The organism is Peribacillus kribbensis DSM 17871 (assembly GCF_000430765.1).
GTDB classification, from domain to species: Bacteria; Bacillota; Bacilli; order Bacillales; family DSM-1321; genus Paraperibacillus; species Paraperibacillus kribbensis.
Window position 1 is genome coordinate 258,113 of sequence record NZ_KE387238.1, and the last position, 44,237, is coordinate 302,349.

The following is a 44,237-nucleotide window of genomic DNA, read 5'->3' on the forward strand; positions in this document are numbered from 1 at the left end:
GGATTTTTGCTCCGCCATTATTTTTCGCTCATTACTATGAATTTTCGATCATGCCTAAATCCCGAATTCACCAGCCAAAAAAGGGCCCGGAAAATATTTTTCCGGACCCAATTAGATGTACTTTTTAAAAGATTGGTTTACATGTCATTATTTACGCAAGCCATAGCCCCGCTCATATTGTTTGGGAGTAAGAGGCTCTCCTCCAAGCTGTATGGAGGCTTCGTTTGCCCAATATGGGCTTCGCAGCATGCCTCGTCCAATGGCTGCAAGGTCGGCCTTTCCATCTCTGATTGCTTGATCTGCCAGCTCTGGATCCTCCAGTCTTCCAACTGCAATCGTCGGAATTTGAACATCCCTGCGGATGGCATGGGCTAAGTCAAGCTGATAGCCCGGTCCTGCTGAAGCTGGTCCCGAAGTGCTTTCCCCCCCGGAGGAAACATGGATGATATCGACTCCCGCTTCTTTATATCTCTGAGCCAGCTTAACGGAATCTTCGATATTATATCCGCCTTCAGCATATTCCACTGCAGAGAGCCTGAGGATCAGCGGCATGGATTCAGGCATAACCCTTCGTGCAGCCTGGATGACTTCCACTCCGAAGAGGGCAAGATCCTCCCCGTATTGATCCGTACGCTTATTGGTTAATGGAGATTGAAACTGTTGGATTAAATATCCGTGCGCTCCATGAATTTCAATAGTATCGACCCCTGCTGCCACTGCTCTTGCGAAAGCCGATTCAAACTTCCCAACCATTTCTTTCACTTCTTCAGTAGTCAATTCCCGCGGCTGATTGTAGCGGTCTGAAAACTGAAGGGCTGATGAAGAAACAGGAACTTCAGCATCTTCTGCTTTCCTGCCGGCATGGGCGATCTGAATTCCTACTTTAGCTCCGTAGCTCTGGCATGATTCGATAATCCGCTTAAAGGCGGGGACATGCTCATCAGACCAGATTCCCAAATCATAGTCCGTGATTCTTCCATCTGGCTCTACATCGGTCATTTCTATAATGATCAGGCCCGTACCGCCGACTGCACGGCTGGTATAATGTGTATAATGCCAGTCATTGGGTATGCCATCCTTTGCTTCAACAGAGTATTGGCACATTGGCGGCATAACGATCCTGTTTTTTAGTTTAAGATCTTTTAATTCAAACGTATCCAGAAGATTTGGCATATCTCAAACTTCCTTTCCTTTTTGCATTTCTCTCTGATTCATTTATCTCGTTTCTGAGAGATATCCCTTATTTTCACATTCCCTTTAGTCTGTAGCAAATGATTCGACTTGATGATAAAGAATTACTGGCCCAATAATAAAAATCGAAGGAATATCAAAGATACTTTACCCAAAGTTCGAAGGGAAAATGCCGTTCGGCTTTTAGAGTCTGCTGACCATCATTCGCAATCCTCAATTATATGACAAGGCATCTGCAGCAAGGCTGCCAAACTCCCGGAGATAATACAGGTAATTCTCTCCGCCATAGTTATAGCGTTTATTAAACATTTTCACGATCACAGCATGATATCTAGGAATGATGAGGAGTGCCGGACCTGTTATGCCCAGGATTTGGTAGGATCCTTCAGGTACTCTCCCTCCAATTTCGCTTTTAGCCGCAGATATCTCATTTTGTACATACCAGAATAATCCGTTTTTAGGCAGCTCCTTGTTTTTGTACGAAGGACTTTGGATATTGACCGCGATGTCAATCACTCCAGATGGTACAATCTGTTTTCCGTCCAGAAATCCTCTATTTAAGTGAAGCTCTCCCCACCGGGCAAATTCCCGTGCAGAAACAAACAGATTCGACTCTGTTCCGTCCTGCGTCATTCCTATTTTGTCCATTCCCTGCTCTTCTGGATGAATGATCACTTTAACAAGCTGGGGTAAAGGTTCAGTAAACCAGCCTGTTTCTGAAAAGCCAAGCGGGGTAAAGACTCGGTCCTGCAGCAGCTTTGTAAAGGGAACTCCATACAGCTTTTTAATCAATTTTGTGACCATCAGAACATTGATCCCCCGGTACGCCCATCCCTCCCCTGGCTGAAATTCCCGGTAAACCGTCCCGTCCTCTTTCTCATTCAGGCCATGTGAATGTGTAACAAGATGGCGGATTGTAGTGCATCCCAGAACATTCTGGTCCATTTCTGGAAAATAGTCACCGGCGGGATCGTCTAGGCTTTTGATTTTTCCTTCAAATAATGCATAAGCAGCTGCAAGCCCCAAATAAGACTTTCTTGCTGATGCTACATTGAAAAGGGAGTGCGGATTGACCGGATTTGATTCCTTTGTATTAGAATGATTCCCGCTATAGTGCTCAAGCACCGTTTTCCCGTCTTTTATAATCAGCAGGGCAGCCGCTGAACTATGATTTTTTTCCTTTATCTCTTCCACCCATTGAACCAACTGTTCAAACAATTTCTTTCTCCACCTCTCATTAGGAATTCTGCATTTTCCGCCACTTTCCTTTTTTAGCTTGACTTGTTCCCATAGGTTTCACCTCCACTTTTGAAGTGCCCAAATGGAAATCTCCTGCCGAAGATATGCATCTTCCATTCCCCCAGTAACCGCCGGACCCACTCAGCCTCGCAGGTTTCTGCCATACCCACAGATCATTCATCTTTTGCCATATATAGGCCAGCTGAACTGTATTCCGCATATTGAAAACACTTATGGAAAAACTACAGATGGTGAGTTTTCACCAGTCTAACTTCGATGGGGGATATGGCTATGAATATTCGTGAAGGATTGATTCCTGCGGCACTTGGAACTGCAGTTACTGCGGCTGGATACACGATGAAACGAGTTCCAGGCTCCAATAAAATGATTGCCAACACGGTTTTCGGTTTCGGCTTAGCGCATATCGTCCTGGGTGTAATCGACCTTTTTGAACATCGAGGGCAGTAAAAAAAGAGGAGCTGCACTCAGCTCCTCTTTTTGCATTATGCGGAGAATGTCCTTTTTTTCATGAATCCTGAGAGGGCTCCGGCACCGATGCCCTGTATGATCGTTTTTACGATGATCTGGCCTAGAATGGCGGCAGGAACTGCTTCCCATGGTAGCATCCCGGCTCCAAGAGGGCTTAGCCCTATAATGACAAAGATGGCCGAGTCCAGAATTCCTCCAACCAGACCGCTGTAGAATACCCTCCAGCTCATTGGCAGATTCAATCTTGAATAGATTTCTGTATCTGTAGTCTCCGAAACGGCAAAGGAGATGGCAGATGCAAGAGTGATGAGCAATGTATCTCCAAGTGCCGCTGAAACAACGGCCGAAAGGATAAGAGCAGCTGCTATGGCAGCATAAGTCTTTTTGCGTCCGAATTTATTCTGCACAATATCCCTGAGGATAAAAGTTGCCCCGATCAACAGGGTACCCATTGGAACAATAAATACCCCAAAAGTGAGCGGTGCGACGGATGCGGTTATGACATTGGCGCATACGATGGCCACTAAGTATAATAAAATGCGTATCATGATTTCCTCCCGTTAAACTCCCCTTTTATTGCCCCATACTAATGCGTGGAGCTGAGGAAGGACTTTGACGTCTTTTAATTGTTCATCCTTTATCACAAGGTCGATTAATTCTTCGTATTTCAGAAGCAGGCGCGGAACCAGCCGGTCTCTGTCCTGGGTTGTTAGATCATCATTGCCGGTCTGCAGAAATAGCGGAACTGCAGGATATCTTTCATGAATCTGCTTGGCAAACAGATAATCCTCCGAATTGAAAATGACCACTTTCAGGCTTTTTTTTCCGAAAAACTCAGGGCCTTCAAGCTTATCCATAATCCTGTCCAGGACCGCAAAGTCTGTTGTCATATTCGAACTCGGAGGCTTTGGGGACACTGTGAGTTCATCAATATCCAGCATCCATTCCTGCCATCTGGAACCCTGTGTTTCCAGACAGGTTTTAATCTTTTTTTCTTTCAATAACGAAACGAGCCCTGATAGATTTTTAATAAGCGCAGGATTTCCGCCTGAAATCGTCACAAAGGAAAAACCGCTGCCTCCAAGCTCGGCAAGCCTCTCCCAAATGGCTTCAGGTTCCATCTGATGAATGAGATGCTTCCCGCTTCCATCCCAGGTAAAGGCCGAATCACACCAGGAGCATGAATAATCGCAGCCCGCCGTTCTGACAAACATAGTCTTCTGGCCCGCAGCCATGCCCTCTCCCTGAATGGTCGGCCCGAACACTTCCATCACTGGTATCTTACTCATGCTCCATCCACTCCCGCCTGGCTTCTGCATAACTTGTCGCTGTCTCGTAAAGGCGGACGAATTCCACTCTCGCCCCGAAGTACTGCTCTTTTCTTGCAAAAAGGGCTGCAGCCATCTGTTCATAGATCCAGACCACGATATTTTCGGCAGTCGTATTCATAGGAGGCAGGGTTTCATTCAAATATCTGTGATCCAGATGAACTTCTATCTCCTGCTTCCAGATGGTTTTGATATCGCCAAAGTCCATGAGTAATCCTCGTTCATCCAGAAAACCGCTGATTCCAAAGACCACTTTATAGGTATGCCCATGCAAATTCTTGCATTTCCCTTCATACTGATGCAAATGATGGGACGCATCAAAGGTAAACTCTTTAGACACAATGACTCTCTTGGTATGATATTTTAGCTCGCCGGCCGCGATATCCTCACCCATTTTTTGAAGCTTATCCACAATGCGGAATTCAGCCATATCAGGATTCTCCCTTCGTTTGAAGGTACTCTTCCAGGCCCTTTTTTCTAAGTATACAGGCAGGACATTCTCCGCACCCGTCTGAAACGACGCCATTGTAGCAGGTTAATGTCTTATTCCGGACAAAATCAAACGCTCCTAGATGGTCAGCCATCTCCCAGGTTTCTGCTTTATTCAGCCACATCAACGGTGTATGGATAACCAGATGTTCATTCATGGAAAGATTGAGTGTTACATTTAAGGACTTGATGAAAATGTCACGGCAGTCTGGATAACCGCTGAAATCTGTCTCACAGACACCTGTGACAATATGCTTCGCGCCTGTGACATTTGCAAGGATTCCCGCAAAAGACAGAAACAGAAGATTTCGTCCTGGAACGAAGGTATTTGGTAGCTCCCCTTCCTCTCCAGCTTTTACTTCCATCTCAGTCCTTGTTAATGCATTTGGGGCAAGCTGGTTCAAAAGCTCCATATCCAGGATATGATGCCTGACCCCCAGCTCCTCTGCAATTTGTGCGGCGCATTCGATTTCCTGTTTATGCCGCTGATTGTAGTTGAACGTAACCGCCTCGACCTCACTGAAATTCTTTAAGGCCCAGAACAAGCAGGTTGTACTGTCCTGGCCTCCGCTGAACACGACGATGGCTTTTTCCTTTTTCATAAAACTTCTCCTTTTACACGAAAAAACAGTGCGACTAAGAAAAGCGCACTGTTTTTCCTTAGTTTTTTATAGAGGGTAGCTAAGAACCTCTAACGTTTTTCAACGATTTTTATTCGATTAATAAATCAACTTTTTTATCTTAACATAAATTTTATAAAACGGAAGACTTTTTTAATGAAGCCGAAAAAAGATACAAAATCCAGCCCATTTGCATATTTTATATAAAGCCTGCCTTTTTCTGTGTGGCACCATTATTATAGATACTTGAAAAAACAGGTCATTATATTGACTTCTCCTGTGGAAGATTGGGCACACTTGGAAGAAGGAGTGAGCCCATGAAGAGAAAAATCATAATCGGAGCATCTGCTATTTTTATGGCCTTTATGGCTGGCCTCTTTATTTATTTTTTCATGAAGCATGATACATCCCGCTGGGAGGTAGCTTTAGGCGGAATTCTGGTCAGCGGATTTCCTTTACTTTTGCTTCTGTTAAAAAAGATTCCTTTTAGTACCTCAGTCATCATCGGCTATTATCTTTTTTTATTCTGCACTACTTTTTTAGGCTCGATCTGCAAGTTCTATGTTTCTATCCTCTGGTGGGACACGGCATTGCATTTATATAAGGGGCTTTTTATGGGAATCATTGCAATCACCTTATTTAAGATATTCGTCCCAAAGCACCTTCAGAACGAAGTTTCTAAATGGCTCTTATTCTTATTTGTCCTGTCCCTTTCCATAGTTGCCAGCGCCATCTGGGAAATATATGAGTTTTTCGGGGATGTCTTTTATACCGAAACCATGCAGCGCGGAGGCAATCAAGATACGATGTTCGATTTATCAGCAGGACTTCTTGGAGGCTTGATCATCGCTGTCTATTCGCTGCTGCGGCGGCAGAAGATTTAGCGGGCACATACAAAATTAGCAAAAACGGGTGATTTTATGAACAGAAAAATTGTAATGGCAGCAAGTTTAGTTTATGTCCTTTTTATGGCCTATAACTGTATCGATTATTATCAGGCTGGATACTCCTTTAAAGCCTCCGTGGCTTTTGCAGGAATCCTCTGCGGGCTTTTTCCACTGTTTCTTTCTTTTTTTGCAAGGCTGACGTTCAATCTGCCCCTTACCTTTTCTTATCTCATTTTCTTAGTTGCTTCCCAATATCTTGGTTCCATTAGAGGATGGTATGGGTTAGGCTGGTGGGATACATTTCTTCATGGCCTTAGCGGGATCATTTTAGGATTTACCGCTGTGGCTCTGTACGAACGGTTAACCCATAGAAGTGCTGGACCGGAAATTTCATCATGGTTTATATTTCTTTTCATCTTCTCTTTTGCTGCTTTATGCGGCGTCATATGGGAAATATATGAATTTTCTTCGGATCAGCTGTTCGGCACGACTCTTCAGGGCGGCGGGAATACAGATACGATGACCGACCTGATTGCTGACACCATTGGAGGTCTTTTGGTTGCCATTTGGTCCGGGATTAGGACACAAGTCAAACATCATGCATCCAAGTCTCCCACACAATAAGGAAAATAGACCGGATTATACCGGTCTATTTTTATGAAAACAGCACGATATATTAGAAAGGGCACCCGCTATTCATAAGCTTGGATGAAAACTAGTAGAAAGAATAAAATGATGGAATAACAGGGTAGGATGATACCTGAATTTTTATGTTCGTGTTTCTCAGGGATGGTGAGTAAGCAGGAAAATACAGCAAATACTAAAAGCAAAGCTTGATGCACTCAGTTTAAATGCCAAAAAAAATTAAATTAGAGGCCTTGGTTTTTACATAAAGGAAATGATTAAAAAAGATAAGCTGCCGAGGCAAAATACCTGGAGGATTATGGGATGGATCAGATTAATTGCGATTTCTCGCCGATGAAGGAAGAAATTATAAAAGGCATAGAGCATATCATGGCGGAGCTTCAGGGCAGTATTAAAATACTTGGGAATGAACATCAGTGTCTCCTTGGCAGACTGGAGCATATCCGCAAAGACTTTTTACAAATTGAATATTCAGCTGCAACCTTTTATTTAAACTGTTATTTATCTGCATTTACCGATAAATTTAAAGAGCTTTCTATTTCGCTTCAGTATCTTTCCAAGCATCGGTTCGGCGCTTTGATTGTTATTGAACGGAGCGATCCGCTAGAGGGGCTTATCCAAAAGGGTACTCCTGTTGGCGCTGAGCTGTCATCAGTCCTCATTGAAACGATTTTTTATCCTGGGAATCCCCTCCATGATGGAGCGGTTATTGTCCAGGGGAATCAGATTGTTTCAGCAGCAAATGTCCTTCCGCTTACCCAGCAGGCGGTAACAGAAAAAAAATTAGGCACCAGACACAGGGCTGCGCTTGGGGTTACCGAGATGTGTGATGCACTGGTGCTCATTGTATCTGAAGAAACAGGAAAGGTTTCCTTCGCATTGAATGGAAAATTATTTCCGATATCAGATGTGCAATCCCTCCTCCATGTAGAACGATGAGCATCCAGAGTTTTACTTTGACCGGCTTTCCCATAAAAATCCCTGCGATACAGGATTATTGTCCATTCCTTTTTACATATACACTCATACATTAATGTTAGGAAAAGTGAAAGGGGATATCCAATGGGGAAAAACGTCAAGAATAACTCAAATTCAAAATCCAAATCTAAATCCAACTCCAACGTGGATTTTAGCATTGATAACGATTTGAGAAACAAATCTCGTTCAAAATCAAACACTAATACGGATGTTCATAGCAAAAACATCTCCCGTAATCATAATGACAGTGATAATGAGTTGAAAAATCACAATCAAAGCCATTCACGGGCCGATTCTCGTATTGAAAACAGCGGTAATGCCAGAGTTGATTTCTGTATTGATATCTGCGTGGATTCCGAATCAAGATCCAGAGTGCGTTCACGGTCTGAGTCTGATGCTGAATCCGATCAAGACCAAACACAGAACCAGAATCAGGAACAGGATCCCGGTCGAGATAGGAATAGGGATAGGGACGAAGAAAGTAGTTGATTATTTAAGGCGATCCAGGTCGCCTTTTTATTTTTCGCAAAAAATATTTTCCTGTCTGCCACATTGATAAATAAGATGGGGTCTTCCAAACACAAACTCTTGTATTTCAAGGCGTAAACCAATTTTCTCGGCAGTCTTTTTGGACGCTTCATTTTCAGGGGCGATGATACTGATCAGCCTTTTTAATCCAAGCTTCCATGCGAAATCTTTTGAAGCCGACCCTGCCTCTGAGGCAAAGCCCTTCCTCCAATAGTTTTTATGGATATGAAAGCCTAATTCTACCTCTTCCCTGCCGGAGACCTCCTGTTTTACAAGGCCGCAGTCGCCTATCAGAGCATCGGAGGACTTCAGACAGACCGCCCACAGTCCATAACCGTCCCTTTTATACCGATTTTGGTTTCGAAGGATCCACTGAAGGGTATCATCTTTAGTAAATTGAGATGGATAATGCGACATGGTTTCCTTGTCTCCCAGAATTTCGTGCAGGTCTTCAACATCTCCCAGACCGAAGGATCTTAGATAGATTCTTTCTGCTTCAATAATTTTTTGCACAGCAAATATACCCCTTTTAAAGATTGTTCAGCTATGAATAACTTCCCTGAGCTCGAGATACCGCTCAAGCTTTCGTTTTACTCTTTGAAGGGCATTATCGATTGATTTCACATGAGTATTAAGTTCTATGGATATTTCCTGATACGATTGTCCTTCGATGTATAAAGCCAGGACTCTTCTTTCTAAATCGCTTAATAATGCAGCCATTTTATACTCGATGTCATCCGCATTTTCCTGATTGATAATCAGCGCCTCCGGGTTCATGATTTTAGCGGCAGGGATGACATCCATCAGAGTATGGTTCGATTCTTCATCGTAAATCGGCTTGTCCAGAGAAATATAAGAATTAAGCGGCAGATGCTTCTGCCTCGTCGCAGTCTTTATCGCTGTAATGATCTGCCTTGTTACACAAAGCTCTGCAAATGCTTTGAAGGACGTAAGCTTGTCCTCCTTATAATCGCGTATAGCTTTAAATAAGCCGATCATTCCTTCCTGAATAATATCTTCTTTGTCAGCACCAATCAAAAAGTAGGGGCCAGCCTTCGCACGGACAAAATTTCTGTATTTATTGATCAGGAATTCAGTGGACTCAGCATCGCCTCCATGGACAAGCCTTACCAGCATTTCATCTTCTAAATCCGCATAATTTTCTACCAGCTTTACTCCGAAGTCTACACTCACTTAAGGATCCCTCCATCATTCAGGATGAATTTTTTGATTTATGCACGCAGGTACTGACAAGTGAATATCAAAGGAAGCAATATTGAAAATTTTTAAATAATATATTATTCATATTAACTCAGACTTAGACTAATTGGTATCAGCAAATATCGACTATTCCTGACAAGCTTCTTTCCCCTTTTTCAGTCCAATTTTCTGTTGACATGAATTTCTAAACCCGTAAGGCGCGGAAAATCATGCAGCTTTACAAACAAAGTTCGGCATCAAGGGATGTTTTTGGAATATTTTAAGATATTTTTAGGCTGATTGTACTAACTTTTCAATCGGCCAAAAAACAAAGCGTACAGGCGCAAACCGCTTCTAAACTGAATAAAAATACATTATATCTATTCCTCAGCAGAAGCTGGAAAACAGCTAAATATAGAAATTGGAATAGATGAGTATTTTTAGGAGGTTATTCATATGCAGGAGCAAATTCCTTTTCAATATATCGATGATCAGATGGATCTACAGGAATATGATGACAGACAATACTGGCCTGGCTACGGCCATTATCCGCGGCCAAGACCGCGTCCTTACCCCTACTACCCATACTATCCTGGATACTATCATCCACATCCGCATCCATATCCATACCCTTACCCACATTATGGAGGAGGCTATGGCGGATATGGCGGTGGCTACGGCGGCGGATATGGCGGCGGCTACAGCCATTACTAAAAACAAAGAGGCTGACAATTGTCAGCCTCAGTTTTGTTATCTGGTTTTTTTTCGGACTGTGTGCCCTGGCACCGGTTTCGAGCATGATTCCCCCGCTTCCGAGCACGGACCCGGGTTTTTCGCGCATGGCTTACCGATTCCGAGCAATGACTCCTGCTTTTTCGATCACCACCACCGGATTTTCGAGCATACCCCGAAGACTCCTCCAGCCTGCTTGCCCTGGTGACAGCCTGACACCTGTTCGAGCATGATTCCCCCGCTTCCGAGCACGGACCCGGGTTTTTCGCGCATGACCATACCGATTCCGAGCATGACTCCTGCTTTTTCGATCACCACCACCGGATTTTCGAGCATACCCCGAAGACTCCTCCAGCCTGCTTGCCCAGTGACAGCCTGACACCGGTTTCGAGTGTGATCCCCCCGCTTTCGAGCACGGACCCGGGTTTTTCGCGCATGACCATACCGATTCCGAGGCTGCTGATTTAATCTGCAGTTTTATAGGTCATGCATGCTTTTCAAGAATTCCCTTGAGTTCCTCCCAGCTCGATATTCTTGGGATTGCAGATGTTTGATTATAGGACTGGTTCATCAAATATAATTGAATGCCTTCCTCCAGCAGGGTTTCAAGTATGGCCGGCTTATCATCAAAATAATAGTCTAAGTGGAGGTCCCTGATGACATGTACCTTTTCGTGATCTTTCATTCCGCAAAAGAACCGGTCCTCCTGGACAGGGAAGCCCTGCTGTTTCATCCATTCTTTTGTGCGTTCACCGTAAGCCTTTCCTCTTGCAGTGATATAAAAGATTTCATGACCCTCCTGTTCAAGGATTTGCAATACTTGGACGGCCTCAGGAAGAGGGGGGCATGCTGTAAAATAGATTTCCTCCAGTGTGCTTTCCCACATATGCTTTCCCTGTTCGGCGGATAACCCGAAGGCTTCATGTATTTCGACTGTTTCCAAGGATTTGAAAACCTCGATCGGGATATCTTTCTTCAATTTTTCCTTATAGATATGAAAGGCATGTTCCCTTAAGTTGATTAATGTATCATCTATATCGAATCCAAATTTCATGTTACTCTCCTATGTCTGGCTGCTTCCTTAAAAAGGGTTAGCTGCTTATGTTTGTTCTTTATTCACTTCCATGTCAAAATGACCGGAACGGCGGATTTTAGTCTGAAGATATTTTTCATTGAACTCTGAGATATCGCCCCATATCGGCGTCCTGCCTTCCACATGCATTCCTGATTCCTGTAGCGCACGCAGCTTTTTTGGGTTATTGGTAATAAGGATTACCGGTTTCGTCCGCAATGCTTTTAGTACCAGGATTGCATCTGTATAATTCCGGGAATCATCGACAAAGCCTAGACTGACATTGGCATCCACCGTATCATAGCCGTTTTCCTGCAAAACATATGCCATGGCCTTGCTGAAAAGTCCTATTCCCCGTCCTTCATGATTCGCAAGATAGAATAGTGCACCTGTCCCGTGTTCTGCGATCATCTTCATGGATTGCTTGAGCTGGTAGCCGCAGTCACAACGTTTACTTCCAAAAATATCACCGGTGTGGCAGATGGAATGCATTCTGATCAAAGCTTCATCTTCATCTTTGAAATCTCCGTAGACCAATACACTCGATTGCTGAAGCTCAGCTAAATTTTGTGAAGACAGCTTTTCAATGATCTTTTCATAATCATGAGTTACCTCATCACAGTTCAGCCAGCAGTACCATTGGAAGACTACGGTTTCCCCGAACAGGTTAACCGGCAGCCGGATCGGCCCTACTAGGTAAATAGCTCCTCTTTCAGTTTTAATTAGTTGAATTTTATCCCCGAGTAACGCCAACACTTTGGGATCGAGTTTTTGCAAAGTCATAATCTCCCACCTTTTTTCGACTGGATGCAAGATTGCCGGTGCATCCTTAAAATGTATGTTATCCATGCTTTCATTGCAAGAAAGATGTTCATTCCATTACTTATATTGCCATAATTCCTTTATATCAGTATTATTTTTTTATCATTGCTTTTCAAAATATCTAAAGCTATTATTTAGGACATATATGAATAAAAGGAATGTTCTTCATGAAACAGTTTGTAGTTATAGGCGGGGGCATATTGGGGGCCTCCACTGCGTATAGTCTGGCAAAGCGGGGAGCCAATGTCACGATCATTGACAGGAAAGATACAGGACAGGCGACCGATGCAGCCGCCGGCATTGTCTGTCCCTGGCTGTCGCAGAGAAGAAATAAAGCCTGGTATTTCCTTGCGCGAAATGGCGCACGTTATTATCCTGCATTAATCTCTGAGCTTGAGGATGAAGGAGAGACCCATACTGGATATAAAAAAGTCGGGTCCCTGAGTCTGCATACAGATCCCCAGAAGCTTGCCGCGATGCAGCAAAGAGCTCTCGATAGAAAAGAAGAGGCACCGGAAATGGGAGATATCAGAGTATTATCCTCTCAAGAGACAAAAGAACGGTTTCCCCTGTTAGAGGACAGTTATGGCTCCGTTTTCGTATCCGGGGCTGCCAGGGTGGATGGGCGATCGTTAAGGAATGCTCTCCTCCGGTCCGCCCAGAAACATGGCGCCTTATTGACAGAAGATGAAGCCATTCTATCTGTAAAAGAGAACCGGATTATCGGGGCGGAAACAAAAAAGTCGGGATATATTTCTTCTGACGAGATGATTGTCTGTGCAGGTGCCTGGGCAAATGAATTTCTGGCTCCTTTGGGAATCCCGTCAACAATCAGCTGGCAGAAAGCCCAGATTATGCATTTTGAAGTACCCGATGAAGAAACGGGGGCATGGCCGGTGGTTATGCCGCCAAGTGATCAATATCTTCTGGCTTTTGATTCCGGAAAAGTGGTTGCCGGTGCAACACATGAAAATACCGATGAATTCGATACACGCATAACCGCCGATGGCCTGCAGGAGGTTCTGCAAAAGGCACTGCTTACGGCCCCCGGCCTGGCAAATGCCTCTTTTGTGGAAGCACGGATGGGATTCCGGCCTTTTACCCCCGGGTTCCTGCCCATGATGGGAAGACTCCAAGGCTGGGAAGGAATCATTGCGGCAAACGGACTCGGAGCATCCGGATTGACCATGGGTCCTTATATAGGTTCAGAACTTGCCAAGTTTGCTTTGGAAATGGATACTGAGATACCTTTTGAACAATATTCGTTTGAAGCTGATCGATCATAAAAAAAACCAAGTCCACCCATTCAGGTGGACTTATTGGTTTTAAAGGAATCGGATTCATTTAAGCTTAGGCTTCTAAAACGCTTAGCTGTAAAAGCCCAATCTTCCATGAACTTCGGCAGCAGATTCGGCCTCCTTCTTACTGCTAGAGGATGGTAGGCTGCAGTTGCAGGAATCCCCCCTGCCTCATACCATTTCCCGCGAACCGATTTCACATCTATTTCCGGATTATGAAAGAAGGCCTGAACAGCCACATTTCCGAGGCAAAGTATCAGCTTGGGGCTGCTCGCCTGGCACTGTTCCTTCAAATGCCTGATACACGTCATTCGTGCAAACTCTTTATCATAGCCCCGTAATGGTCTTCTTTTCAGCACATACGTTATAAAGATTTGATCCATAGTTAAACCATTTTCATGGACAGCCCTCTGCAATGTCTGCCGGGTGCCGCAGACAAAAGGATTTCCATCAGGATCTTCCCTGGCTCCGGGGTTATCCAGAATCACCATTATTGGAGCAAGGACATTTCCCTCACCCCAGATCATCCGCGAACCATGTTCATACAGTCCGCATTCCCGGCAATTTTCATCCTTTTCCGGAACGGGCACTTCCGGCCAAATCTCCGGACAGAAATCCATCATGCCTTCCACCTCTAAGAAAATCAAAATCTGTTAATATGGATTGTACCCGTTTCCATACAAGATTATTTATGACCTCTGGCAGCAGAAAAAAATTTGAAACAAACTTTTAATCTTTTCAACATGCTATAGTAATGTTTTTTTGTTAAATTATACTAATAAAATGTACAAATGGAGAAGAACCATGGAACATACTAATTGTAAGATTCAGCAGAAATTAAACGAATTGATTAATAAAAGCAATGAAATTAAAAAAGAGCTTGATGAAACTCCACACCAGGATAAAAAAAGGTTTGTATCTCTTTTATCCAGATTGCTGAAGGTCCATAAGGATATGGATGAAATAAATGGAATGTAATAAGCCGGCCCGGTATCTGCATGCCGGGCTGTTCTTTTATTCTTTCCAGGTCTGATGTAATACCCGTACCCAATTCTCCCATGCAATTTTTTTCAGATGATCATAGGAATATCCCCTCTGCTTTAACTTTTCGATCAGTATCGGCATCCCTGTTACATCCTTCATTTCTGCAGGAATTGTAGTTCCATCGAAATCAGAGCCAAGCGCCACATAATCAATACCGAAATGTTCGACAATATAATCAATGTGTTTTACAATTTCATCCATGGAGGTGTTGGGATCCCTGCCTCCGTCTTCTCTCAGCATGTTGACCGAATAGTTAATGCCCACCACACCGCCGGACTCTGCAATCGCCGAGATTTGTTTATCCGTCAGGTTCCGCGACATCGGACAGATGGCATGGACACAGGAGTGGCTGGCGACTAGGGGGACATTTGTAATGCCGGCCACATCCCAAAATCCTTTCTCGGTAAGGTGGGCCGTATCCACCATTATCCCTAATGAATTGCATTCCTTCACCAGATCTTTTCCTCTGTCTGTAAGGCCGGGACCGGTATCAGGCGAAGAAGGATAACGGAAAGGAACTCCGTGTCCATAGGCGTTAGGCCTGCTCCACACTAAGCCTAAAGAGCGGAGTCCTGCTTGATACAGGACATGCAGGGCGTTAAAATCACGGTCAATTGCTTCTGCTCCCTCAATATGAAGGACAGCCGCCATGGTATCGTTCAGAAGGCACCTCTCCAGCTCCTGCGCTGCTGTAACCACCTTCAGTCCCCCATCCGATTGGGATTCAATTTTGAATAGTTCCGCAATCATGGCAAGGCTCGTTTGAAGGGCATATTCCTGTGTGATTGGCGGAGGAAGCGGCGTCTCATATCCATCCTTTGTTTCCTTTGTCACCATTTTATACTGTTCATTTGGTGTGAAAACCGCAAAAAAGCCTCCACCGAAGCCGGATCTCTTCGCCCGTGGTAAATCTATATGGCCGGATGATGATTCCTCAAAAAAGGTTCTGCCGGAATAGAGCAGGCTTAGCAGGGTATCATTATGGCCGTCAAAAATGGGCAGATTATTCATTTATTTATTCCCCCTCCGGATTCTCTCTTCTCCATCATATAAAAACCAAACGAATATTCAAACTATTTAAACGAAATATTCAAAGACTTGAAAAATTGGAAATATTACCCTCATTGTTAATTAAGCGCTTCTCCCTTATAATTCTCTAGAAAACATAAAATGACAAAAGGGGAAAAGTATGAAAAAAACAGCTGCACTCTTGATTTCCATTTCCATTATTCTTAGCTTCATCCCTCAAATGGCAATGGCTGCCTCAAAACTGGATTTAACCGCTTATTTAAAGGAACTCTCAAAGGAAAGAGGCTTTGAGGTAACCCGCAGTGATATCGAAGAACTGTTCGATAAAGATGAACTACCGTTGGAAAGCTCTTTTGAATCTGTGGATGAGCTAAAGGAATACCTTGGTGTAGTTATTTCAAAGGACTATAGCAATCTTAATTCTATTTATAAAGATTACGATATTGACAGAGGTACATTAGATTCCATTCTTGCAGAAAATAAGGAGACTCTGGATGATTACATATTCCTGGACGATCTTGATTTCACCGTTGGAACTTATATGGAAGAACATGTGAAACAAGAACCTGATTTTGACAATAAGCTAAAAGTATACTTAGACAAGATCAGCTCTGAGCGGGGCATGACTGTAACAAAAGAAATGCTCGAGGATTATCTTTCGCTTTACGATGACAGCGTGGCTTACTATGCAACCGTTGACGAGCTTAGTAAATATATGGGGGATGTAATCAGGGCGGATTACAGCAACCTGGATTACTTCCATAAAAACTATCAGCTTGACCGAAAAGGATTAGAAGATCTTTTACAAAAAAATAACAAGAAGCTTGAGGACTATATTTTTATGGACCAGCTTGAAGAGGATGTCTGGGATTTTTCAGGAGGCAGCCTTCCAGGCATGGAGGATGAAATTGCTGATGAACTTCTCCCGATCTTTGAGCAGCAGCTCGGATTGACCAAAGAAGAGCTTAAAAGAATACAGGATCATCTTGCCTCATTGGAGGAAAAACTAAGCAGTGATGAAACCACCAAGCGGCTGGATGCCATCGCTGAACAGATGATGGAATTTCAGGATTTTGATACCGTCACGGAGCTGACACCGGCGCAGATTGCAAAGCTGCTCGGGATTTATGATCAGCTGCTGGATATATTTGAAATGAAAGCTTCATACAGTCTTGTAAGCAACGGAAAAGAAACTCCCATCAGTCTTGCTGGACTCTTAAAGATCGATGATATTAAAGGGGCCAAGCTGAAGATCAATCTATACAACCTTAAGGGAGAGCTTTTGGCGGATATGCTTATCTCCGGCGATATGGTAGATTCAGGAGCTCTCGGGGAAACAGGACAACAGGTGCAGCAATCTGTAAAGGAAGTTAAGCATACGATTTCTGACCCAGTTCCAGTGCAAAAGCATATTAAGCCAAAGCACGAAAGAGTCCATAAAACGGTAAGCGGAGCAAAGCTTCCAAAAACCGGCGGCGGCTATCTCCAGAATGCACTGGCGGGACTTGCCGCTGTCTTTGCAGGGCTATTCATTTTCAGGAAGGTTAGGAAGGCTTGATGGAAGAACCAAAAAAGAAACTGAACCGGAAAAAGAGATTTATTCTTTTGATGGCTTCCCTGCTGGTCATTTCAGGCGGTTTCTGGTTTACCTCCACCAATCTTTATAAATTTGCAAAGGGATATATGCTGTTTAAATACCAGACCAAGCACCCTCATGTAACAAAGGCGGTAGAGGTCCCGTCCCAAAAGCAGCAGACAGAAAAAGCAGTTCTTTACCCTGTGCAGCCAAAGATGGGGGAAAATATCGGAGAATTATATATTCCAAAACTGAAGGCATCTCTTCCAATCTTTCATGGAACAAATGAAGATGAGCTGGAAAAGGGAGTTGGACATTTTGCCGGCAGCGTACTTCCCGGTGAGAAAGACAACAGTGTCCTTTCCGGACACCGTGATACCGTGTTTAGAAGACTTGGTGAGGTAGGAAGGGGCGATAGGCTGATTGTCAGGACCACTGCTGGAGAATTCACCTATAAAGTAAATAGAGTTCGGATTGTCGACGCCGATGATCGTACCGTGATCGTGCCGAAACCCAGGGCTGTCTTAACCGTCAGCACCTGCTATCCGTTCCGCTATATTGGTTCAGCCCCAAAAAGATATATCTTGTCTGCTTACCTTGTAAAAAGCAAACTCTCCTAGTCGAGCATAAAGTCCGGCCCTGGTCCGTGCTTTCAACGGTATAAAAAGTTCGGAATGATTTTCATTCCGAACTTTTTTGTTTCAATCAGTACAGCCCTATTTTCCATTTCAAAAATCAAAGGTGAGAAAATTCAGCTTTACCTGATCGCTCAGGGCCATCCCTGTTCTATTCACAAACATTACTTCCTACGTTTATCTGGAAATACGGATAGGGTATATCAATATTCTATGAGACAATGCCAGATCAATTTAAAGGAGAGAGCCTGATGAATACAGATTTCACTAAACTATATATAAATGGCGAATGGAAAAACGGATCCAGCGATAATAGGCAGCAAAATGTGAATCCATATACAGGTGAAGAATTGTTCACTATACAGACAGCGAGCAAAGAGGACTTGGATGAGGCTTATACAGCTGCAGCAGCCGCACAGAATGTCTGGGCAGATGAATTGCCCCAAAAGAAACAGGAAGTCATTGAAAATGCGATTGCTTTAATAAAAGAAAATGAGGATTTCATTACCGAATGGCTGGTTAAGGAATCCGGAAGCACCCGGACGAAGGCCGAGCTTGAAATCATGGCCTCCATCAATATCCTAAAGGAAGCTGCTTCTTTCCCATTCCGGATGGAAGGAAAAATCCTTCCGTCCCAAAACGCAGGAAAGGAAAACAGAGTCTATCGGAATCCTTTAGGGGTAATCGGGGTAATCAGTCCGTGGAATTTTCCTTTTCATTTGGCCATGAGAACCATCGGTCCCGCACTCGCTGCAGGCAATGCTGTTGTCGTAAAGCCGGCAACGGATACCCCAGTAACAGGCGGATTGATCTTTGCAAGCATCTTTGAGGCAGCAGGTCTTCCTAAAGGCCTGCTGAACATCGTGGTCGGCAGGGGTTCGGAAATCGGCGATGATATGGTTACACACCCTGTCCCCCGCCTCATATCCTTCACTGGATCCACAGAAGTTGGACGCCACATCGGCGAGCTGGCAGGAAAAGGACTCAAGAAGGCAGCTCTTGAATTAGGCGGCAATAACGTTTTTATCGTATTGGATGATGCGCACATTGACCAGGCTGTGGATTCAGCCATTTTTGGGAAGTTCTATCATCAAGGGCAAATTTGTATGGCAATCAACCGGATCTTTGTACATGATTCCATACATGATGACTTTATTGAAAAGTTTATTGAAAAAGTGAAAAAATTGAAATATGGAAATCCGGCCGAAGCCCAAACTCATGTAGGTCCTCTAATCAACGGGAAGCAGGTAGACCGAATTCTAAGTGATGTTGAGGAAAGCGTTGGCCAGGGTGCAGAAATCCTGCTTGGCGGCGAAGCAGAAGGAAACGTTTTACAGCCGACCGTAATGATTTCCGTAACCAATGAAATGCCCATCGCCGTTAATGAAATTTTCGGTCCTGTTGCAGCCATTATTCCGTTCGCAGCGGACGAAGAAGTCATCGACATGGCCAATGAGCTCCCTTATGGACTAAGCGGGGCGGTCCATTCATCCAGCATAGAACGCGGAACCAATCTAGCCCGCCGCATTCATACAGGCATGGTCCATGTCAATGACCAACCCGTCAATGATGAAGCCCATGTACCTTTCGGCGGTGAAAAAAATTCTGGGCTTGGCCGCTTTAATGGCCAATGGGTACTGGATGAATTCACTACCTTAAAATGGATCGGTGTGCAGCATTCTCCTAGAAATTACGGGCCTTTCATCAACGAATTATCCTAAATGCATGAATGGAATGCCGGCGGCTGGATGATCCAGCCTTCTGCATTCCTTTTTTTCTGTAAAAATTCCGGGACAGAATCATCCTTCATCTCTAAAAATGATGGTTTTTGTATTTTTTTGTGTATATGGAGATTTTTTATTTTATTCGCATTGGTAATAAATGTTATAATATTAAGAAGACTATTCTACCGGCCTTTCGCCTTAAGAAATGACTGGATGTGTAATCATGAATGAAAATAAACCAAACGGGCAAGCTGTCCACTTACAAGAAATATTAAATCTGGTCAAGTCTGTAGGCACGACTTCATATCGAAGTGCTGAAGCGGCTTTTACAACGTTTTTCCACAGCGGAAAGACAGAAAACCCTTCCCTTTTTGCTGATATCTTAGACGAGATTCATGCCCTCAATGAGAAAATTATTGATATGACATGGCTCAATGAGCATTTGAGGATTTTGCATGATTTTGGGAGGACCTGTTCCCAGACCTTAAATGAGAAGGTTTTAATGGAAAAAGCGTTTGAGCTGGTATCGCAGGTTATGCCCACAGATTCTTTTTTTATTGCTCTGTGGGATGAAGGAAGCCATGTGATCCAGATGTCCTTTATGGTCGAAAACGGAGAAATTCTCCCTCCTGTAGACATCCCTTTTGAAGATGGCAGCTTTACAGCAAAGGTCATTAAATCCAAGGAAACGATACATGGAAAAACAGCCAAGGAGCTGGATGAATTCAATTATATCATCGGTGCCGATGAACCCGACACATGCATTTTTGTTCCGCTGCTGGTCGATGACCAGGTGAAAGGGGTAATATCTGCACAAAGCAACCGGGAGTTTGCTTTTCGGAAAGAGCATGAAGATCTTCTGCAAATCATCGGAAACCAGGTCATTTCTTCTATTGTGACAGCCAGGCTGTATACAGCCAATTATGAAATGTCGCTCACCGATGAAATGACAGGGCTTGGCAACTACCGGGCCTTTCACTCGGACTTAGAAAAGCTTGTACAGGCCGGGAAGAGTTCTGTGTCTCTACTTATGATCGATTCTGACGGGTTAAAATCCATCAATGATCGATTTGGACATCATGCGGGAGATTTATATTTAAAAACGATTGCCGATGGCATGAAGTCCCTATGCGGCAGGTATGTAAAAGCGTACCGCTACGCCGGCGATGAGTTTATGCTCATTTTAGATGGTGCCGGACTGGATGAACTGGATTCTTATTTCATTAAATTGAGACAATATTTAGACACAAAACCGTTATACTTTCAAAACATTAAACTCCACGCTTCCTTCAGCGGGGGAGCTGCCGTCTATCCGCTCCACGCTGACTCCTCAGAAGCGCTTAAAAGAACCGCGGACCTTGCCCTCTACAAGGCCAAAAGAATGGGTAAAAATCAATATTACATATTCAGCCAGCTATGATATTGATCTTTTCCTTCCTGTCTTTCTTAACATGAGGGCCTGATTTTTTCATTAGAGTCAGGCCCTTTTCTATTGCGCTTAGGAATCAATGCGGAAGGAATACAGTGCCGGCATATAAAAGAGCTGTTATGCCGGCTGCAATCAATGCCGGCTTTAATTTAAATCTTGCATACTCGATGACTGATATATTGAGAATCCTGGCAAGAGTATTGGTATCATCGCTAAGCGGGGAAGCAAATGCCCCAAATGTTCCGCTCGCAAAGACAGCACCTATCATAATCGGCAGAGAAATTCCGGCAGCCTGCGCCATCGAAATCCCCATTGGCATCAGTATCCCCCAGGTCCCCCAGGCTGATCCGATAAAGTAGGATAAGGCACCTCCAAATAGAAACAAAACCGGCACTACAAAAAAAGAGGGAATCCAGCCGGTGTGCTGGGTTATGAAAGCTGCAAACCCCAGTTTTTCAGCAACCGAGGAAAGCCCCCACACGATACTCAGCAAAACAATGACAGAAACCATTTCATTTCCGCCCTGGATGAAGCTTCCTATCAGATCATTCAGCGTAAAACGCTGAAAAAGGAGCCAGACAAAGGTCAGCAGTGAAACAGCTAATAAGGCTGCCAGCATGGCTGCCATCACGTCGGCGTTTAAAAAGGCCTCTACGATTCCCCTATTCTTTTGGTAGCCACTCCACCAGGTAAAAACCATTGTTAAAATGATGATCAAAGCCAATGGTGCAAGAAGATTCCATGGCTTCACAGGCAGCTCCCTGTTTACAGAAGGATCACAGCTATGCCAATCATCCCCGCCTTCAGTGTTTCTGCCAATCTGATTGGGATCGCTGTTTTCGGTAGAACGAGAGCGATGAAAAAAGCTTAAATAGATTCCTACTATAATCATGACAAATGAAAAAAAGTTGAACGGAATACTCTGAATGAATAAGCGGTAAGGATCCAGTGACACATTCCCTGCATGGACTGCTGCATCCACCATGGAAGTCATATATCCTACAAAAGCCGTAGCGATGGGAATCAGGACAATGATAGGCGTAGCCGTCGTCTCAATCACAAATCCCAGCTCCTGTGCAGACATATTCACCTTCTGAAGCAGAGCCCTCATGATCGGTGCAATTGTGACAAAACGGAAGCTCGGTGCAGTAAAAGTTCCGAGGGTTGAAAGATATGTAAGAATTAAAGCCTCTTTTTTTGTATGTATCCTCTCCGAAGCTTTTTCCACAAATCCCCTCACTCCACCTGATATTTTAATGATTCCGATGAGACCCGAGAACATATATAGAAATAATATGATTTTAATATTGTTTTCATCCACCATTCCCTTTACCAAAAGACGGATGAATACATCCAATCCACCCGTGAGAGAAGGACTCAATAGATAGGAACCGGCAAGAAAACCGGCGAACAGCCCTGCCAAAACCTGCTTTGTAAGAATGGACAATGGTATCACAATTAAAAAAGGCACAACGGAGACCCAATTCCCTTCCATATGCTCCCTCCCTGACCGATAATATCTTTTAGCATGTGAAATCCATTAGCTTTTTATCCTCAGCCAAATTTCCATCGTTTTTCCGGAAAGATTAGGACAGCCATTGAATAAGGTTTAAAGAGAAGATAAAAAGAGCTGATTAAAGGAGGCTGTCTGTTAATGTTACTCATCTTTATATGCTTTTTGAGCATCCTTGGCTTGCTCCAGATCATTGGACTTGACACTCCGGGCAAAAACAGCGGTGAATTGCTGCAAAATGAAGAGCAATTAAAAGCCCAGACCATGATGTCACTGGATCCGGACAATTAATGATGTTTCGTAAGTATTGCAGCCATATATGGGAGTTCGGCATAGGCTGCAAGGCTTACCCCCGGCCCTTTTCTTCTATTCCCGAAACTCATAATAAACAGCCGCCCCCCAGCAGGAGCGGCCGCTCATTTAATTTTATTTCACTACATCATGTCCGCCGAATTCGTTTCTTAATGCTGCTACGACTTTGCCTGCGAAGGTATCATCTTCTAGAGATCGGTATCTCATCAGGAGTGACATAGCTATGACCGGTGTAGCTACCTGAAGGTCCAATGCTTCCTCCAGGGTCCATTTTCCTTCGCCTGAGGAATGCATGATTCCTTTAAGTCCTTCAAGCCGAGCATCTTTCGAGAAGGCGTTTTCTGTTAATTCCATCAGCCATGAGCGAATGACCGAGCCATTATTCCATACCCTGGCCACCTTTTCATAGTCAAACTGAAAATTGCTCTTTTCCAAGACGTCAAATCCTTCTGCAATGGCCTGCATCATCCCATATTCCACGCCGTTATGTACCATTTTTAAGAAGTGGCCGCTTCCGCTCTCTCCTGCATATAAATAACCGTTTTCGACACAAATATCCTTAAATATCTGCTCTACATGCTGAAAGGCTTCTGGGTTTCCGCCTACCATTGTACAAGCTCCATGGCGCGCCCCTGACATTCCGCCGCTCGTTCCGGTATCCAGGAAATGGATGCCCTTTTCTTCGAGGTTCTTGGCCCTTCTTATGGATTCCTTATAATTGGAATTTCCTCCGTCAATCACGATATCGCCTTTGTCTAATAATCCTTTTAGCTCATCGATTACATTTTCGGTGATTTTCCCTGCCGGAACCATGATCCAGACTGCCTTAGGGGATGGAAGGCTTTCAACTAATTCCGGAATGGACCCTGCCCCGGACGCACCCTCTTTAGTGAGTTTCTGAACATTCTCTGCATTAACATCGTAAGCTGTTACCTCATGCTTATGATCCATAAGATTCAATGCCAAGTTATATCCCATTTTTCCTAATCCAATTAATCCTATCTTCATAATAACCGCCTCTTTTTAAAATTTTTCAATGCTTATCCATCCTAAAATAGGAGTTTGAAGTTTGCCTGCCCTTGAATACCAGTTACATGCACATGCTTACCTTTTATAGTTTCCAGTCATCTGTAATAAATTCAAATAAGGGTATTATTTTTTAAAATCAGCACAAGTTATAACCGTACCAGATCTCAGGCAGGAGTAATCCAAGTGAAAATCATAAGAAGCTATTTTAATAACTATAGACTTTATATGTATATCGGGATAAACGTCTGCCTTCTCATCCCCCTGACAGTGTCTTCCTATATTGAAGCAGACCTGATGATTCCTTTTATACTGTTCCTTCCGGTTTGTGTATACCTTCTCTATAAATTTCTTGTGGATATCCCTGGTTCAATGGACTCCACGCTGAAGCTGCTTTCCTGCTCGCTCTTAATGCTCAGCATCGTTCTCCTCACCTATTCCAACTTGTATTTATCTATTTACAAACAATATGGACAATCTTCATTTTCCGGGCCGAATCTGACAGCAGATGATTTTATCTATTATAGTGTAACCACCTTTACGACTACCGGTTACGGTGATATCACTTCCACCTGCTCTCTTTCATATGCAGCAGCAGCCTCTGAAATGCTGATTGGCTTTCTTAGCAGCACAATCTTCATGGCCATCCTGGCAGCTAAGATTGCCAGGACATTCAATAAATAAACAAGCGCAATATAAAAAAGAAGGCATCAAAAAAAGCCTGTGGGATACAGGCTTTATCATACAGCATGAAGAATATCTTGATCCAGAAACAGACCTTTAAGGAGTCACTTCACCCCCGCGATTTTTTATTGGTAATATTGAGCATAACGAGGATCGTTTTTCATGCAGGCTTCCTGTGCCAGGGCCTCGTTATTCAGCATGGAGCCAGCCAGAGTTTCTTGTGCCTCATCCACCTTTTCAGTCATAGACTCTTCCATAGAATTTTTTTCATCCATATTTCTTCCTCCTTTTTTGAACCATAGTATCACCATCGTTCCAGGAATTATCCCTCTAGGAGGAGAACTGGAAAGCAGCCTCTATTTCATATGCTTTACTTTTGACTTGATGGGAGTCCGTTCCTTTTCAGCGGGGATTTCTTCAGGATACCCTGTACCGAAAATGCCAACAACATCATATTCTTCGCTGACCTCAAGCGTCTTTTTAACAGAAGAAGACACTCCGAGTGAACTCCAGAATGTGCCCACTCCATGGGACCAGGCAAGCAGGAGATAGTTTTGGATCATACAGGAAACCGCGGCCAGGTTTTCATCTCTCATTGCTTCAGAGCTTCCTCTATGGCTTAATACCGCAAAGACCACAGGCGCTTTTCCAAAATCTGTTTTATGGTTCAGTTGTTTTCTCGTTTCAGGACCGATGAAAATTACTTCCCATGGCTCAGTCATTTTATGGTTCGGAGCCACTCGTGCGGTTTGAAGCCAGGATTCCACTGTTTTAACATCCAGCTCCTCCTGCTTGAATTTCTTTATGGTTCTGCGGGATAGGATCAACTTTTCAATATCCATATTTTCTTCTCCTTTATTTTATAAATTCAGTGATTTTCCAGACATCCTTTATTATTTCTCTTTTATAGGGTATTCTCCTGTATTTAAATTTAAACTTTTACATAGGAATGCTTTGACTCGAGCCAATTTTTCCATTTACAATGATAGAGGCACTACGAGTTTACTAGAATAGCAGGAGATAGTTATGAAAAAGCGTAAAAACAAACGATGGAAGTCCTTTTTAATCCTGGCAGGAGTACTGCTGCTATTTCTTGCGGTGATGCGCCATCCAGCCATTAAGTCAGGAATACCTTCCTCTGTTCTTAAAGAGCAGATTGATCCTTTTAAACAATCCAGGCAATATACGCCTTTAATAGAAAGCGAATTAAAAAAATATGGACTTGAAGAGTACACCATGACAGTGGTAGCACTGATGCAGCAAGAAACAAAAGGAAAAGGAGGGGACCCTATGCAGGCTTCCGAGTCAGCCGGCCTCCCTCCAAATACCATCAACAGCCCTGAAAAAAGCATTCAACAGGGAATCAAACATTTTAATTCGGCCGTTACTTATGGAAAGAAGAAAAATGTAGATTTCCCAACGATTATCCAGGCTTATAATATGGGCACTGGCTATATCAATTATGTCTCTTCGCATGGCGGAAAGCACAGTGAGGTTCTGGCCAAGCAATATTCCATACAGCAGGTTAAAAAACAGCCGAAGATTTATAACTGTAAAGGAGATAAGAATAATTTCCGCTACCCTTACTGTTATGGAGATTTCACTTACACCAGCAAGGTAGAAAAAAATTTGGCAGCCCTTGCTGCCACCGGTCCTGCCAGGACGGCCGGTACATGATCTTTTCGTTTCAGGTCTGATGATTTACGCCCTGGCCGGTGTCCCGCTCCTTATTTTTTATCAGATACCTATGAATGCCTATTTCGATAAAGAAAAGGAAAGCTCCAATAAACAGGGATCCGGCAAGCCCCCGGAGGCCGTACCTCCCTATAACATCAATGGTGATCCCATAAAGAAAAAAGGCACAGCACCCATCTACAATCCCTGCTCCCAGGGGTCCCATTTTAGGGAGAAGATACAGATCGATTATAAGAAAGGATAATAAAAAATAGGTGATGCCAAACGCCAGTAATGGGCGAAAGGGCAATGCGGTTATATACACCAGGCCTATTATCGCCGGGATCATACAAAAGGCTTTTATCAATAATTGCTTGATCATTAGCTTCACCCCTTATTTAAAAATGCATGCAAAAAGCCAAAACAAAAACAGCCTTTCAGCAGTTTTGTTTTGGCTTATGTCTAGCTCTTATAGTCTAGTTCATTGCTGCCTTTATCCTTTAGGCCTTAGAATCAGCACGATAACGCTGCGATCACGGGAAAAGTCCCAATCCACAAATATATCAGAACAATCCTGTTGAATTAAAGAATCCAGGTCACTGTTGTGCAGGTATTTCTTTTCTAAGATCCTTTTGGTAGATTTTAAGATTTTCTCATACCCCTGGCGTATGAGTTCTTTTTCAATCCTGACGAGAATACCGTCCCTAACGAAGATGAGCATCCTGCCGTTAATATTATAGCTGCTCGTTTCGTCAGGGACTTTTTGTGCTTCAGCACTGATTTTATTTATTTTATGATGCAGAGCCTCTTTATTCGGGACTTTATCGGACATCTCCATCCCTGCTTCGGTTAAATCCGTTAAACCTACAAAGACTCCTGATTTATTCTGCAGATTCCAATCAAAGAACGCCTCTTCAATCTCTAGGCCGGCCAATCCCTTTATGTAGGCTTTGATTTCAGGTACCAGATTCGTGAATACAATTTCCCTCGTATTTTGGACGATATTCAGGTTCTCCTGATTTAACAGGGCAGTCTCCATTGGTGAAATGAAGTTCCTCATATGAATGACAATGAATGGCCTGGCAATAGTGACAAAAACGGATTCCGGTCCTTTGCCGAAGTTATCCCTCAGCAGTCTGCCCACATAGCTTGAAATCTCGACTTCTGGAGCTCTTCTTTCCACATCAGCTGCCCCTTTATAAGCTTATAGTAAAAATTAAATCCCCTGCTTACATTTCCTGCCTCAGCAGATAAAAGCATCATTTTCTTTTATCCTTTATTTACTAATACGTTTCCCAGCCAAGACGGCTTTTAAACATTTAAGAGGGACCGACCTGCTTGTTAGATTTAAGAATAAAGATAATCGTACTTTTATCCTTCTCAAAATCAAAATCAATAAACACATCTGTGATGTCTTGATTCAGCACGCTTCCAAAGTTGTAGGCATTGTTCATAAAAATGGACCGTTCCAGATTCTTTTTCGTAAATTTCAATGTGTCCCTATACCCTTTTACAAGCAATTCCCCTTCCACCATGGTCATGACTCCTTCTCTTGAAATTAAAAGAGTCTGTTGATTTATAAACAGGGAAGAAACCTTTAAAGGCGGTTTTTGGACTTTGGTGCTGATTTTACTTACCAGGGCATTTACCTGTGCAGAGCCTTTATAGTCTTCTGCCTGAAGTACATCCTCCGCATTGCTGATTAAACCGATCATAAAACCGGTCCTGTTCTCAATATTCCAGTCATAATACAGATCTTCGCACTCAAAGCCGGTCAGTGACTTGAAATAACTTTTCATTTCCGGAATCAGCAGCTTCATGATGATTTCCCGCGTCTGGAAGATGGTCATTTCATGTTTCTGCTCGAGAAGTGCTTTTTCAATGGGAGAAAGGAAATTTCTAAAGTAAATGGTCAAGTATGGCGGACGGATGGTTACAAAAATGGACTCCGGTCCTTTCCCAAACTGACTTCTAAACAGCTTACCAATGTAACTGCTATAATCCGTCTGTTCAATCTTATACGTATTTTTCATCGCTTCCTCCTTTCTATAAGACGGTTCATAGGATTCTGCTGCTTCCGGAAAGGCAAGCTATATATAGTTTCGGGGTAGATCTCAATGAGCTTGACCTGGATGAATATATAAAGAAAATAAAAAAGCCAAATAGAAGGAAAGGATGATTCCTTCTATTTGGCTTAAGCCCAGCTCTATAGTCCAGTTCATTACCACCAAAATCTATTAAAATCCAAGATGTTTTTCAAAAAAGAAATTAGATAAAAGCGATTTTTTCTGTTATCCATTGATTATTTTATTCATTGTACTAAGATAATTCAACAGTTTTTTTGTTATTTCAGGCGTACGATGAAAATATTTATCTGTTTTTCACTATTATTTCACATTCAAGGGAAACCTAAGTCAAACTCAATTATTGGTGGTGGCAGGATGTTTTCTTCTCTAAAACGATTTTTGATTGGCAGGCCCCTTAAATCAACTGAACTGGGAGAACAAAAGTTAAATAAAACAAAAGCGCTTGCGATTTTATCATCCGACGCCCTTTCATCCGTTGCTTATGGTCCTGAGCAGATATTAATCGTTCTTGTTACGGCCGGTGCCGCCGCATTTTGGTACTCCCTGCCTATTGCAGCTGGTGTGTTATTTCTATTGGCGGCTTTAATCCTGTCCTACAGGCAGATTATATTCGCATATCCGCATGGCGGCGGTGCCTATATAGTCTCCAAACAGAACCTGGGCGAAAATCCCGGGCTGATTGCAGGCGGATCGCTGCTCGTGGATTATATTCTGACCGTGGCAGTCAGTGTATCTGCCGGTACAGATGCCATTACTTCGGCTTTCCCGGCCCTTCATCCCTATACGGTCCTAATTGCATGCATACTCGTCCTACTTATCACGATCCTTAATCTCAGAGGATTGACAGAATCCGCATCCATACTCGCTTATCCAGTCTATTTGTTCGTGCTGGCTCTTTTTATCATGATTGGCGTTGGCTTTTTCCATATTTCCGGAGGAGAGGTTTCTCCATCCCGGCATGCTTCTATTGGTACACCGGTGGCTGGAATCAGCTTATTTCTCCTTCTGCGGGCATTTGCATCGGGAAGTTCCGCTTTAACCGGTGTGGAAGCCATTTCAAACGCTATTCCCAACTTCAAGAGCCCTGCCCCGAACAATGCGGCTAAAACCCTTGCAGCGATGGGATTGCTGTTGGCACTATTATTTACCGGGATTGTATATTTATCTTATTATTATGGGATCGTTCCAAACGAGAAAGAGACGGTTGTATCCCAAATTGCAGAGGGAATCTTCGGGAGGAATGTTTTTTATTATATTATCCAGGGAACCACCGCAATGATTCTCGTATTGGCGGCTAACACTGGATACTCCGCCTTTCCGCTTCTTGCCTATAATTTGGCCAAAGACAGGTATATTGCGAGAATGTTCACCATACGGGGAGATCGTCTGGGCTACTCTAATGGCATTATCTTTCTTGCCATTACCTCCATGCTTCTGATCCTTGCATTCAGGGGCAGGACCGAAAAACTTATTCCGCTATATGCCGTTGGAGTGTTCATCCCATTTACCCTTTCCCAGTCCGGAATGCTGGTTAAATGGCTGAAGGAAAAGCCGGAAGGCTGGAAAATTAAATTAACCATCAACTTCATCGGTGCATTGATCAGCTTTCTCGTTATGATGACCTTTTTCATAACAAAGTTCACACAGGTATGGCCGGTTTTAATTTTTCTGCCGCTGCTGGTCCTGCTCTTTCACAGGATTAAAAAACATTATACCGCAGTCGGGAAACAGCTGGACCTCACCACCTGCGAGCCTGCTCTGCCAATCAAGGGCAATGTGATCATTGTCCCTGTCGCCGGGTTTACACATGTTGTAGAAAATTCCCTCAACTATGCAAAATCCCTTTCGGCCGACCAAATCATCGCCGTGTATGTCGCCTTTGAACGGGAAGAAGAAAAGAAATTTGAAGAGAAATGGAGGAAATGGCAGCCAGACATTAGGCTTGTGACCTTAAACTCCTATTATCGAAGCATCATTCACCCGCTGACCAAATTCATTGATACCGTCCAGAAGAAGGCAAACGCAGCCGATTACAGCGTCACTGTGCTGATTCCTCAATTTATTCCTAAAAAAAGCTGGCATAACATTCTCCACAATCAGTCGAGCCTGCTTATTAGGGCATTCCTGCTTTACAGAAGGAATGTCATAGTCACAACAGTGCCCTACAGGCTGAAGGAATAAGGCAGGTAATTAGAAAAGAGGCTGTCCAGAAAGCCAAGTCAGTAAAATAAAGACAAAAGCAGGAGGAGAAAAATTTTTTCGTTATTCTCCACCTGCTTTATTTGGACTGTCCGTTTTCTTCCTTTAAACTTTCATTCTTCTTTTAAATGTAATATTTACAAAGCCTATACTAAGAACAATAAGAAAAAGTCCTAAGATCAGATTGAGAGTTAAGGCCTCGTGCAACAGGAATGAACTGCAGGTAATGGCAATCATCGGAATAAGAAAGGTATATGATCCCACTTTACTTGCTTCTCCTGATCCGACCAGGGTGAAAAAGGCCAGCCACCCGAGGGCGATGACAAAGATGGAAATGAAAAGAAGATTGGATATGAACGGCAGTTTCCATTGGATATCTCCCCAGCTTTCATAGCCGGATCCTACAGCCAAAAGGACCAAACCCCCTATAATAAGCTGAAGGCTCACCATCCAGATGGAATCCGTCCGGTCTCCCGTTTTCTTAACGAATACCGTACCAAGTCCCCAGCCCAAAGCCGATCCAAGGGCTAAAAGGATCCCGGTGCTGGAAATATCACCAGTGAATCCTCCTGCGCTGATGACGGCCACTCCTGCAAAACCTAGGATAAGTCCAAATATTTTAAGGCCATTCATGGATTCCCCAAGCCATAGCCAGCTGAAGATCCCAAGAAGCACAGGCTCTATAAAGACAATGGCTGAAAACAAGCCAGCCCCCATATATCCAAGACCGATTGTCTGAAGGCCATAAAACATGATGATATTTAAAAGTGCTGATATCGCGTATAAGTGCCAGTTCTTTTTAAGTTGCAGCTTTTTATATCTCGGCAGAGCCACAATAAGCAGGAGCAGCCCTCCAATAAGTGTCCGGATGCCCGCAAATAAAATGGGGGGCGTATAAGATAAAGCCATTTTAGACAACGGCCAGTTAATTCCCCAAATTACGACTAAAAATAATAAAATGAACATCGACTGCATTTTGGTAAGTTGTTTCACAGTACGTATCTCCTAACTTGATTCACTTTCTTGCATTAAATCCCCACATTATATAATACTCCTTCTTTTTTATATCACAAGGGTAATGCTTAGCATCCTTTTTCCGATTGCACACAAAAAGCCTGCCAGCACATTCTGATGGCATGACTTTAAGCCATTCCTTTGTCAGAGTGCTGACAGACTTCATCACTTATTCCAAATTTGCATGACTGCCATACATCCGGCTGGAATCCATATTCTTCAATTCCATTATTTTCAGTACAAGCGAGTCTAAAATCAGCAGAAGCATTTGTTCAAATAACGATCCCATCGGCTGGATGGTGGTACGGCCCTCACCATTCCGGTCCTTTGGAGTCCCCGGAATCTGCACGGTTAGATCTGCCATCCTGCCAATGGAAGAATCGGGATTGATTGTCATTGCGGCCATTTCCCCTGACATTCCCTTAGCTTTTTCAGCCATGGCGGCAAGGCTTTTCGTTTCACCCGATCCAGAAGCAATGATGAGAAGATCATCCTTCTCAAAGGCTGGAGTAATCGTTTCACCCACTACATAGGCTTCAAGGCCAAGATGCATCAGGCGCATGGCGAATCCTTTTGCCATTAATCCAGACCTTCCCGCTCCTGCCAAGAAAATCTTCCTCTTGTCCAGGATCTTAGAAGCAAGAGAGTGGATCTCTTTATCGTTGACTAATGCAGCGCTTTTTGCCAGCTCGTCCACGATCTGGCTTAAGTAGGAAGCTTCCATGGAATTACCCTTGCTTGATCATTTCCTGCATTTGTGCAGCTGCTTCTTTTTTATTGTCTTTGCTTGTGATGCCGCCACCGACAATAATCAGGTCAGGGTGCTGCTTAATGACTTCTGGAAGTGTTTCAAGCTTGATGCCTCCTGCGATGGCAGTTTTAGAATTTTTTACAACCTTTTTAATGGTGTTCAAATCTTCAAAAGAGTTTTGTCCAACCGCCTGCAGGTCATAGCCTGTGTGCACACAGATGTAATCCACGCCAAATTCATCAAGCTCCTTGGCACGTCCTTCAAGATCCTTTACAGCAATCATATCAACAAGAATCTTTTTCCCCTGTTTTTTAGCTTCCTCAACGGCACCTTTAATGGACTCATCTTCTGCGGCACCAAGGATGGTGATGATATCTGCGCCGGCTTCTGATGCCTTCATGACTTCATAACCTGCTGCATCCATGATTTTAAGGTCTGCAAGAACACTAAGATCAGGGAAGGCATTTTTTATTTCTTTAACAGCCCTAAGGCCTTCATTAATAACGACAGGTGTACCGATTTCAACAACATCAATATGTTCCTCAACCTCACGAATCAATTCAATCGCTTCAGGGATATTTACTAAATCTAATGCTAATTGTAATTGCATATAAGTCACCTCTTCTGTGATGTAAAATGACATGAGCCATTTCCACTTGTTGAATACCCTCAACAAATCAAATCGTAACTCATATATACAAAATTTTAAAGTACGCACTTTATTTTCATATAGTGACTTAAAAGTAAGGTAGTATCAAAAAACATACTATGGAGGCACAAAAGCACCATACAGAATAATCTGTACGGTGTTTATTATTCGATAAACCTTCACATATATACTGGTTAATCCTTCTTCATTCTGCTGGCTGCAGAATGAAGACATCATCCTTCATGACCGTTTTGCTGTAGGTTTTTCCCCACTCATACATGGCATCAATAATGGGAATCAGGCTCGTTCCTTCAGCGGTGAGAGAATATTCAACTTTTGGAGGAACAACCGGATATACTTCACGATGGATGATCAAGTCGTCTTCAAGCTCTCTCAGCTGGTTTACCAGCATGCGCTGGGTAACACCCGGCATTAGGGATTTCAGTTCCCCAAACCGCTTTGTACCATTTTTCAGATGCCATAATATCAGCATTTTCCATTTACCTCCAATTACGGCTAGGGTCAATTCCTTTTCACAGCTGAAGGTTTTTCCACTTAAATGTCCCATCCTTGTTCTCCCTTTTTCCATTTATCCTTAGTTCTTCACCGCCAAACGCAGTGACTTTTTAAAAGTATACAATACGAAAATGGTTCTTGTATAGAACAGAGCCCCGAGCCCTAAATGGCATGGATGGTTACAAACGTCCTCAACGCCTCTCCCCCTCCGATTTTTGGCAGGGCTTCCTTCCTGTTCATTTCGCCGGGCAGAGCCATCCATGGCTCCACACAGACAAATGGCTGATCTTCTTCTGCCCATAAAACGATATATGGAAATTCAGGACCATATTCCATCTTGATCGTTTTATCTGCTTCCGGCAGCTTGAACGCTATTTCCTTTTGAACAGCATCCAGAAGGACCAAAGATTCCTTCTTCCCTTCAAGGTCTAGGTTTTTCTGAATGGGATAATGCTTCCCATCATTATAATCCAGATATGTTTTTGCATCGGTATCGTAAACGAGCCCCTTCTCCCTTGTTTTAAAATAGGGATGGAAACCCGCATATAAAGGCATGGATGCCTTTGAGTTGTTTCTATATTCCTGATGGATGGAGAGGCTGTGACCTGTAAGGATATAGGTGAACAAAACCTCGAATTCGAATGGATATTCATTCAATGTGTCTTGATTGCTTCTGATTCTTAAAGTAATCGAAGCTTGATCCTCATTACACTGAGATCCAGACACCTGCCAGGATAGATTCCTTGCAAATCCATGATTTTTCATTTTATAGGTTGTTCCATCCCAATCATATTCCGAATTCTTCAGCTGTCCTGAAATAGGGAATAATACAGGAATCCCTCCCCTGACATTTTTGGAAAGATTATGAAGGGTTTCCTCGTTTAAAAATAATAATTCCGTATGGCCGACCCCAAAGCCCGTGATTATGCCCCCTCTTTCAGGAGCTATCTTCACCCAGGCAGATCCATCAGGGGAGGTTAATTGATACAGTGTCAAACTTTGTTCTTTATATGTAAGAATCTGATACACAGCTTCCTTCCTCCTTCAACGTTTTATGTACTTCTTATACCTGTCTGCATATGAAAGAACATTTTTTTGTGATATAATAGTTAATTGGCTGCAATATTTTTATTTAACATATAAAGTCCTCTTTCCCTTAAAGGAATCCTGGACAAGCCTCTAAAACAAATCAGCCAGTGAAAAGTGTTCAATGAAAAAGGTGAATTCAATGAATTATATAGTAGTCGATGTTGAAAGAAATAGCTTTAAATACGAAACAGTGAAGCCGAGTGAAATTATCGAAATTGGGGCTGTCAAAATCCTTGAGGATGGAACGATTGCAGATAAATTTTCCGCCCTCATTAAGCCTTCCTGCCCTCTTTCAAAATTCACCACGAAGCTTACCCACATTACAGATGACGATGTAAGGAACGCCCCTGTATTTAAAGAAGTATACCCAAAGTTTGTTGAGTTTTTAGGGGAAGATTATGTATTTGTTTCCTGGGGCAAGGAGGACTACCGGTTCTTTGAGGCAGACTGCAGCCGCAGCGGACTTCAAATGTTCACCCCCGCCTCCCATCTTGATATACAGGAAGTCTATATGTTTGGGATTTTAAATACCTTTACTACTCCAAGCCTGGCCGCTTCCCTCGAGGCGCTGAATATTCCTGTGAATGAACATTCCCACAGGGCATTGAGTGATGCAGAAAGCACCTCTCACATCCTTTTGGAGCTTAAAAGGCGGATCGACATCCATTCTGTCGAAAAGCCTAAAAGATATGCAGAAAAACAGTTTTTTACTGACGGAAGAATAAACAGTGCAGGAAAAAGAAAATATTCCAAGCTCATTCAATCCGTTCTGAAAAAGACTCAAAATGAACAAATTACCTGGCTTGAATTCAGCTCCCATCCAAAGTGGAGAGAATATGTGGAGGATTTTCAGGTCAGCCCTGCTTTGGAAAGCTTCTATGAGGGCCAGTTTGATCAATTCAAGGGGCATATCCTAACTAACAGTAAACCAAAAGAAACGGCTAAGCCCATTTAGGAGCCAGCCGTTTTTTGTTTTGTGCTGTGTCAATGGTATTTATAAACTTTGAATAGCAGCAATGAATCTTTCCGCTTCTTCTTCCGAATTGTAAGGCGCCAATCCTGCCCGGATCCAGCCTCCTGAGCGATTGATCCCCAGCTTGTCCGCCAGGGTTGTTGCATAGAAGTCGCCGTCAGCGATAAAAATGGCATGCTGTTCAGCCAGGATCCTGCATACCTCCCTTGGCTCGTATCCTTCTACCGTAAATGCGATGGTAGGAGTCTTTTGGATGTCCGCACCCGCCTGATACAAGTTGATAGGTTCCATCCCGCCAAGTGCATCCCGAATCATGTCCGCAAGGGCTCCTTCATGCTCCTCGATCTGCCGGATGCCTGAGACGATACGCTCCCTCCGTGTACTTCCAGTTCCCATCTGTTCGAAGAAGGCGATGGCCGGCTGTATACCCGCAATGCCTTCGTGATTTTGGGTTCCTGTCTCCAGTTTATCCGGATAGCAGGACGGAGCTGGTTCCAGCTTGTATGGCTGAAGATCTTTAAATATATTCTCCCGTATAGCTGCTATCCCAATATGTGGACCAAAAAACTTATAGGACGAACACAAAAGAATGTCTGCATCAAGCTCATCCCTATCTATCGGGATGTGGGGCGCAGCATGGACGGCATCCACCGCCATTAGGGCTCCCGCCTTCCTTGCCCGTGCAGCAATTGTTTGAATAGGGGCAATCGTTCCTACTGCATTCGATGCAAGTCCTGCTGCGACCAGCCGGGTCTTCCTGTTAATGATGGTATCCAAGTCTGATAAGTCCAGAGTCAGTTTCTCTGGATCCACAGGGATCCATCTGATGGTCAGCCCCCGTTCTTCCGCTGCCGACAGCCATGGATCTACATTGGCCCTGTGATCTAATTCAGTTACAACGATTTCATCGCCCTTTTCCCAATTCCTGCTCAGTGCACGGGCAATGGCAAATGCCAGCGTAGTCATATTAGCGCCAAAAGCCACTTCCCTCGGATCGACATTCAAAAAGTCTCCGACAGCCTCCTTCGATTCCCTTATGATGTGTTCTGTTTCCACACTGGAAGGGAAGGCTCCATGAAGATTCGCCCCTCCATTCTCCATATACCGGGTAATGGCTTGGATTGCTGTGTTAACTGTCTGCGACCCTCCAGGCCCATCAAAGTAGGCAGCCGGCTTTTCATGGTATTTGCGCCTTAATGCAGGAAACTGCTCACGGACTTTACTTATGGGATAAACTGCGCTCGTATGGTTCATTCAAGATCCTCCGATCATTAGAATCATTCATCATTGATAATTTACACACTGAATGATGGAATCCCTTCCTGGCACAGCGGAAAAATGAAGCTGCTCTTGTTTTATTTTTTTGCTTCTTCAATGAATTTCACAATAAGTGCCGCTGCGTTTTCCAGATCATCAAGATGGACACAGCCTGTGGCAGAATGAATATATCGAGACGGAAGAGAAATACAGCCTGCAGCAGCTCCTTCACCGGCCAATGACATGGCCCAGCCATCTGTAGCTCCATGCAAAAGCACTTCACGCTGAAACGGAATGGCATTCTTCCGTGCTGTCTGGACTAATTGCTGGGTTAACCATCTGGGAACTGAATTTCCAATCATTCCTGAGTTTGGCGCCCAGTCAAAAAATTTGATGGCAGGTCCTTTTCCAAGCTCCACGGGTATCTGCTTTTTTTCGATTCCCGGTGTCCCTCCTGCTAATGTAACATCAATTGCAAGGGCGATCTCTGGCTTTACATAAAAGGCTGCCGGACCGGCACCGCGGATTCCAACTTCCTCCTGTACAGATGCTACACCATATACCGTGGCGTCGATTTCCTTCTCGGAAAGCTGCTTCATCACTTCAATCAATACAGCTACCCCGGAGCGGTCGTCCACTGCTTTACCAGTAAATACCTTCGTATTGTTGAGGAAGTGTCCTTCTCTGTCAAAGGTCACATAATCCCCTATCTGCACCCCTAATTCTTCCGTTTCTTCCCTTGATGTTGTTCCCGTATCTATAAATAGCTGGGAAATCGGAATCGATTTTGATGCTTCTTCGGCTGAGACGATATGTGCCGGTTTTCCGCCGGTAATGCCTTTTACTTCCCCTTTTTCAGTATGTATGGACAATACTTGGTTGATGACCATGCGAGGATCATGACCGCCCGCGGGAGCAAAATGAATAAAGCCGTCATCATCGATATATTGGACTACAAAGCCTATTTCATCCATATGCGCACTGAGCATGATTTTAAAATCTGGATCCTTCCCTTTTTTAATAAAGAACTGATTCCCAAGACGATCGGAATGAAATTCATCATAATATCCTGCCAGTGCTTCCTTGGTATAAGACGCAACCTGTTCCTCCGCTCCTGAGACTCCCGGAATTCTGTCAAGCTCGGTCAACACCTGTGCCAAATTCTTCTCCAACTTACTTCCTCCATTCCACCTGGTACTATTAGTCTCCAGTTTAAAGATGTTAACAGTTTACAGAGAAACTCTTTTCTAGTCAATAAATTTAGAAAATTGAGAAAAAAGTATAAAATTGCAGACTTATTCGTTGTGCCTTACCTCTTATGCTGATACACTAATGACTACACTATCTGCCTTATACGGAGGGGTTTTTATGGCTGAAACATTGGCTTGCAAGGATATTATTTATGCGTTCAGTAAAGATCATAAACCTGTAAAACAGGTTAAGCCAGGCACTACCATTTCAATTGATACATATGATTGCTTTCAAAACCAGATCACTTCAAGTGAAACGGGAATATCCTCAATCGATTGGGATCAAATTAATCCCGCGACTGGTCCCATTTATGTCGAGACCGCTGAGCCCGGGGACCTCTTAAAGGTAAAGGTCCAAAGCATAAAATTCTCTGAAACCGGGGTCATGACAGTTGGGCCGGATCTTGGTGTATTAGGTCCGCATCTGGAAAAGTTCGAGGCGAAAATCATCCCCATTAGAAATAATAAAGCCATTTTTAATGAAAAAATCGAACTTCCCCTGAATCCAATGATTGGTGTTATCGGCGTAGCTCCTGCTGGCGAGCCCGTTTCCTGCGGGACACCTGGACCGCATGGCGGGAATATGGATACAAAGCTCATTACCGAAGGAGCTGAAATCTACTTCCCTGTTTTCACAGAAGGAGCCTTATTCGGCCTTGGGGATATGCATGCAGCCATGGGTGACGGTGAAGTCGGGGTATCCGGAATCGAGGTTTCCGGAACAGCAGTTGTCACTTTGGATGTGATCAAGGGAACATCGCTGAACTATCCACTGTTAGTGAATGATGAAGGAATCGCATTCTTAGTTTCCGCGGAGACACTTGATGAAGCCGTAAGAGTCAGTATTGAAGAGATGATGGCGTTTCTTCTACCAAAAACAGAGCTTACCATGAATGAATTGACTATGCTTTTCAGTGCTGCAGGGGAAACACAGATCAGCCAGGTGGTTGATCCTCTCGTAACCGCCAGATTCTTTATACCTGCACACCTGCTGGAATCACTAGGAATAAAATGGTTTGATTGAATTTACCATACGAAGGTTTAAAAAGAGAGCAATATGGTATAATATAAATATACTCGTTGCGGGACTTAACCAGGTCGCAACAGTAGGGGCCCGGTTATCCGGGCCTTTTTTGCTGCGATCCAATATACCTGTTTTTTTAAGATGCTCTTGATTATGGTTGGATAATAAGAGTCTTGATAAACTGCTGAGTATATACAAAAGCAGGTGGGGACGGTCTCCACCTGCTTTATTTTTAGGGACTTAATGGATAGCCCCGCTTTTCCTATTATTCTACAGCTCTTCCGCTGCGGTATTCATGAAAGACTGAATTTGAAAGATATTTATGGAAGAACCATTCTCCTCCGCCGTGACTACGGCAGAAATTAATGACCCCAGTACGACATTTTCCTGTGTCAGTAAATAAGGCCTGTCCCATCAGCCAGATTACAATAAAGCTGACCACCATATCTGAAATGACAGCGACCATATTCCTTTTCGTATAATCGGTCTTCCCATTAGTGCCCCGGTAAATCATTAGGTCGCCCATCTGGAATCACCCGGGCATTTTTATTTTTATGTATCCTTTATCTGATACAATAAATACATATTCTTTTAACTAATCTGAAAAAACTGAGGTGAATGACATGTATTGGACCCCATTATTTGAAATCGATGTACCCCCAGCACCCTTCTGCTCTTAATGGAAGGGAGGAGCTGCACCTCCGTTAAGGGCTGTATCCAACCTAAAAAAAACGGAGGGTATAACATGAAAAACACCTTATTGGGTTCTTCGTATTTAATGCTGGCTTCAAGTCTTTGGGGCGGCATGTATGTTGTAGTAAAAGTGGTTGTCTCAGTCATTCCTCCGCTGGAACTTGTTTGGCTCAGGTATGCGGTCGCGATCGTCGCACTTCTCGTAATCGGGCTGATCACCAAACAAAATTGGCGGATTCAAAAACATCATTTCTTGCTGATCATCGCCATTGGAATCATAGGCAACGCTATTTCCATCGTAACCCAGGAAACGGGCACCATGCTGTCCACGGCTCAAATGGGAGCCATTATCACGTCTGCCACACCTGCATTTATGGTTGTTTTTGCCCGATTTTTCCTCAGGGAACGAATAACGTTAAAAAAAGCGATATCCGTCCTTTTAGCAACCATTGGAGTGTTTCTCATCGTGGGCATTGGGGATCTGGATGTATCCAGCAAGCTTGGAGGCCTTTCCCTCCTAATCGCTGCCCTGACCTGGGCACTCATGTCTGTACTTGTAAAACGTCTGCCGGATGATTATTCACAAATTGTGGTGACCGCCTATTCCATAGCAACAGCCTTAATCATATTGACTCCCTTTGTTTTACCAAGATTACATCTGCTTGAAGCCTCTCAGCTGGCACACCCGGCCATCTGGGGAGGGATTCTGTACTTGGGGATTATATCAACAGCGTGTGGATTTCTGCTTTGGAATCGAGGTTTACAGATGCTCAACGCCGCAAGCGGAGGAATATTTTTCTTCTTTCAGCCTGTGGTTGGGACCCTGCTCGGATGGCTTATTCTTGGTGAGAAGATCGGCTTTTCCTTTTGGGCTGGCTCCATTTTGATTCTAACGGGGGTCTTATTCGTTATCCGCGAAAAAGAGTAGGATGTAAAAAGAGGCGGACTCAATAGGCCGATAAAAAAATCGCCTTGTGAGTCGCCTCTCTATTTGTTTTATCCCTGATTGCTTACTTTTCCGTAATCCTGATATCCGTAAAAGCCTGATTGAATAGTTCACTTTTAATGAGAAGATTACCTAATACGTCTCTCTCGTCCTCAGCCTGCATGACTTCAGAAAGCAAAACGTCTCTCCCATTCTTCACAACTACTTTATATTCGTTCAAGGTACACACCCCGATCTTTAGGTTAATTTACCCAATCATTTTTTCAAATTTAACTTGCTTGTTAATCATATACATAATCGGCATCCCTACCGCCATTACGGCAAATTCCCCTATGGCTGTTGTCAGCCAGGTAAACAGGAAAGGCAGCCCAAAGGCAAGATGCAGCTCAAGGGCAATGAAAAACATCGTAAACGTAAAGATCAACGTGTTGAAAATCATACGTGTCCATAGGCCTTTAATAAATTTTGCAGTCATGATGGTAATCAATAGAGCAACCAAGGACTGTCCGACTCCAAATATGAGATCGTACATCTTCATTGGGGAGAAAAACAGATTGGTTAAAAATACCCCAAGAATAATGCCCAAAATATATTTTTTATTAAACACCACTAAGTGGTTAAAAATTTCGGAAACCCTGAACTGAATCTGGGTAAATCCAAATGGCTGGATAATGGCAGAAACCGCGATATAAAGAGCAGCCAGCATCCCATTTACTGCAATGGATCTTATATTCATCTCTAAAACTCCTTAGTTTTTTATCGTGGGAGGTTCTCGAACCACGTCAACTAAAATAGTCTAAAGCATTATAAAAGACTAGTCAATGGACAATTTTTAATCAATTTTTTTAGAAAATGAGTTTGTAAAGATATTATAATCGCAAAAAGACCCTGACTTTTGAAGTCAGGGTCTTTCGTTATCAATTCAGTCCACAGAGCTGGCTTCCGCTAAGGTTTTTCCTTTTGTTTCCGGTGCCCATGCAATCGAAACGAGAAGGCCTAGGATTGTTAGCCCGCCGCCAATTAACATGGTGATCCCAATTCCTAAAATGTTTAAGGAATACGGAAGAAGGAATGTCCCTACAAAGGAACCTATGCGGCTGAAGGCTGTACCCATACCTACTGCTGATGCACGGATCTCAGTTGGGAAGAGCTCATTGGGATAAATATAATCCAGGACACTTGGCCCCCCTGAGAAGAACGCATATAGGGCAAAACCTAATAACACGACCCATATGGAAGAATGAGGGAAAATCCCTAAAATGAACATCCCGACGGCCATCATAACAAAAGACCATATTATGACGGGACGCCTCCCTAATTTGTTAACAAAGATCAAGGCTGGAATACAGCCGATCAAGAAGAACAAGCTGATGATAATTTCACTTAAGAATGCTACATTTTCTCCTTTTAAATGGAAAGCCTCTAATATCTGAGGGCCGAAAGTGTATATCGCAAAAGTAGGAATGATTTGGAAAGTCCAAAACAGGCCGATAAATAGAGTCCGTTTTAAATATTCCCCTTTAAACATGCTGCTGAACTTTGCTTTTACTACCTTTTCTTCTTTCAATTGTGTTAAATCAACATCCACACCATATACGTCTTGGATGATTGCACTGGCTTCCTTGAAGCGTTTTTTGCTTACGAGCCATCTGGGTGATTCAGGCGTACCCCATCGCATGACCAGCAGAAGGAGAGTTGGGACCGCACTGCTTACGAGCATCCAGCGCCAGGCACTGTCACCTAATGGAAGCAATAAATAACCAACAATATAAGAAACAAGTGCTCCTAAATACCAGGTTGACATTAAGATACCCAGCATTTTACCGCGTTGTTTTCTCGGAGAAAATTCGGCCAGTAAGGCAGTCGCTATCGGGTAATCAGCACCTATTGCAATTCCCATTAAAAATCGTACAATGGTCAGCTCGACTGCATTGTGTACAAAAAATTGCAAAACTGAAAATACTAAAATAGCCACTAAATCCAAGGTGTACATAACATGCCTTCCAACCCGGTCAGTGATATACCCAAACACTAATCCCCCTAACAATAATCCAGCAAGGGCAGAAGCACCGATCATTGCGCTCCAAAAAGTAGTCACGTGCATTTGGTTATTCATATGAGATAAAGCTACGCCAATAATTGTTAAGATATATCCATCTAAGAATGGACCTCCGCATGTATAAAGAGTTAATTTGCGGTGAAATGAAGTGAAGGGAGATTCATCCATTATAGTTTGTAAACGCATCTATCCGTCTCCTTAGGTGATATTTGTTTAGAGATATTGCACAATATCATCCCCCAAGAGGAAGAATAGTATTAGAAATACAATATTGAAGCTAATCGGCAAAATAAAAAAATAATCCCGATTCTCTGCCACCTTTATGGGACAAACTTGTCAACGATAGCCATTAGACCCCGCTGCAAATTTTATTAACCTGGCAGACTGATTACTTTTTTACTCAACCGATTTTTATGAATTAGAAGGAACTTTGAATTAATCAGGATCAGATGAATAAGTATTCGGCCAGATGATGCTTCGAGCCTTTGGATATTTACGGTGTAATTCACCGCGTTCGGCCAGTTCATCCCACCCTCTTACTGAGCCATCCTGCGCGCGATAAGCAGACAGAACTTCCGCTGACTCCTCATACCCGGCCATTCTGAGTCTTTCCACAGCTTCCTTAAACGATACCCTTTCTTTCTGGGCATTTACCAGATATTGACTCAATCTTTCCAGAATTTCTTCCATATGGAGATCAGGCTGCTCATTTAATTGACGAAGAATCCGATCGGCAGCACTCTGCTTAATGGCATAAAGGCTTTCTCCTATACGAGGACGGATATTCAGGCCTGCCTCCTCTAATGTTAAACCAGGTTTAGGAGGCATAACCCACTCAAGTTCAATCGAATATGGCCACTGCCCATCTGAGGGTTTTACCGGAGATACGACCCTGGTAAGGCCAATGATTCGCTTAACGGGCCTTATTACATAAATAAACACCATCTGTCCGGCTTTAATTTGTTCAGCTACCTTTCTTCGGTTATGCGGAAATCCCACTGAAGGGCTTTTTTCGGGGTCATAAATTCCTGGATATACAACCTTGATCATCCACTCTCCTGCCCTGTTCGCTATCCATTCAGAATCCTCTGCTAAATCCTTGACCTTCAACAGCTTCTTCAAGTTTTTTACTTCTTCTTTAAGAAGTGCTGTTTCTTTTTCTAATTCAAACACTCTATCTTCAAGAGACAATGTCTTCCCCCCTGGGGTGCAATATAATCTGTTGCTTATTCTAACTTAATATAAACATGGAGTCAAATAACATATATGACTCCATTTCCGGATTAAAACTCGGTATACCCTAAACTTTATAAGTTAAGGCCCTGACCCCAAATATAATTAACTTTTATTAAGTATGAACCACCTTAAATGGTTTTAAGCGAAAAAGAAGAGACTGAAAATAAACAGCCTCTTCTTCCGTTCCTTTAATTCAATATCCGCATCCACATGATTCATGATGATCATAAAGAGACGGCAAAACTCCGGTCATTCCATGGCCCGGGTATCCCCCGCCCATTCCGTAGCCCGGATATGCTCCGCCCATTCCGTAGCCTGGATATCCTCCGC

The 44,237-nt window shown here is 43.4% G+C and carries 51 protein-coding genes and 2 riboswitches; of the genes, 19 read left to right on the plus strand and 32 right to left on the minus strand.

Features of this window, described 5'->3' with window-relative positions:
• Positions 1-147: 147 nt before the first annotated feature.
• Together H539_RS0114940 and H539_RS0114945 are read right to left on the minus strand one after the other, a co-directional pair.
• Positions 148-1,173, minus strand: a complete 1,026-nt coding sequence (locus H539_RS0114940; protein ID WP_026694190.1) for an NADH:flavin oxidoreductase/NADH oxidase — start codon at positions 1,171-1,173, stop codon at positions 148-150.
• A gap of 231 nt (positions 1,174-1,404) precedes the next feature.
• Entirely contained in the window at positions 1,405-2,409 is a 1,005-nt protein-coding gene (locus H539_RS0114945) for a serine hydrolase domain-containing protein (RefSeq protein ID WP_035322695.1), read from the minus strand.
• Positions 2,410-2,721: 312 nt separating this feature from the next.
• Between H539_RS0114945 and H539_RS0114955 the strand changes: the two genes are divergently transcribed.
• Positions 2,722-2,898: a hypothetical protein gene (locus H539_RS0114955; RefSeq protein ID WP_026694193.1), complete on the plus strand. Its 177-nt coding sequence runs from the start codon at positions 2,722-2,724 to the stop codon at positions 2,896-2,898.
• A gap of 35 nt (positions 2,899-2,933) precedes the next feature.
• Here the strand turns inward: H539_RS0114955 and H539_RS0114960 are convergent, their stop codons facing one another.
• The 4 genes from H539_RS0114960 to queC are packed head-to-tail and all read right to left on the minus strand — an operon-like array spanning position 2,934 to position 5,338.
• The gene (locus tag H539_RS0114960) at positions 2,934-3,464 is read right to left on the minus strand and encodes a VUT family protein (protein ID WP_026694194.1); all 531 of its coding nucleotides are present in this window, start codon (positions 3,462-3,464) and stop codon (positions 2,934-2,936) included.
• Between the two features lie 15 nt (positions 3,465-3,479).
• Entirely contained in the window at positions 3,480-4,208 is a 729-nt protein-coding gene (gene queE / locus H539_RS0114965) for a 7-carboxy-7-deazaguanine synthase QueE (RefSeq protein WP_026694195.1), read from the minus strand.
• A complete protein-coding gene (gene queD, locus H539_RS0114970) occupies positions 4,201-4,677 on the minus strand; it encodes a 6-carboxytetrahydropterin synthase QueD (RefSeq protein ID WP_026694196.1) in 477 nt (158 codons plus the stop codon). Before queD ends, queE begins: the two co-directional genes overlap by 8 nt.
• A 1-nt stretch (position 4,678) precedes the next feature.
• Complete coding sequence (queC, locus tag H539_RS0114975) at positions 4,679-5,338, minus strand: 7-cyano-7-deazaguanine synthase QueC (RefSeq protein ID WP_026694197.1); 660 nt, start codon at positions 5,336-5,338, stop codon at positions 4,679-4,681.
• Between the two features lie 52 nt (positions 5,339-5,390).
• Positions 5,391-5,434, minus strand: a riboswitch (PreQ1 riboswitch).
• A 239-nt stretch (positions 5,435-5,673) separates the two neighbouring features.
• Here queC and H539_RS0114980 point away from each other — a divergent pair.
• The 4 genes from H539_RS0114980 to H539_RS0114995 all read left to right on the plus strand — a co-directional run bounded on the left by H539_RS0114980 (position 5,674) and on the right by H539_RS0114995 (position 8,355).
• Positions 5,674-6,240, plus strand: a complete 567-nt coding sequence (locus H539_RS0114980; RefSeq protein WP_026694198.1) for a DUF2238 domain-containing protein — start codon at positions 5,674-5,676, stop codon at positions 6,238-6,240.
• Between the two features lie 36 nt (positions 6,241-6,276).
• Entirely contained in the window at positions 6,277-6,867 is a 591-nt protein-coding gene (locus H539_RS0114985) for a DUF2238 domain-containing protein (protein WP_026694199.1), read from the plus strand.
• 324 nt (positions 6,868-7,191) lie between these two features.
• On the plus strand, positions 7,192-7,827 hold the full coding sequence (gene cdaS / locus H539_RS0114990; RefSeq protein WP_026694200.1) for a sporulation-specific diadenylate cyclase CdaS: 636 nt from the start codon (positions 7,192-7,194) through the stop codon (positions 7,825-7,827).
• Between the two features lie 123 nt (positions 7,828-7,950).
• Complete coding sequence (locus H539_RS0114995; protein ID WP_026694201.1) at positions 7,951-8,355, plus strand: hypothetical protein; 405 nt, start codon at positions 7,951-7,953, stop codon at positions 8,353-8,355.
• Positions 8,356-8,382: 27 nt separating this feature from the next.
• Here H539_RS0114995 and H539_RS0115000 read toward each other — a convergent pair whose 3' ends face one another.
• A complete protein-coding gene (locus H539_RS0115000) occupies positions 8,383-8,907 on the minus strand; it encodes a GNAT family N-acetyltransferase (protein WP_155890071.1) in 525 nt (174 codons plus the stop codon).
• Positions 8,908-8,934: 27 nt separating this feature from the next.
• Positions 8,935-9,588 (minus strand): RNA polymerase sporulation sigma factor SigH, encoded by a 654-nt coding sequence (gene sigH, locus H539_RS0115005; protein WP_026694203.1) that lies wholly within the window; start codon positions 9,586-9,588, stop codon positions 8,935-8,937.
• A gap of 462 nt (positions 9,589-10,050) precedes the next feature.
• Between sigH and H539_RS30855 the strand changes: the two genes are divergently transcribed.
• Entirely contained in the window at positions 10,051-10,308 is a 258-nt protein-coding gene (locus tag H539_RS30855) for a hypothetical protein (protein ID WP_081415895.1), read from the plus strand.
• A gap of 165 nt (positions 10,309-10,473) precedes the next feature.
• Here H539_RS30855 and H539_RS0115015 read toward each other — a convergent pair whose 3' ends face one another.
• The 3 genes from H539_RS0115015 to H539_RS0115025 form a co-directional block, all read right to left on the minus strand.
• The gene (locus H539_RS0115015) at positions 10,474-10,662 is read right to left on the minus strand and encodes a hypothetical protein (RefSeq protein ID WP_026694205.1); all 189 of its coding nucleotides are present in this window, start codon (positions 10,660-10,662) and stop codon (positions 10,474-10,476) included.
• Between the two features lie 148 nt (positions 10,663-10,810).
• Positions 10,811-11,380: a 5' nucleotidase, NT5C type gene (locus tag H539_RS0115020; RefSeq protein WP_026694206.1), complete on the minus strand. Its 570-nt coding sequence runs from the start codon at positions 11,378-11,380 to the stop codon at positions 10,811-10,813.
• Between the two features lie 45 nt (positions 11,381-11,425).
• Positions 11,426-12,181: a GTP cyclohydrolase II gene (locus H539_RS0115025; RefSeq protein WP_026694207.1), complete on the minus strand. Its 756-nt coding sequence runs from the start codon at positions 12,179-12,181 to the stop codon at positions 11,426-11,428.
• A 206-nt stretch (positions 12,182-12,387) separates the two neighbouring features.
• Here H539_RS0115025 and H539_RS0115030 point away from each other — a divergent pair, with 206 nt between their 5' ends.
• Positions 12,388-13,506 (plus strand): NAD(P)/FAD-dependent oxidoreductase, encoded by a 1,119-nt coding sequence (locus tag H539_RS0115030; protein ID WP_026694208.1) that lies wholly within the window; start codon positions 12,388-12,390, stop codon positions 13,504-13,506.
• Positions 13,507-13,526: 20 nt separating this feature from the next.
• Here H539_RS0115030 and H539_RS28675 read toward each other — a convergent pair whose 3' ends face one another.
• On the minus strand, positions 13,527-14,141 hold the full coding sequence (locus H539_RS28675; RefSeq protein WP_051348603.1) for a uracil-DNA glycosylase: 615 nt from the start codon (positions 14,139-14,141) through the stop codon (positions 13,527-13,529).
• 181 nt (positions 14,142-14,322) lie between these two features.
• Here H539_RS28675 and H539_RS32430 point away from each other — a divergent pair, with 181 nt between their 5' ends.
• Entirely contained in the window at positions 14,323-14,496 is a 174-nt protein-coding gene (locus tag H539_RS32430) for a hypothetical protein (protein ID WP_169816035.1), read from the plus strand.
• A gap of 36 nt (positions 14,497-14,532) precedes the next feature.
• Here H539_RS32430 and H539_RS0115045 read toward each other — a convergent pair whose 3' ends face one another.
• A complete protein-coding gene (locus tag H539_RS0115045; RefSeq protein WP_026694209.1) occupies positions 14,533-15,573 on the minus strand; it encodes a dipeptidase in 1,041 nt (346 codons plus the stop codon).
• 178 nt (positions 15,574-15,751) lie between these two features.
• Between H539_RS0115045 and H539_RS28680 the strand changes: the two genes are divergently transcribed.
• The 4 genes from H539_RS28680 (at position 15,752) to H539_RS28685 (ending at position 20,946) form a co-directional block, all read left to right on the plus strand.
• Positions 15,752-17,149 (plus strand): processed acidic surface protein, encoded by a 1,398-nt coding sequence (locus H539_RS28680; protein WP_051348604.1) that lies wholly within the window; start codon positions 15,752-15,754, stop codon positions 17,147-17,149.
• The gene (locus H539_RS0115055; protein WP_026694210.1) at positions 17,149-17,787 is read left to right on the plus strand and encodes a class D sortase; all 639 of its coding nucleotides are present in this window, start codon (positions 17,149-17,151) and stop codon (positions 17,785-17,787) included. Before H539_RS28680 ends, H539_RS0115055 begins: the two co-directional genes overlap by 1 nt.
• A 266-nt stretch (positions 17,788-18,053) precedes the next feature.
• Positions 18,054-19,523 carry an aldehyde dehydrogenase family protein gene (locus H539_RS0115060; RefSeq protein ID WP_026694211.1) on the plus strand — a complete coding sequence of 490 codons (1,470 nt, stop codon included), beginning with the start codon at positions 18,054-18,056 and terminating at the stop codon, positions 19,521-19,523.
• A 226-nt stretch (positions 19,524-19,749) separates the two neighbouring features.
• On the plus strand, positions 19,750-20,946 hold the full coding sequence (locus H539_RS28685; RefSeq protein WP_051348605.1) for a sensor domain-containing diguanylate cyclase: 1,197 nt from the start codon (positions 19,750-19,752) through the stop codon (positions 20,944-20,946).
• An 85-nt stretch (positions 20,947-21,031) separates the two neighbouring features.
• On the opposite strand, the gene H539_RS0115070 is transcribed toward H539_RS28685, so the two are convergent.
• Entirely contained in the window at positions 21,032-22,450 is a 1,419-nt protein-coding gene (locus tag H539_RS0115070; protein ID WP_026694212.1) for a Na+/H+ antiporter NhaC family protein, read from the minus strand.
• Positions 22,451-22,609: 159 nt separating this feature from the next.
• Between H539_RS0115070 and H539_RS31590 the strand changes: the two genes are divergently transcribed.
• Positions 22,610-22,759, plus strand: a complete 150-nt coding sequence (locus H539_RS31590; RefSeq protein WP_155890074.1) for a hypothetical protein — start codon at positions 22,610-22,612, stop codon at positions 22,757-22,759.
• A 135-nt stretch (positions 22,760-22,894) separates the two neighbouring features.
• Here the strand turns inward: H539_RS31590 and gnd are convergent, their stop codons facing one another.
• Complete coding sequence (gene gnd / locus H539_RS0115085) at positions 22,895-23,788, minus strand: phosphogluconate dehydrogenase (NAD(+)-dependent, decarboxylating) (protein ID WP_026694213.1); 894 nt, start codon at positions 23,786-23,788, stop codon at positions 22,895-22,897.
• A gap of 204 nt (positions 23,789-23,992) precedes the next feature.
• Between gnd and H539_RS30200 the strand changes: the two genes are divergently transcribed.
• A complete protein-coding gene (locus H539_RS30200; RefSeq protein WP_051348606.1) occupies positions 23,993-24,490 on the plus strand; it encodes an ion channel in 498 nt (165 codons plus the stop codon).
• A 125-nt stretch (positions 24,491-24,615) separates the two neighbouring features.
• Here the strand turns inward: H539_RS30200 and H539_RS31595 are convergent, their stop codons facing one another.
• Together H539_RS31595 and H539_RS0115105 are read right to left on the minus strand one after the other, a co-directional pair.
• Positions 24,616-24,765: a hypothetical protein gene (locus tag H539_RS31595; RefSeq protein WP_155890076.1), complete on the minus strand. Its 150-nt coding sequence runs from the start codon at positions 24,763-24,765 to the stop codon at positions 24,616-24,618.
• 81 nt (positions 24,766-24,846) lie between these two features.
• A complete protein-coding gene (locus H539_RS0115105; RefSeq protein ID WP_026694214.1) occupies positions 24,847-25,332 on the minus strand; it encodes a nitroreductase family protein in 486 nt (161 codons plus the stop codon).
• A gap of 184 nt (positions 25,333-25,516) precedes the next feature.
• Here H539_RS0115105 and H539_RS0115110 point away from each other — a divergent pair, with 184 nt between their 5' ends.
• The gene (locus H539_RS0115110) at positions 25,517-26,167 is read left to right on the plus strand and encodes a lysozyme family protein (protein WP_026694215.1); all 651 of its coding nucleotides are present in this window, start codon (positions 25,517-25,519) and stop codon (positions 26,165-26,167) included.
• Between the two features lie 10 nt (positions 26,168-26,177).
• Here the strand turns inward: H539_RS0115110 and H539_RS0115115 are convergent, their stop codons facing one another.
• The 3 genes from H539_RS0115115 to H539_RS0115125 form a co-directional block, all read right to left on the minus strand.
• Positions 26,178-26,546 (minus strand): DUF2512 family protein, encoded by a 369-nt coding sequence (locus H539_RS0115115; RefSeq protein ID WP_026694216.1) that lies wholly within the window; start codon positions 26,544-26,546, stop codon positions 26,178-26,180.
• Between the two features lie 111 nt (positions 26,547-26,657).
• Entirely contained in the window at positions 26,658-27,347 is a 690-nt protein-coding gene (locus H539_RS0115120; protein WP_026694217.1) for a Na-translocating system protein MpsC family protein, read from the minus strand.
• A 136-nt stretch (positions 27,348-27,483) separates the two neighbouring features.
• The gene (locus H539_RS0115125) at positions 27,484-28,197 is read right to left on the minus strand and encodes a Na-translocating system protein MpsC family protein (protein ID WP_051348607.1); all 714 of its coding nucleotides are present in this window, start codon (positions 28,195-28,197) and stop codon (positions 27,484-27,486) included.
• A gap of 408 nt (positions 28,198-28,605) precedes the next feature.
• Between H539_RS0115125 and H539_RS0115130 the strand changes: the two genes are divergently transcribed.
• On the plus strand, positions 28,606-30,432 hold the full coding sequence (locus H539_RS0115130; protein ID WP_026694219.1) for an APC family permease: 1,827 nt from the start codon (positions 28,606-28,608) through the stop codon (positions 30,430-30,432).
• A 123-nt stretch (positions 30,433-30,555) separates the two neighbouring features.
• Here the strand turns inward: H539_RS0115130 and H539_RS0115135 are convergent, their stop codons facing one another.
• The 5 genes from H539_RS0115135 to H539_RS0115155 all read right to left on the minus strand — a co-directional run bounded on the left by H539_RS0115135 (position 30,556) and on the right by H539_RS0115155 (position 34,409).
• Positions 30,556-31,425, minus strand: coding sequence for a DMT family transporter (locus tag H539_RS0115135; RefSeq protein WP_425414729.1), 870 nt, complete (start codon positions 31,423-31,425; stop codon positions 30,556-30,558).
• 208 nt (positions 31,426-31,633) lie between these two features.
• Positions 31,634-32,188: a 6-phospho-3-hexuloisomerase gene (hxlB, locus tag H539_RS0115140; protein WP_026694221.1), complete on the minus strand. Its 555-nt coding sequence runs from the start codon at positions 32,186-32,188 to the stop codon at positions 31,634-31,636.
• 4 nt (positions 32,189-32,192) lie between these two features.
• Positions 32,193-32,825, minus strand: a complete 633-nt coding sequence (gene hxlA / locus H539_RS0115145; protein WP_026694222.1) for a 3-hexulose-6-phosphate synthase — start codon at positions 32,823-32,825, stop codon at positions 32,193-32,195.
• A 244-nt stretch (positions 32,826-33,069) separates the two neighbouring features.
• Positions 33,070-33,432, minus strand: coding sequence for a winged helix-turn-helix transcriptional regulator (locus H539_RS0115150; protein WP_026694223.1), 363 nt, complete (start codon positions 33,430-33,432; stop codon positions 33,070-33,072).
• Between the two features lie 110 nt (positions 33,433-33,542).
• Positions 33,543-34,409 carry an aldose epimerase family protein gene (locus tag H539_RS0115155; protein WP_026694224.1) on the minus strand — a complete coding sequence of 289 codons (867 nt, stop codon included), beginning with the start codon at positions 34,407-34,409 and terminating at the stop codon, positions 33,543-33,545.
• A 199-nt stretch (positions 34,410-34,608) separates the two neighbouring features.
• Between H539_RS0115155 and H539_RS28695 the strand changes: the two genes are divergently transcribed.
• The gene (locus H539_RS28695) at positions 34,609-35,424 is read left to right on the plus strand and encodes an exonuclease domain-containing protein (protein ID WP_051348608.1); all 816 of its coding nucleotides are present in this window, start codon (positions 34,609-34,611) and stop codon (positions 35,422-35,424) included.
• Positions 35,425-35,463: 39 nt separating this feature from the next.
• Here the strand turns inward: H539_RS28695 and H539_RS0115165 are convergent, their stop codons facing one another.
• Positions 35,464-36,696, minus strand: a complete 1,233-nt coding sequence (locus tag H539_RS0115165) for a cysteine desulfurase-like protein (protein ID WP_026694225.1) — start codon at positions 36,694-36,696, stop codon at positions 35,464-35,466.
• 101 nt (positions 36,697-36,797) lie between these two features.
• Complete coding sequence (locus tag H539_RS0115170; RefSeq protein WP_026694226.1) at positions 36,798-37,871, minus strand: M42 family metallopeptidase; 1,074 nt, start codon at positions 37,869-37,871, stop codon at positions 36,798-36,800.
• Between the two features lie 196 nt (positions 37,872-38,067).
• Between H539_RS0115170 and H539_RS0115175 the strand changes: the two genes are divergently transcribed.
• Positions 38,068-38,973 carry an acetamidase/formamidase family protein gene (locus tag H539_RS0115175; RefSeq protein WP_026694227.1) on the plus strand — a complete coding sequence of 302 codons (906 nt, stop codon included), beginning with the start codon at positions 38,068-38,070 and terminating at the stop codon, positions 38,971-38,973.
• A 265-nt stretch (positions 38,974-39,238) separates the two neighbouring features.
• On the opposite strand, the gene H539_RS30205 is transcribed toward H539_RS0115175, so the two are convergent.
• A complete protein-coding gene (locus tag H539_RS30205) occupies positions 39,239-39,499 on the minus strand; it encodes a DUF2512 family protein (RefSeq protein ID WP_051348609.1) in 261 nt (86 codons plus the stop codon).
• A 219-nt stretch (positions 39,500-39,718) separates the two neighbouring features.
• Here H539_RS30205 and H539_RS0115185 point away from each other — a divergent pair, with 219 nt between their 5' ends.
• Positions 39,719-40,594: a DMT family transporter gene (locus tag H539_RS0115185; protein ID WP_026694228.1), complete on the plus strand. Its 876-nt coding sequence runs from the start codon at positions 39,719-39,721 to the stop codon at positions 40,592-40,594.
• Between the two features lie 82 nt (positions 40,595-40,676).
• Here the strand turns inward: H539_RS0115185 and H539_RS31600 are convergent, their stop codons facing one another.
• The 4 genes from H539_RS31600 to H539_RS0115205 form a co-directional block, all read right to left on the minus strand.
• Positions 40,677-40,832 carry a hypothetical protein gene (locus tag H539_RS31600; protein WP_155890078.1) on the minus strand — a complete coding sequence of 52 codons (156 nt, stop codon included), beginning with the start codon at positions 40,830-40,832 and terminating at the stop codon, positions 40,677-40,679.
• Between the two features lie 27 nt (positions 40,833-40,859).
• Complete coding sequence (locus H539_RS0115195; RefSeq protein ID WP_026694229.1) at positions 40,860-41,348, minus strand: QueT transporter family protein; 489 nt, start codon at positions 41,346-41,348, stop codon at positions 40,860-40,862.
• 6 nt (positions 41,349-41,354) lie between these two features.
• Positions 41,355-41,399: riboswitch (PreQ1 riboswitch) on the minus strand.
• Between the two features lie 135 nt (positions 41,400-41,534).
• Complete coding sequence (locus tag H539_RS0115200; RefSeq protein ID WP_026694230.1) at positions 41,535-42,857, minus strand: MFS transporter; 1,323 nt, start codon at positions 42,855-42,857, stop codon at positions 41,535-41,537.
• A gap of 249 nt (positions 42,858-43,106) precedes the next feature.
• A complete protein-coding gene (locus H539_RS0115205) occupies positions 43,107-43,862 on the minus strand; it encodes a hypothetical protein (RefSeq protein WP_026694231.1) in 756 nt (251 codons plus the stop codon).
• Positions 43,863-44,237: the final 375 nt, after the last annotated feature.

What these genes read in the sequence shown, in the direction of transcription:
- H539_RS0115105 (WP_026694214.1), bottom strand. Translation starts at nt 25,332, where the DNA reads ATGGATATTGAAAAGTTGATCCTATCCCGCAGAACCATAAAGAAATTC.
- H539_RS0115115 (WP_026694216.1), bottom strand. Translation starts at nt 26,546, where the DNA reads ATGATCAAGCAATTATTGATAAAAGCCTTTTGTATGATCCCGGCGATA.
- H539_RS0115045 (WP_026694209.1), bottom strand. Translation starts at nt 15,573, where the DNA reads ATGAATAATCTGCCCATTTTTGACGGCCATAATGATACCCTGCTAAGC.
- H539_RS31595 (WP_155890076.1), bottom strand. Translation starts at nt 24,765, where the DNA reads ATGGATGAAAAAAATTCTATGGAAGAGTCTATGACTGAAAAGGTGGAT.
- H539_RS0115185 (WP_026694228.1), top strand. Translation starts at nt 39,719, where the DNA reads ATGAAAAACACCTTATTGGGTTCTTCGTATTTAATGCTGGCTTCAAGT.
- H539_RS0115150 (WP_026694223.1), bottom strand. Translation starts at nt 33,432, where the DNA reads ATGGGACATTTAAGTGGAAAAACCTTCAGCTGTGAAAAGGAATTGACC.
- hxlB (WP_026694221.1), bottom strand. Translation starts at nt 32,188, where the DNA reads ATGGAAGCTTCCTACTTAAGCCAGATCGTGGACGAGCTGGCAAAAAGC.
- H539_RS28675 (WP_051348603.1), bottom strand. Translation starts at nt 14,141, where the DNA reads ATGATGGATTTCTGTCCGGAGATTTGGCCGGAAGTGCCCGTTCCGGAA.
- H539_RS0115125 (WP_051348607.1), bottom strand. Translation starts at nt 28,197, where the DNA reads ATGAAAAATACGTATAAGATTGAACAGACGGATTATAGCAGTTACATT.
- H539_RS0114955 (WP_026694193.1), top strand. Translation starts at nt 2,722, where the DNA reads ATGAATATTCGTGAAGGATTGATTCCTGCGGCACTTGGAACTGCAGTT.
- H539_RS0115200 (WP_026694230.1), bottom strand. Translation starts at nt 42,857, where the DNA reads ATGCGTTTACAAACTATAATGGATGAATCTCCCTTCACTTCATTTCAC.
- H539_RS32430 (WP_169816035.1), top strand. Translation starts at nt 14,323, where the DNA reads ATGGAACATACTAATTGTAAGATTCAGCAGAAATTAAACGAATTGATT.
- H539_RS0115195 (WP_026694229.1), bottom strand. Translation starts at nt 41,348, where the DNA reads ATGAATATAAGATCCATTGCAGTAAATGGGATGCTGGCTGCTCTTTAT.
- H539_RS0114985 (WP_026694199.1), top strand. Translation starts at nt 6,277, where the DNA reads ATGAACAGAAAAATTGTAATGGCAGCAAGTTTAGTTTATGTCCTTTTT.
- H539_RS0115030 (WP_026694208.1), top strand. Translation starts at nt 12,388, where the DNA reads ATGAAACAGTTTGTAGTTATAGGCGGGGGCATATTGGGGGCCTCCACT.
- H539_RS0115070 (WP_026694212.1), bottom strand. Translation starts at nt 22,450, where the DNA reads ATGGAAGGGAATTGGGTCTCCGTTGTGCCTTTTTTAATTGTGATACCA.
- hxlA (WP_026694222.1), bottom strand. Translation starts at nt 32,825, where the DNA reads ATGCAATTACAATTAGCATTAGATTTAGTAAATATCCCTGAAGCGATT.
- H539_RS0115110 (WP_026694215.1), top strand. Translation starts at nt 25,517, where the DNA reads ATGAAAAAGCGTAAAAACAAACGATGGAAGTCCTTTTTAATCCTGGCA.
- H539_RS0115055 (WP_026694210.1), top strand. Translation starts at nt 17,149, where the DNA reads ATGGAAGAACCAAAAAAGAAACTGAACCGGAAAAAGAGATTTATTCTT.
- H539_RS0115060 (WP_026694211.1), top strand. Translation starts at nt 18,054, where the DNA reads ATGAATACAGATTTCACTAAACTATATATAAATGGCGAATGGAAAAAC.
- H539_RS0115135 (WP_425414729.1), bottom strand. Translation starts at nt 31,425, where the DNA reads ATGCAGTCGATGTTCATTTTATTATTTTTAGTCGTAATTTGGGGAATT.
- H539_RS0114940 (WP_026694190.1), bottom strand. Translation starts at nt 1,173, where the DNA reads ATGCCAAATCTTCTGGATACGTTTGAATTAAAAGATCTTAAACTAAAA.
- H539_RS0115015 (WP_026694205.1), bottom strand. Translation starts at nt 10,662, where the DNA reads ATGCTCGAAAATCCGGTGGTGGTGATCGAAAAAGCAGGAGTCATGCTC.
- gnd (WP_026694213.1), bottom strand. Translation starts at nt 23,788, where the DNA reads ATGAAGATAGGATTAATTGGATTAGGAAAAATGGGATATAACTTGGCA.
- H539_RS28695 (WP_051348608.1), top strand. Translation starts at nt 34,609, where the DNA reads ATGAATTATATAGTAGTCGATGTTGAAAGAAATAGCTTTAAATACGAA.
- H539_RS30205 (WP_051348609.1), bottom strand. Translation starts at nt 39,499, where the DNA reads ATGGGCGACCTAATGATTTACCGGGGCACTAATGGGAAGACCGATTAT.
- H539_RS31590 (WP_155890074.1), top strand. Translation starts at nt 22,610, where the DNA reads ATGTTACTCATCTTTATATGCTTTTTGAGCATCCTTGGCTTGCTCCAG.
- H539_RS28680 (WP_051348604.1), top strand. Translation starts at nt 15,752, where the DNA reads ATGAAAAAAACAGCTGCACTCTTGATTTCCATTTCCATTATTCTTAGC.
- queD (WP_026694196.1), bottom strand. Translation starts at nt 4,677, where the DNA reads ATGGCTGAATTCCGCATTGTGGATAAGCTTCAAAAAATGGGTGAGGAT.
- H539_RS0114995 (WP_026694201.1), top strand. Translation starts at nt 7,951, where the DNA reads ATGGGGAAAAACGTCAAGAATAACTCAAATTCAAAATCCAAATCTAAA.
- H539_RS0115025 (WP_026694207.1), bottom strand. Translation starts at nt 12,181, where the DNA reads ATGACTTTGCAAAAACTCGATCCCAAAGTGTTGGCGTTACTCGGGGAT.
- cdaS (WP_026694200.1), top strand. Translation starts at nt 7,192, where the DNA reads ATGGATCAGATTAATTGCGATTTCTCGCCGATGAAGGAAGAAATTATA.
- H539_RS0115165 (WP_026694225.1), bottom strand. Translation starts at nt 36,696, where the DNA reads ATGAACCATACGAGCGCAGTTTATCCCATAAGTAAAGTCCGTGAGCAG.
- H539_RS28685 (WP_051348605.1), top strand. Translation starts at nt 19,750, where the DNA reads ATGAATGAAAATAAACCAAACGGGCAAGCTGTCCACTTACAAGAAATA.
- H539_RS30855 (WP_081415895.1), top strand. Translation starts at nt 10,051, where the DNA reads ATGCAGGAGCAAATTCCTTTTCAATATATCGATGATCAGATGGATCTA.
- queE (WP_026694195.1), bottom strand. Translation starts at nt 4,208, where the DNA reads ATGAGTAAGATACCAGTGATGGAAGTGTTCGGGCCGACCATTCAGGGA.
- queC (WP_026694197.1), bottom strand. Translation starts at nt 5,338, where the DNA reads ATGAAAAAGGAAAAAGCCATCGTCGTGTTCAGCGGAGGCCAGGACAGT.
- H539_RS0115175 (WP_026694227.1), top strand. Translation starts at nt 38,068, where the DNA reads ATGGCTGAAACATTGGCTTGCAAGGATATTATTTATGCGTTCAGTAAA.
- H539_RS0114980 (WP_026694198.1), top strand. Translation starts at nt 5,674, where the DNA reads ATGAAGAGAAAAATCATAATCGGAGCATCTGCTATTTTTATGGCCTTT.
- H539_RS0115020 (WP_026694206.1), bottom strand. Translation starts at nt 11,380, where the DNA reads ATGAAATTTGGATTCGATATAGATGATACATTAATCAACTTAAGGGAA.
- H539_RS0115130 (WP_026694219.1), top strand. Translation starts at nt 28,606, where the DNA reads ATGTTTTCTTCTCTAAAACGATTTTTGATTGGCAGGCCCCTTAAATCA.